Origin of the sequence: Streptomyces sp. NPDC057253 (assembly GCF_042669125.1) — a bacterium.
Taxonomy (GTDB): domain Bacteria; phylum Actinomycetota; class Actinomycetes; order Streptomycetales; family Streptomycetaceae; genus Streptomyces.
On record NZ_JBHUXV010000057.1, the window covers coordinates 1 to 56,495 of the forward strand.

At 70.6% G+C, this 56,495-nt stretch carries 53 protein-coding genes and 3 pseudogenes; 37 read left to right on the plus strand and 19 right to left on the minus strand.

Annotated features, from left to right (window positions below; genetic code table 11):
* Positions 1-206: 206 nt before the first annotated feature.
* The 3 genes from ACFULQ_RS27720 to ACFULQ_RS27730 all read right to left on the minus strand — a co-directional run bounded on the left by ACFULQ_RS27720 (position 207) and on the right by ACFULQ_RS27730 (position 2,275).
* Positions 207-452, minus strand: coding sequence for a DUF2630 family protein (locus ACFULQ_RS27720; protein ID WP_383548666.1), 246 nt, complete (start codon positions 450-452; stop codon positions 207-209).
* A complete protein-coding gene (locus tag ACFULQ_RS27725; protein ID WP_383548669.1) occupies positions 449-1,219 on the minus strand; it encodes a pyridoxamine 5'-phosphate oxidase family protein in 771 nt (256 codons plus the stop codon). Before ACFULQ_RS27725 ends, ACFULQ_RS27720 begins: the two co-directional genes overlap by 4 nt.
* A gap of 186 nt (positions 1,220-1,405) precedes the next feature.
* Positions 1,406-2,275, minus strand: a complete 870-nt coding sequence (locus tag ACFULQ_RS27730) for an alpha/beta fold hydrolase (RefSeq protein ID WP_383548672.1) — start codon at positions 2,273-2,275, stop codon at positions 1,406-1,408.
* A gap of 298 nt (positions 2,276-2,573) precedes the next feature.
* On the opposite strand from ACFULQ_RS27730, the gene ACFULQ_RS27735 reads away from it, so the two are divergent.
* Complete coding sequence (locus tag ACFULQ_RS27735; protein WP_383548675.1) at positions 2,574-3,347, plus strand: GNAT family N-acetyltransferase; 774 nt, start codon at positions 2,574-2,576, stop codon at positions 3,345-3,347.
* Positions 3,348-3,821: 474 nt separating this feature from the next.
* Positions 3,822-5,372, plus strand: coding sequence for an MFS transporter (locus ACFULQ_RS27740; RefSeq protein ID WP_383548802.1), 1,551 nt, complete (start codon positions 3,822-3,824; stop codon positions 5,370-5,372).
* A 21-nt stretch (positions 5,373-5,393) separates the two neighbouring features.
* Here the strand turns inward: ACFULQ_RS27740 and ACFULQ_RS27745 are convergent, their stop codons facing one another.
* Complete coding sequence (locus ACFULQ_RS27745) at positions 5,394-7,607, minus strand: FUSC family protein (RefSeq protein WP_383548677.1); 2,214 nt, start codon at positions 7,605-7,607, stop codon at positions 5,394-5,396.
* A gap of 369 nt (positions 7,608-7,976) precedes the next feature.
* On the opposite strand from ACFULQ_RS27745, the gene ACFULQ_RS27750 reads away from it, so the two are divergent.
* From ACFULQ_RS27750 to ACFULQ_RS27790, 9 genes are all read left to right on the plus strand, one after another.
* Positions 7,977-8,282 carry an MSMEG_0570 family nitrogen starvation response protein gene (locus tag ACFULQ_RS27750; RefSeq protein WP_383548680.1) on the plus strand — a complete coding sequence of 102 codons (306 nt, stop codon included), beginning with the start codon at positions 7,977-7,979 and terminating at the stop codon, positions 8,280-8,282.
* The gene (locus tag ACFULQ_RS27755; protein WP_383548682.1) at positions 8,279-9,634 is read left to right on the plus strand and encodes an MSMEG_0569 family flavin-dependent oxidoreductase; all 1,356 of its coding nucleotides are present in this window, start codon (positions 8,279-8,281) and stop codon (positions 9,632-9,634) included. The genes ACFULQ_RS27750 and ACFULQ_RS27755 overlap by 4 nt, the downstream gene beginning before the upstream one ends.
* Before the next feature lie 72 nt (positions 9,635-9,706).
* On the plus strand, positions 9,707-10,522 hold the full coding sequence (locus tag ACFULQ_RS27760) for an amidohydrolase family protein (RefSeq protein ID WP_383548685.1): 816 nt from the start codon (positions 9,707-9,709) through the stop codon (positions 10,520-10,522).
* 90 nt (positions 10,523-10,612) lie between these two features.
* Positions 10,613-11,143, plus strand: a complete 531-nt coding sequence (locus tag ACFULQ_RS27765; protein ID WP_381333770.1) for an MSMEG_0572/Sll0783 family nitrogen starvation response protein — start codon at positions 10,613-10,615, stop codon at positions 11,141-11,143.
* A gap of 10 nt (positions 11,144-11,153) precedes the next feature.
* A complete protein-coding gene (locus ACFULQ_RS27770; RefSeq protein ID WP_383548689.1) occupies positions 11,154-12,245 on the plus strand; it encodes an MSMEG_0568 family radical SAM protein in 1,092 nt (363 codons plus the stop codon).
* Positions 12,242-13,684: an MSMEG_0567/sll0787 family protein gene (locus ACFULQ_RS27775; protein WP_383548691.1), complete on the plus strand. Its 1,443-nt coding sequence runs from the start codon at positions 12,242-12,244 to the stop codon at positions 13,682-13,684. The genes ACFULQ_RS27770 and ACFULQ_RS27775 overlap by 4 nt, the downstream gene beginning before the upstream one ends.
* Positions 13,681-14,532, plus strand: coding sequence for a carbon-nitrogen hydrolase family protein (locus ACFULQ_RS27780; protein WP_383548694.1), 852 nt, complete (start codon positions 13,681-13,683; stop codon positions 14,530-14,532). Before ACFULQ_RS27775 ends, ACFULQ_RS27780 begins: the two co-directional genes overlap by 4 nt.
* Positions 14,529-15,365 carry a carbon-nitrogen hydrolase family protein gene (locus ACFULQ_RS27785; RefSeq protein WP_383548696.1) on the plus strand — a complete coding sequence of 279 codons (837 nt, stop codon included), beginning with the start codon at positions 14,529-14,531 and terminating at the stop codon, positions 15,363-15,365. Before ACFULQ_RS27780 ends, ACFULQ_RS27785 begins: the two co-directional genes overlap by 4 nt.
* Positions 15,362-16,477 (plus strand): MSMEG_0565 family glycosyltransferase, encoded by a 1,116-nt coding sequence (locus tag ACFULQ_RS27790; protein WP_383548699.1) that lies wholly within the window; start codon positions 15,362-15,364, stop codon positions 16,475-16,477. The genes ACFULQ_RS27785 and ACFULQ_RS27790 overlap by 4 nt, the downstream gene beginning before the upstream one ends.
* Before the next feature lie 375 nt (positions 16,478-16,852).
* Here the strand turns inward: ACFULQ_RS27790 and ACFULQ_RS27795 are convergent, their stop codons facing one another.
* The gene (locus ACFULQ_RS27795) at positions 16,853-18,190 is read right to left on the minus strand and encodes a glycosyltransferase (RefSeq protein WP_383548701.1); all 1,338 of its coding nucleotides are present in this window, start codon (positions 18,188-18,190) and stop codon (positions 16,853-16,855) included.
* A 176-nt stretch (positions 18,191-18,366) separates the two neighbouring features.
* Between ACFULQ_RS27795 and ACFULQ_RS27800 the strand changes: the two genes are divergently transcribed.
* Positions 18,367-20,457 (plus strand): glycosyltransferase family 4 protein, encoded by a 2,091-nt coding sequence (locus ACFULQ_RS27800; RefSeq protein WP_383548704.1) that lies wholly within the window; start codon positions 18,367-18,369, stop codon positions 20,455-20,457.
* Positions 20,458-20,485: 28 nt separating this feature from the next.
* On the opposite strand, the gene ACFULQ_RS27805 is transcribed toward ACFULQ_RS27800, so the two are convergent.
* The gene (locus ACFULQ_RS27805) at positions 20,486-20,986 is read right to left on the minus strand and encodes a GNAT family N-acetyltransferase (protein ID WP_383548707.1); all 501 of its coding nucleotides are present in this window, start codon (positions 20,984-20,986) and stop codon (positions 20,486-20,488) included.
* Between the two features lie 158 nt (positions 20,987-21,144).
* Here ACFULQ_RS27805 and ACFULQ_RS27810 point away from each other — a divergent pair.
* Positions 21,145-22,399, plus strand: a pseudogene (locus ACFULQ_RS27810) (NAD(P)/FAD-dependent oxidoreductase).
* Positions 22,400-22,630: 231 nt separating this feature from the next.
* On the opposite strand, the gene ACFULQ_RS27815 reads toward ACFULQ_RS27810, so the two are convergent.
* Positions 22,631-23,428, minus strand: a complete 798-nt coding sequence (locus ACFULQ_RS27815; protein ID WP_383548709.1) for a DUF427 domain-containing protein — start codon at positions 23,426-23,428, stop codon at positions 22,631-22,633.
* Between the two features lie 344 nt (positions 23,429-23,772).
* On the opposite strand from ACFULQ_RS27815, the gene ACFULQ_RS27820 reads away from it, so the two are divergent.
* Positions 23,773-24,177: a type II toxin-antitoxin system PemK/MazF family toxin gene (locus tag ACFULQ_RS27820; RefSeq protein WP_383548712.1), complete on the plus strand. Its 405-nt coding sequence runs from the start codon at positions 23,773-23,775 to the stop codon at positions 24,175-24,177.
* A gap of 286 nt (positions 24,178-24,463) precedes the next feature.
* Here the strand turns inward: ACFULQ_RS27820 and ACFULQ_RS27825 are convergent, their stop codons facing one another.
* Genes ACFULQ_RS27825 through ACFULQ_RS27835 form a run of 3 tightly spaced genes read right to left on the minus strand, consistent with a single transcriptional unit; the run spans position 24,464 to position 26,260 of the window.
* Entirely contained in the window at positions 24,464-25,216 is a 753-nt protein-coding gene (locus ACFULQ_RS27825) for an anti-sigma factor (protein WP_383548715.1), read from the minus strand.
* A complete protein-coding gene (locus ACFULQ_RS27830) occupies positions 25,200-25,760 on the minus strand; it encodes a sigma-70 family RNA polymerase sigma factor (RefSeq protein WP_383548717.1) in 561 nt (186 codons plus the stop codon). Before ACFULQ_RS27830 ends, ACFULQ_RS27825 begins: the two co-directional genes overlap by 17 nt.
* 47 nt (positions 25,761-25,807) lie before the next feature.
* On the minus strand, positions 25,808-26,260 hold the full coding sequence (locus ACFULQ_RS27835) for a class F sortase (RefSeq protein WP_383548718.1): 453 nt from the start codon (positions 26,258-26,260) through the stop codon (positions 25,808-25,810).
* A gap of 40 nt (positions 26,261-26,300) precedes the next feature.
* On the opposite strand from ACFULQ_RS27835, the gene ACFULQ_RS27840 reads away from it, so the two are divergent.
* Positions 26,301-26,576 (plus strand): hypothetical protein, encoded by a 276-nt coding sequence (locus ACFULQ_RS27840; RefSeq protein WP_383548721.1) that lies wholly within the window; start codon positions 26,301-26,303, stop codon positions 26,574-26,576.
* Here ACFULQ_RS27840 and ACFULQ_RS27845 read toward each other — a convergent pair.
* The 3 genes from ACFULQ_RS27845 to ACFULQ_RS27855 form a co-directional block, all read right to left on the minus strand.
* Complete coding sequence (locus ACFULQ_RS27845) at positions 26,573-27,412, minus strand: DUF4397 domain-containing protein (RefSeq protein WP_383548724.1); 840 nt, start codon at positions 27,410-27,412, stop codon at positions 26,573-26,575. The genes ACFULQ_RS27840 and ACFULQ_RS27845 overlap by 4 nt on opposite strands.
* 235 nt (positions 27,413-27,647) lie before the next feature.
* On the minus strand, positions 27,648-28,241 hold the full coding sequence (locus ACFULQ_RS27850; RefSeq protein ID WP_383548727.1) for a hypothetical protein: 594 nt from the start codon (positions 28,239-28,241) through the stop codon (positions 27,648-27,650).
* A 546-nt stretch (positions 28,242-28,787) separates the two neighbouring features.
* A complete protein-coding gene (locus ACFULQ_RS27855) occupies positions 28,788-29,636 on the minus strand; it encodes a LysR family transcriptional regulator (RefSeq protein WP_383548729.1) in 849 nt (282 codons plus the stop codon).
* Between the two features lie 341 nt (positions 29,637-29,977).
* Here ACFULQ_RS27855 and ACFULQ_RS27860 point away from each other — a divergent pair, with 341 nt between their 5' ends.
* From ACFULQ_RS27860 to ACFULQ_RS27935, 16 genes are all read left to right on the plus strand, one after another.
* Positions 29,978-30,700: an alpha/beta hydrolase gene (locus ACFULQ_RS27860; RefSeq protein ID WP_383548731.1), complete on the plus strand. Its 723-nt coding sequence runs from the start codon at positions 29,978-29,980 to the stop codon at positions 30,698-30,700.
* Complete coding sequence (locus ACFULQ_RS27865) at positions 30,697-31,545, plus strand: sulfurtransferase (RefSeq protein ID WP_383548734.1); 849 nt, start codon at positions 30,697-30,699, stop codon at positions 31,543-31,545. The genes ACFULQ_RS27860 and ACFULQ_RS27865 overlap by 4 nt, the downstream gene beginning before the upstream one ends.
* Positions 31,546-31,570: 25 nt before the next feature.
* Entirely contained in the window at positions 31,571-32,461 is an 891-nt protein-coding gene (locus ACFULQ_RS27870) for an ABC transporter permease (RefSeq protein WP_383548736.1), read from the plus strand.
* A 4-nt stretch (positions 32,462-32,465) separates the two neighbouring features.
* Positions 32,466-33,218 carry an ABC transporter ATP-binding protein gene (locus ACFULQ_RS27875; RefSeq protein WP_383548739.1) on the plus strand — a complete coding sequence of 251 codons (753 nt, stop codon included), beginning with the start codon at positions 32,466-32,468 and terminating at the stop codon, positions 33,216-33,218.
* On the plus strand, positions 33,215-34,186 hold the full coding sequence (locus ACFULQ_RS27880; protein WP_383548741.1) for an ABC transporter substrate-binding protein: 972 nt from the start codon (positions 33,215-33,217) through the stop codon (positions 34,184-34,186). Before ACFULQ_RS27875 ends, ACFULQ_RS27880 begins: the two co-directional genes overlap by 4 nt.
* Before the next feature lie 43 nt (positions 34,187-34,229).
* Positions 34,230-35,330: an LLM class flavin-dependent oxidoreductase gene (locus ACFULQ_RS27885; RefSeq protein WP_383548744.1), complete on the plus strand. Its 1,101-nt coding sequence runs from the start codon at positions 34,230-34,232 to the stop codon at positions 35,328-35,330.
* A gap of 62 nt (positions 35,331-35,392) precedes the next feature.
* Positions 35,393-36,400, plus strand: coding sequence for an ABC transporter substrate-binding protein (locus ACFULQ_RS27890; RefSeq protein ID WP_383548747.1), 1,008 nt, complete (start codon positions 35,393-35,395; stop codon positions 36,398-36,400).
* Positions 36,397-37,545 carry an acyl-CoA dehydrogenase family protein gene (locus ACFULQ_RS27895; protein WP_383548749.1) on the plus strand — a complete coding sequence of 383 codons (1,149 nt, stop codon included), beginning with the start codon at positions 36,397-36,399 and terminating at the stop codon, positions 37,543-37,545. Before ACFULQ_RS27890 ends, ACFULQ_RS27895 begins: the two co-directional genes overlap by 4 nt.
* A 28-nt stretch (positions 37,546-37,573) precedes the next feature.
* Positions 37,574-38,947, plus strand: a complete 1,374-nt coding sequence (locus ACFULQ_RS27900; protein ID WP_383548752.1) for an FAD-binding oxidoreductase — start codon at positions 37,574-37,576, stop codon at positions 38,945-38,947.
* 818 nt (positions 38,948-39,765) lie between these two features.
* A complete protein-coding gene (locus ACFULQ_RS27905) occupies positions 39,766-40,662 on the plus strand; it encodes a TauD/TfdA dioxygenase family protein (protein WP_383548755.1) in 897 nt (298 codons plus the stop codon).
* Positions 40,659-41,555 carry an ABC transporter permease gene (locus tag ACFULQ_RS27910; protein ID WP_383548757.1) on the plus strand — a complete coding sequence of 299 codons (897 nt, stop codon included), beginning with the start codon at positions 40,659-40,661 and terminating at the stop codon, positions 41,553-41,555. The genes ACFULQ_RS27905 and ACFULQ_RS27910 overlap by 4 nt, the downstream gene beginning before the upstream one ends.
* On the plus strand, positions 41,552-42,283 hold the full coding sequence (locus ACFULQ_RS27915; RefSeq protein ID WP_383548760.1) for an ABC transporter ATP-binding protein: 732 nt from the start codon (positions 41,552-41,554) through the stop codon (positions 42,281-42,283). Before ACFULQ_RS27910 ends, ACFULQ_RS27915 begins: the two co-directional genes overlap by 4 nt.
* 48 nt (positions 42,284-42,331) lie before the next feature.
* The gene (locus tag ACFULQ_RS27920; RefSeq protein WP_383548762.1) at positions 42,332-43,390 is read left to right on the plus strand and encodes an aliphatic sulfonate ABC transporter substrate-binding protein; all 1,059 of its coding nucleotides are present in this window, start codon (positions 42,332-42,334) and stop codon (positions 43,388-43,390) included.
* Positions 43,387-44,712 (plus strand): LLM class flavin-dependent oxidoreductase, encoded by a 1,326-nt coding sequence (locus ACFULQ_RS27925; protein ID WP_383548765.1) that lies wholly within the window; start codon positions 43,387-43,389, stop codon positions 44,710-44,712. Before ACFULQ_RS27920 ends, ACFULQ_RS27925 begins: the two co-directional genes overlap by 4 nt.
* A gap of 115 nt (positions 44,713-44,827) precedes the next feature.
* A complete protein-coding gene (locus ACFULQ_RS27930; protein WP_383548769.1) occupies positions 44,828-45,505 on the plus strand; it encodes an ABC transporter ATP-binding protein in 678 nt (225 codons plus the stop codon).
* Positions 45,502-46,314, plus strand: coding sequence for an ABC transporter permease (locus ACFULQ_RS27935; protein WP_383548771.1), 813 nt, complete (start codon positions 45,502-45,504; stop codon positions 46,312-46,314). The genes ACFULQ_RS27930 and ACFULQ_RS27935 overlap by 4 nt, the downstream gene beginning before the upstream one ends.
* A 43-nt stretch (positions 46,315-46,357) precedes the next feature.
* Here the strand turns inward: ACFULQ_RS27935 and ACFULQ_RS27940 are convergent, their stop codons facing one another.
* Together ACFULQ_RS27940 and ACFULQ_RS27945 are read right to left on the minus strand one after the other, a co-directional pair.
* Complete coding sequence (locus ACFULQ_RS27940) at positions 46,358-47,566, minus strand: RNA-guided endonuclease InsQ/TnpB family protein (protein ID WP_383548773.1); 1,209 nt, start codon at positions 47,564-47,566, stop codon at positions 46,358-46,360.
* Between the two features lie 207 nt (positions 47,567-47,773).
* A complete protein-coding gene (locus tag ACFULQ_RS27945) occupies positions 47,774-48,241 on the minus strand; it encodes a winged helix-turn-helix transcriptional regulator (RefSeq protein ID WP_383548775.1) in 468 nt (155 codons plus the stop codon).
* A 93-nt stretch (positions 48,242-48,334) separates the two neighbouring features.
* Between ACFULQ_RS27945 and ACFULQ_RS27950 the strand changes: the two genes are divergently transcribed.
* Both ACFULQ_RS27950 and ACFULQ_RS27955 read left to right on the plus strand, forming a co-directional pair.
* Positions 48,335-48,838: a PaaI family thioesterase gene (locus ACFULQ_RS27950; RefSeq protein WP_383548778.1), complete on the plus strand. Its 504-nt coding sequence runs from the start codon at positions 48,335-48,337 to the stop codon at positions 48,836-48,838.
* A 98-nt stretch (positions 48,839-48,936) separates the two neighbouring features.
* Complete coding sequence (locus tag ACFULQ_RS27955; protein WP_383548780.1) at positions 48,937-49,404, plus strand: hypothetical protein; 468 nt, start codon at positions 48,937-48,939, stop codon at positions 49,402-49,404.
* Here ACFULQ_RS27955 and ACFULQ_RS27960 read toward each other — a convergent pair.
* Entirely contained in the window at positions 49,386-50,597 is a 1,212-nt protein-coding gene (locus tag ACFULQ_RS27960) for an MFS transporter (protein ID WP_383548783.1), read from the minus strand. The two genes, ACFULQ_RS27955 and ACFULQ_RS27960, sit on opposite strands and share 19 nt — an antisense overlap.
* A gap of 466 nt (positions 50,598-51,063) precedes the next feature.
* On the opposite strand from ACFULQ_RS27960, the pseudogene ACFULQ_RS27965 reads away from it, so the two are divergent.
* A pseudogene (locus ACFULQ_RS27965) lies at positions 51,064-51,183 on the plus strand (hypothetical protein); the annotation flags it as partial.
* Position 51,184: 1 nt separating this feature from the next.
* Here the strand turns inward: ACFULQ_RS27965 and ACFULQ_RS27970 are convergent.
* A complete protein-coding gene (locus ACFULQ_RS27970) occupies positions 51,185-51,871 on the minus strand; it encodes a CBS domain-containing protein (RefSeq protein WP_383548786.1) in 687 nt (228 codons plus the stop codon).
* 15 nt (positions 51,872-51,886) lie between these two features.
* Entirely contained in the window at positions 51,887-52,351 is a 465-nt protein-coding gene (locus tag ACFULQ_RS27975) for a Crp/Fnr family transcriptional regulator (RefSeq protein ID WP_383548789.1), read from the minus strand.
* Positions 52,352-52,545: 194 nt separating this feature from the next.
* Between ACFULQ_RS27975 and ACFULQ_RS27980 the strand changes: the two genes are divergently transcribed.
* The 3 genes from ACFULQ_RS27980 to pflA are packed head-to-tail and all read left to right on the plus strand — an operon-like array spanning position 52,546 to position 55,766.
* The gene (locus tag ACFULQ_RS27980; protein ID WP_383548793.1) at positions 52,546-52,734 is read left to right on the plus strand and encodes a hypothetical protein; all 189 of its coding nucleotides are present in this window, start codon (positions 52,546-52,548) and stop codon (positions 52,732-52,734) included.
* 37 nt (positions 52,735-52,771) lie between these two features.
* Positions 52,772-55,030, plus strand: coding sequence for a formate C-acetyltransferase (gene pflB, locus ACFULQ_RS27985; protein ID WP_383548796.1), 2,259 nt, complete (start codon positions 52,772-52,774; stop codon positions 55,028-55,030).
* Positions 55,031-55,034: 4 nt separating this feature from the next.
* Positions 55,035-55,766: a pyruvate formate-lyase-activating protein gene (gene pflA / locus ACFULQ_RS27990; protein ID WP_383548799.1), complete on the plus strand. Its 732-nt coding sequence runs from the start codon at positions 55,035-55,037 to the stop codon at positions 55,764-55,766.
* A gap of 82 nt (positions 55,767-55,848) precedes the next feature.
* Here pflA and ACFULQ_RS27995 read toward each other — a convergent pair.
* A pseudogene (locus ACFULQ_RS27995) lies at positions 55,849-56,019 on the minus strand (sodium-independent anion transporter); the annotation flags it as partial.
* Positions 56,020-56,495 lie beyond the last annotated feature (476 nt).

Genomic DNA, 56,495 nt, shown 5'->3' on the forward strand with positions numbered 1-56,495 from the left:
CCGTGAGGTCGAGCGGCGGCGAGGTCCTTGCCTGGCAACAACAGCGCTGGGTGACGTCTTTCGAGGGCGGTGGAGGTTTCACGGCACGGGACACGGTGGGGGCAGATCTGACCGGACGTCCCCGGCCGCCCGCTGCCTGGCGCGCGGGCTCGTAGCCGTAGGGCTGCTCGCAGGCAGCCAGAGCCCAGTCGCGCCTTGTGCCCGGCCTACTGCCAGTAGTTCTCGACCACCGAACCCGGCCTGGGAACCGCCGCATCAGGGTCTGCGTCGAAGTCCCGCCGCGCACGACGTTGCCGGAGAAGATCCCAGCACTGATCGAGTTCGACCTCGACTGCCTGCAACTCGTCGTGTTCGGTCCGTTCGTCCAGGGAGCCGTCCGCCCGCTGACTGCGCAGCTTGTGCTCCCGATCGACCAGTGCGGCGATCCGGTCCAGGATGCTGTCGTCGTTCACTGGTCTTCCTTCAGTTGTCGGGCCGGGGCCGGATGTGCCCCGGGGGCGGGCCGGAGAGCTGCGACCTGGCCGCGAAGGAGGTCGTTCTCGGCCTGGAGGGCGTCAACCCGGTGCCGAAGAGGCTGCAGCACGGACGCGACTTCCTCGGATGTGTAGCGCGGAGTGATGTGCTGAGGGCAGTTCCAGTCGAATGCCGTGACCTCGACGCGCACCTCACGTTCGACGATCGCCCGGTACCCCGGGACCGCCGACGCACTCGACGACGCCCCTTGGTGGCGTACGTCGTCGATGGTCGCGACTCCGAAGACCTTGAGGCGCACCTGGTGGGCGTAGTCCATGAAGATCATGGATACGCGGGGGTCGTGTGCCACGTTGCCGGTGCTGATGTACTGACGATTTCCTCGGAAGTCGGCCCAGGCCAGGGTGTGTTCGTCGAGGGCTGTCACGAATCCCGGTGGTCCGCCGCGGAACTGGACGTACGGCCAGCCGCTGCTGCCGACCGTCGCCAGATAGAAGCCGTCCCGACCGGCGATGAAGTCCCGTTCGTCGGGGCCCAGGGGGTCCCTGATCCGATCGAGTGCGTGGGTCTCCGCAGCCTCGGTGTTCGGAGCCGGCCCCGGCCCGTCCGCCGTCCCCGTGCCCGTGCCCGAACGGCTCGTACCGGAGCGATGCCTGTCCGTGCGGTCGTTGGAGGTCCGGCTTCCGTACTCGTCCTGCGCTTTCAGGACTGGCTCGGTGAACGCGATCGCGCGGTAGTTGCGGCTCATCGGTCCCTCCTTGTCGGAGCGAGCCCCATGCTCGCCGTCTGCTTGGTGCGTTGCCATGCGGGAAGGCCGTGACCGGGGCGGCCGTGTCGCCGAAGCTAGGTGGGTGCAACGGGGGAGAGGCGAAGCCCCACGCGCCGCCGGGCGCCTGCGAAGGGTGCGGACGGCCCGGCGCCTCGACATCGCTGCCTACTTGGCGGGCGTCGACCGAACCGCCGTGACGATCAGTCCTTCGACGGCGTGCGGGTTGGTGATCATGGGGAGGTGTCCCGCCGTGACTTCGGTGATCTTGGCTCCCGCGTTCTTGCCCATCGTCCTCTGCAAGGCCGGGGGGACGATGTGGTCCTGGGTCCCGAGAAGGTAGAAGCTGGGGAGCGACTTCCAGGCCGGCACTCCGGACTCCTCCGTGAGCGCGCTCAGGGTGACGGGCCGTTGGGCCGCGGCCATCGCGGCCGCGTCCCGTTCGGGGATGCCGTTCGCGACGGCGTCCGGGAAGACACTCTGCTTGAGGTAGAGGTCGTAGTCGCCGGCCGGAGCGTCCGGGTACTGCGCGAAGTCGAAGAGGTCGGCCGGGTTGACTTCGTGGTTCGGGTCCAACATCCCAAGGACGCTGTCACCTTCGTCGGGAACGAAAGCGTTGATGTAGACGAGGGCTTCGACGTCCTTGTCCGACCTGGCGGCGTTCGTGATGACGGCTCCTCCGTACGAGTGGCCGACCAAAACGACCGGGCCGGTGGTTCGGTCGCGGAGGAACGCGGCGAGGTACTCGGAGTCTTCGCGCAGCCCACGCAGCGGGTTCGGCGGCGCAAGGACCTGGTAGCCCTTCGTCTGCAGGTCACGGGTGACCTTCGCCCACCCCGAGGAATCCGCCCAGGCTCCGTGAACGAGCACCACCGTGGGCTTGGGCTTCGACACGCTTGCACGCGCGGCGCTCGTCGCGAGCGGTTGACCACCCGCTTTGCCGGCCGCCTGGGGTGCGGAGAGGCCGGTCAGGGCCAGCGTCCCGATGAGGGAGAGAAGGCTGGCGGTGTGCAGCCGTCGTGCACGGAAGACCCTCACTGTGACTCCTGACGAGTTGGTCGGATCGATCGGTAGATGTCAGGAGCCTGAGTGAAGAGACTGACGTTCTTGTGCATGACTAGTTGACGGGACTGAACTGCATGGAGGAAGGCGCCCGGAGTTCCGACGTGGTCAGCCGGACACCCATGCACGCGGCGGTGCAGGAATCCTTCACTTTTCGTCCACCACGCACTACTAGATTCTCGACTCAACAACGCCGGTGTCGGCCCCAGTTGATGGACAACGGGTACCGGACACTGTGCGATCGATGTCGCCGGCCCGTCCTTAGGATCGCCCCGTGAACCAAACAGACGACCCGTTGATGGCGGTCGCGTCCGCCTATGCCGCAGTATTCGAGGATCTGGCCGCCGCGACCACGGGGCGGACCCGAAGAGGTCCGCAGGGCACCGTGCTCGCGATCTCCGGGGCGCCGATTGCCGCATTGAACGCGATCATCAGCCCCAGTCTGGAACCGAGTGCCGAAGAGATCATGGCGTTGGCGGCCGCCGCGAGTCCGTGGGAGCTTCCCTGGAGCATCCACGTCCGGGGGATTCCGGGGCCTCTCGTCACCGAGGCGGCAGCACTGCACGGCCTGACTCATTTCGAGCGGGAGCCACTCATGGTCCGGCGCTCCGACCAGGGAGTGCCGACGGAGCCGGTCGCCGCTGGGCTGCGGGTACGGGTGGTGGGGACTGACGAGCTCGCTCTGTACGCCAAGACCGTGGCGGAAGGCTTCGAAGCGCCTCACGAGCTTTTCCAGGTACTTGCCGACCCGTCCCTGGGGCGGATCAACGGGATCACGTTCTACCTCGCGGAGCTGGACGGCGTACCCGTGGGAACGGGTATGACGGCCACTTCCGGTGACCTGACCGGCCTGTTCAACATCACCACGCTGCCGGGCTACAGGCGGCGTGGTTACGGGCGGGCCCTCACGCTGGAGATGATTCGTGCGGGCTTCGCCGCAGGTGCCGGCACGGCCTACCTCTACGCGTCCAGGATGGGCGAACCCGTGTATGCGGCGGTCGGCTTCCGCACAGAGGAGCACCTGACGGTGATCACCGCTCCGGCATAGCTCGTCCTGTCCCCGTCGCCGCCGCGGCCGGGACCCGAGCCTGGGCAGTGGTCCTGGGCGGAGATGTAACGCTGCTGGTGGCTGAGACCGGCGGGGACGGGGCGGTGCCTTCCGCTCCCCGGCGAAAGCCTGCCGCCACTCGCCCACTGCTCGGCCTGTACACCAACGGCTCTGACAGCAACCACATGTGACGTACCGTCAGCCCGTGCCGTGCAGCCCTGGACAGTGCGAGCCTTCTCCGGCTGCCACTCTTTGCTGAACAACCTGACCAGGCGCTGTGCCCCGTTGGTGCAGGCAGGGCGCGGCCAGGCGGCGGCCCCCTTCTCCGCCGCACAGGCACCGGCCGTACCCTCTGCCGCTGCGGTCTCGCCCAGGTGGAGGCAGACTGGGAAGGTGAGTGACATACACCTCGAAGGTGCTGGCACCACGCCCGCGCCTCGCCCGGTGCATCAGCAGACGCTGGCTCTCGCGGCCATGATGTTCGCAGTGGCGATGACGTTCATCGACCAGACGATCGTCTCGATCGCAGCCCCGGACATCGTGCGCGAGCTGGACCTTTCAGCGTCCGGCATGCAGTGGGTGATCAACGCATACCTCCTGGCACTGGCTGCCTTCTTCGCCGTCGGCGGCCGCCTCGCCGACCTGTACGGCCCACGCCGGATCGTGGTCATCGGCACGCTGGTGTTCGTCGTGTCCTCGATGATGTGCGGCTGTGTCCCCAAGGGGGACGCCGCGCAGGGCTGGCTCATCGGCTTCCGAGCCGTCCAGGGCGTCGGGGCGGCACTGCTCTTCCCCGCGGCGCTCGCGGTGGTCGTAGCGGTGTTCCCGGCCGAGCGGCGCGGCCGGGCCCTGGCGCTGTTCTTCGGGCTGTCCGGCGCGCTGACCGCCGTCGGACCGCTGCTGGGCGGCTGGCTCACGGCGGCCTGGACCTGGCGCGCGGTGTTCTGGGTCAACGTCCCCGTGGCCGTGGTGGCGCTGCTACTGACCGCGATGGCGCACATCGCCGACCGCAGACGGACCGGCACCCTGGACATCGTGGGCGCCGCGCTCATGGCAGCCGGCATGGGCCTCAGCGTCCTCGGCTTCCAACAGGCGTACACCTGGGGCTGGGACAGCCCTGCCACCTGGCTCTGCGTCGCCGGCGGCCTCGCGATCCTCGCCGTCTTCGTCCGCTACGAACGGGGCGTCCAGCATCCCCTGATCGACCTGCGCGTCTTCCGGGACCGGGGCTTCACCATGGACGCGGCGGTGCTGTTCTTCGCGATGCTCGCCTTCGTCCCGCTGTTCTTCTTCGCGTCCGTGTACGCACAGGTCTCCCTCAGCGCCTCGCCCAACCAGGCGGCGATGTTCCTGCTGTACGTCTTCGCAGGCTTCGCCATTGCCTCGCAGTGGGGTGGGCGGATCCTCGATCAGCGCGGCGCGCGCCCGGCACTGAAGGCGGGCGCTGTCGTGGGCTGCGTCGGGTTCGCCCTGTGGGCGGGCAAGCTGACCGACCTGTCCATGCACGACCAGTGGCCGTACGCGGCCCTGGCCGGGGCGGGCATCGGCTTCATCCTCGCTCCCGCCTCCACGGACGCCGTCAACCGTGCGATCGGGCCGTCCTACGGCGAGGTCACGGGCGTCACCCAGACGGTGCGGAACTACGCGGCGAGCGTGGGCATGGCCGTCTTCGGCACCATGCTCACCCACGTCACGCGCTCGAACGTGACGAGCACCCTGGAGTCGCGGGGCCTGTCGGCCGAACAGGCCCGGGACACCGCCCACCGGGTCAGCAGCTCCATCACGGGCAGCGGCGACGCCAGCCCACCCTCGGGCACCGGCCCGGCGGCCGACCGGATGCGCGACATCGTCAGCGCGGTCCGCATGGACTTCGCCGAGGCCAACCAGTGGGTCTTCTACGGCATGGCCGTCGCCCTCGGCATCGCCTTCCTGTTCGCCTTGTGGCACCCGGGCGGCACCCCGGCCGCGGCCGAGGGCGCGTCCGCCGAGGCGCAGCACCCGCACACCGCCACGAAGACCGGCTGACGGACACCGCCGCCGCCCGTCTCAGGCGTGCTTTCCGGAGCCGCCTGCCCCAAAGCGGGCGTCGGCCCCCGAGTCGGCGGCCGCCGGCGGTGAAGCCCCGCGGGAGATCCGGGTCAGATCGGCAGCCAGGGACTCCAGCCACTCGACGACGGCGTAGTACCGGCGGGGCGCGCCCACCGGCTCGGCGTCGAACTCGGGATGCACCGGATCGATCCGCGGTACCGGCGTGGGCGGGGTGTCCCCGCCCGGATCCAGGGCCGCGGAGACCAGCAGCATCCGCCCGGCCATGCGTTCGCCGAGCGCCTCCACCATCCGCGCCGCCGAGGCGGGCAGCACGGTGACAGGCGGAGCCACGAGCCGTTCGGAGCCCCACAGGGTGTGGTGCCCGGCGATGAGCGTCGCCTGCCAGTCCACCGACGCCGGGTAGCCGCGCCCGGCGCCCGTCAGGGTCCTGGGCTCGCTCTGGAACTGCGCGTAGGCCGACTCGGCGAGGACGAGCGCGTGGTGCAGGGATCGCTGCCCCGGCGCGGCCGTCGGCACGATCGTGGCGGCGCCGCCCGCCACCGACGAGGTCGTGGCCACCACGACCTCCGCGGCCGTGCGCAGGAGTTCGGCGGCCGCGCGGCGCATCTCGTCATGAGCGCCCCGCGGCCACGCGAGCAGCCCGAACACGGCGCCGATCGTGCTGCCGATCAGCACGTCGAGCATGCGCACCTCCGCCAGTTTCCAGGTGGACGGCGCCAGCTGCGCGAACACCAGGGCCACCAGCACGGTGAACAGTCCCTGGGCCCACCCGACACCGCGCACCGGCCCGACGGTGAAGGCGAGCAGCATCCACAGGGGCAGCAGCACGGCGTAGACGTTGGTGTGGGTGCCCACCAGGGTCAGTGTCGCCGCGGTCAGCAGCGCCCCGGCCAGCGTGCCCGTGAGGGCGAGCCGGATGGTGTGCCGGGTCGCCTCCAGGGTGGTCCTGGTGAGACTGAGCGTGGCGAGCATGGCCCAGAAGCCGTGCGGGAGAGTGTCGAGGCCCGCGACGAGGCGCGCAGCCGTCAGGGCCAGCGCGATCCGCACCGCGTTCTGGAAGAACACCGACCGGCGCCCCGCATGACCGCGCAGCCGGTGCCACCACAGCACCGGGGCCGGCACGGTGGAGTACCAGAAGCGCTCCGGCGTCACCTCCACCTCGGCGTGCCGTCCGTGTACGGCACGGTCGGCCGCCGCCCCCGTGGCCAGCGCGGCATCCGCGATCTCCAGCACGGCCGCGTGCCTGCGCAGCACAGCGGGCGCGAATCCGGACCGGGCCGCGGCCTCCGGGTCGTCCGATGTCCCGCCGGACAAGGCCCACAGCGCGGCACGTGCCGAGGACAGCTCGGCGTACGGTCCCGCCGGCGAGGTCCCTGCGCGCAGGCACTCCGCCGTGGCCGTCGCGAGGTCCGCCGCGGTGCGCAGCACGGCTGCCACCTCGCGCTCCTCGGCCCAGGACGGGGCCGGCAGCCACGCCAGGCGATGGAGGAGCGTACGGACGGCGAGGCCGGTGTGGGCGAGGGCCCGCACCCGCACACCGGGACCGGCCGGACGCTCCGCCTCGGGCACCATCAGCGACCGCAGCCCCCGGCCGGCCTCTTCCGCCGCGCTGCGGTCGTGGGCCTTGAGGCCGTACGGCGGCACAGTCAGGGCTCGGGCACAGTGCGCCGCGGTCCGTGCGGCGCGAGCCGCCCGCTCCCGGTACGGCGTCGGTGCCGGCTCGGGGAAGATCAGTGCCTCGCTCGCCATCAGCAGCACCAGCCCGGTCGTCGTCCCGAGCAGCCGCTCGTCGAGCGAGCCTGGATCGTAGGGCGGGAACGACGGCAGGATGTAGAGCAGCTGGAGCCCCGGCGCCACGCCCGCCGGACGCGGTCCGGCCACGGCTGAGAAGGCCAGTGCGAAGCCGACCGCCAGCATCCCGGCGACGGCGCTCCAGGTGCGGACCGAGAGATAGGTGCCGACGACCACCAGGATCCAGCACACCGGAAGCACCCGCAGCATGCTCGCCGCACGCTGCCGCCCGGTTCCCGGGATCCGCGAGAGTCCGCCCAGGGCCACCGCGCCGAACAGCGCGTACGTGGCCGCGACGGGACTGTCCAGCCCATAGCGGAAGAGGTAGAAGCCGGTCGCAGCGGCCAGGGCCACACGCACGGCCCGGCGGCCTGAAGCGGCGTAGGCCGCCGGGAACAACCCGGCTGGGACACCCCTCACCCCTCCAGGATCACCCCAACACCCCGCGCGCGCGTCCTGGACCGTTGGCATGGCGGGGGAGGTGCCAGCGTCGAACGAGCCGTCGGCGTCCCTCGGTGTGCAAGGGGGCGTTCCGGTGGATCACCGGGGCACCTCGGTGCTTCCGTCGGCCGTGATGGCGGTGAGGAGGGGAGACGCGATGGTCAGCGCGACCGCGACGAGGCCATCCGGCTGGAAATGGGTGTGCCCATGCGCTCCCGAACCGGCGTGAGGTCTTGGCAACTCCCCTTTATTCCGGATGACTTCGTTCGGACATCCCCGAGGGCTGGAGTTGGTCTCCACAGACAGCGGCGAGGTGTCAAGGCCCCGGCGCCCGGCATGGAGGATGTCATGCCCGAGATGTATTTCCATGTGCGCTGGCCCGATGGGGCGACGCAGCGCTGCTATTCACCCTCCACGGTAGTCGAGGACTATTTCGTTCCCGGCGGTCAGTACGCACTTGCTGACTTCGTCGAGCGCAGCCGCACGGCACTCGGTATCGCGGGGGAGCGCGTGCAGGAGAAGTTCGGCTTCTTCTGCACCGGTGCCTCCGACCAGCTCGCGCAGATCGAGCGGACCGCCGCCGCGTACGCCACCGTCAGCGATGCCAAGGTCACGGTCGAATCCCTGGCCGGCGTCGACGGGAGCACACGGTGAGTTCGGCTCCGGCGACACGGTCGGCCGGCGCCCTCCCGCACAGCCTGACGGGCAGGGGAGGTGCCCCGATCCCGGTGGCCGTGGTCGGCGGCGGCCAGGCGGGGCTCTCGATGAGCTACTGCCTCGGCCGGCGCGGTGTCGAGCACGTCGTCCTCGAGGCGAACCGGGTCGGGCACGAGTGGCGCGAGCGCCGCTGGGACTCCTTCTGCCTGGTGACCCCCAACTGGCAGTGCAGGCTGCCCGGTTATCCGTACCAGGGCGACGACCCCGACGGGTTCATGGTCCGCGACGAGATCGTCCGGTACCTGGAGGACTACGTCTCCTTCTTCCGGCCGCCCCTGGCGGAGGGGGTCGCGGTCACCCGGCTGCGGCGCTCGCCGAGCGGAGTGTTCGAACTGTCCACCACCGCCGGGGACTTCACTGCCGAGCAGGTGGTGGTCGCCACCGGCCCCTACCACACGCCGTCCGTCCCGCCGATGGCCCAGCGCCTGCCCGACGGCATCACCCAGGTCCACTCCTCCCGCTACCGCAGCCCCGACCAACTCCCCGACGGCGCCGTCCTCGTGGTCGGCACCGGCCAGTCCGGCTGCCAGATCGCCGAGGACCTCCACCTCGCCGGGCGCCAGGTGCACCTGGCCGTCGGCAGCGCCCCTCGCGTGGCCCGCTTCTACCGCGGCCGCGACTGCGTGGCCTGGCTCGACGACATGGGCCACTACGACAAGTCCATCGATGAGTTCGACGACGCCGGCGCCGTGCGCATGCGGGTCAACCACTACGTCACCGGACGCGACGGCGGCCGTGACATCGACCTGCGCGCCTTCGCCCGCGACGGCATGCGGCTGTACGGGCGGCTGACCGCAATCACCGGTACCGACCTGGACTTCGCCGACGACCTGAAGGTGAACCTCGACCACGCCGACGCCGTCGCCGAGGGCATCAAGGACGCCATCGACACCCACATCACCTCGCACGGCATCGACGCCCCGACCGAGCCCCGGTACGTCCCGGTGTGGGAGCCGAACGAGCAGCCGCGCACGCTGGACCTGGAGGCCGCCGGCATCACCTCGGTGGTCTGGTCGACCGGCTTCCGGCGCGACCACCGATGGATCGAGACCCCCGTCTTCGACGGCCGCGGCTACCCCATGCACTGGCGCGGCGTCACCAGCACACCCGGACTGCACTTCCTCGGTCTGCCCTGGCAGTACTCGTGGGGCTCGGGCCGCTTCGAGGCGGTGGGCCGGGACGCGGAGTTCCTCGCGGACCACATCGACGCCTCGCGCCGCCTGGCCGACGTGTGCGGCACGCTCACCGGAGCCCCCAGCGAACTCGCCTCCGCCCTCCCGATCGGCTGAGGCACCATCACGCGGCTGAGGAAGAACACCATGCGGCTGAGGAACCACACCACGCGGTAGAGGAACCACACCATGGTCCACGACGCACACCGCCACATCGGCGTCCTGCCTGCCTATCCCTTCTACGGCGGCCCGCCCGTCAACCCGGACACCACCGCCCGCGCCACCGTCAAGCAGCTCATCGCCGACCTGGACGTGGAGGGCACCGAACGGGCCCTGGTCATCCCCAACTACGGCGTCCCTGACCCCGCGATCGCCTTCTCCTTCAACGAGCTCGCGCTGGAAGCAGCGCAGAGCGACGACCGCATCCGTGCCGGACTGTGGGTGTCCCCGCGCCCGGAGGACGCCCAACGCACCGAAAAGGCGCTCCAGTTGGCGGGCGAGCCCGGAGTCAAGGCCCTCAAGCTGAGCTTCCTGCTGGGCGGTCGCCCCACGGACCCCGCCTGCCGCCCTCAACTCGACCGCATCTTCGCCGAAGCCGCCCGGCACGGCCTCGTCGTCCACGTCCACACCTCTCCCGGCGCAGCCTCCGACATCGACGAGGTCGGCCGGCTCGTCGACTGGTACGCCGACCAAGTGCCCGTCCATCTCGTGCACTTCGGCGGCGGGATGAGCGGCCACATCAAGCTCGTCGGCTCCCGGTTCTTCGACTGGATCAGCGCCGGCAAGCGCGTCTACACCGACCTCTCCTGGGCCATCGGCTTCACTCCCCGCTGGCTGGCCCAGGAGATCGAGCGCCGCGGCATCGGCCACGACCGGGTGCTCTTCGCCAGCGACCAGCCATGGGGCGACTTCACCGGCGAGTACGCCCGCCTCGCCGAAGCCACCGGCGGCGGCGAACTCGGCGACCTGGTCTTCCGGGACACGTTCGCCACCCTCTACGACTGACCGATCCCCACGTCCGACCCACCCCCATCCGACCGACCCGCACGCCTGACCGACCCCCCTCTCCCTTCCCGTCCGCACAAGGAGACAGCCATGTCCGAAACCGTCGTCACCGCCGAACTCTCCGACGTCGAGCAGAAGTCCCTCGACGAGATCCCGCACCCCTCGCTCCCCGAGGGCACCAGCATCTACGGCTCCACCAAGGTCTTCCCCGACTACCAGGCCGAGAACGGCGAGACCTACTTCACCCTCGTCCATGGCATCGCCCACGAGTCCTCGGTCTCCTTCGTCGCCGTCCTCCAGGCCACCCGCGCCCTGCGCAAGGGCTTCGAGACCGCGATCTACTTCTACGGCCCCGGCTCGCTCAACTGCCTTGCCACCCGCGGCTTCCCGACCACCGGCAACTCCGCCTTCCCCGGCGAGCACAACATCAACAACCAGCTCAAGACGTTCATCGCCGAGGGCGGCAAGGTCTACTGCTGCCGCTTCGGCCTCTCCCTGCACGGCGCCCGCGAGGAGGACCTCATCGAGGGCGTCATCCCCACCCACCCCCTCGACGTCCAGGACGCGCTGATCCACTACGCGCGCAAGGGCGCCATCATCAACTCCACCTACCAGCTGTAGGGAGCACGACGTGAGCGTTGGCACCGGAAACAGCGGTACGGCGGTGGACGTGCGGATCATGACCCGCGCCGAACTTGCCCTGCGCGGCGTCGCGTCGGACACGCCCGTGCGGCGGCCGGACGGCGCGGGGCCCAGCGACGACGGACACGTCCTCGTCGACGGTGCCAACGCCGCGCTCCCACGCAATCCCCACAGTCCCTACTCCGTACGCGACGGCAAGGTGTGGCTCGGTGACGAGGACACCGGCCTCACCTACACCGCCGTACGCCGCCCGAGGTTCTACGACGTCACCACCGCCGACGGCATCCGCTACGAGCAGATCGCCCGCCTGCACGGCTCGGACGTCCTGGCCACCACCGTCGTGCAGACCTGCATCCGCTACGCCGAGTCCGACCGCTGCCGCTTCTGCACCATCGAGGAGTCCCTGCGCGCCGGAGCCACCGTGGCCGCCAAGACCCCGGCACAGCTCGCCGAGGTCGCCGAGGCCGCCGTACGCCTCGACGGCGTCAAGCAGATGGTGATGACCACCGGCACCACCACCGGACCCGACCGCGGCGCCCGCACCCTCGTACGGTCGGTCCGGGCCGTGCTGGCGGCCGTGCCCGGTCTACCGATCCAGGTGCAGTGCGAACCACCCGGCGACCTCGCCTGGATCCGCGCCCTGCACGACGCCGGGGCCACCGCCATCGGCATCCACGTCGAGTCCCTCGACGACGAGGTGCGCCGACGCTGGATGCCCGGCAAGTCGACGGTCCCGCTGGCCGACTACGAGGCCGCGTGGGACGAGGCGGTGCGCGTCTTCGGACCGAACCGCGTCTCCACCTACCTCCTGGTGGGACTTGGCGAAGATCCCGACGAACTCATCAAGGGCGCAGGCGAGTTGATCGACCGCGGGGTGTACCCCTTCGTCGTCCCGTTCCGCCCGATGAGCGGCACCCTCGCCGCCCGCGACGGCGTCGCAGCACCGGACGCACAACTCCTGACGTACGTCACCGAGCGCGTCGCCGCGCAGCTGCGTGCCGCCGGGATGAGCGGCGCCGACCAGAAGGCCGGCTGTGCGGCCTGCGGCGCGTGCAGCGTGCTCCAGACAGCGGGCGGGTGAGCGCCGTGAACCTCGACGGTTCCGTGACCGTGCCGACCGTGGACGATCCGCAGGACATCCTGGCCCTGCTGGGCGACCGCAACACGCTCGCCCGTCGGCCCGCCTTCCACATCGAGGAGGCGGACGGCGCTGCGGACATGGTCGCCTACCGGGAGCTGCGCCGCGTCGCCTTCGTCCAGGAGCAGCAACTCTTCGCCCACCACGACCTGGACGACCACGACACCGACCCCCGGACCGTCGTCCTGGTCGCGAAGGACCTTGAGGGCACCGTGGTCGGCGGGGTGCGCCTCGGCCCCGTCGACGACGGCCCCGACCTCGGCTGGTGGCAGGGCGGGCGCCTGGTCGTCGCCCGCCGGACCCGCGGCCCGCACGGCATCGGCGCCGCGCTCGTCCGGGCCGCCTGCGCCCGCGCCGAGGCGGAAGGCGTGCTGCGCTTCGACGCGACCGTCCAGGCGCGCAACGAGGTGCTGTTCCGGCGACTCGGCTGGCAGCGGGTGCGGGACACGACGGTCGCGGGCGCGCCGCACGTCCTGATGCGCTGGCCGATCGGCCGCATCGCCACCCTCGCGGCAGCCACGAAGTCCCCCCTCGGGCCGCTCCTCACCGCGCTGGCTTCGCCCCGGGGCTTCGTCGGTGACGATGGCGCGCCGGTCCCCGGCACCGACGTGATCGCGGCGTGCGACGCGATCGTGCCGTCCATGGTCGAACGCGACCCCGAGTGGGCGGGCTGGTGCGCGGTCCTCGTGAACGCCAACGATCTCGCCGCGATGGGCGCAGCCCCGCTCGGGCTGCTCGACGCGCTGGGCGCCCGCGACGCCGCACACGCCGCCCGGGTCCTGTCCGGACTGACCCGCGCGGCACAGGCGTACGACATCCCCGTGCTCGGCGGACACACCCAACTCGGCGTCCCGGCCGCCCTGTCGGTGACCGCGCTCGGCCGCACGGACCGGCCGGTGCCCGGTGGCGGCGGCCGCCCCGGACACGCCGTACGGCTCACCGCCGACCTCGGGGGGAGCTGGCGCCCGGGCTACCGGGGCCGCCAGTGGGACTCGACCAGCCACCGCCGTAGCGACGAACTGCGCACCATGACCGGCGCGGTGGCCGCCGCCCGGCCCGCCGCCGCCAAGGACGTGTCGATGGCGGGCATCGCCGGCACCCTCGGCATGCTCGCCGAGGCGAGCGGCTGCCGCGCGGTGCTCGACGTGGCCGCCGTGCCCCGGCCGGAGGCCGCGACGGTGGGGGACTGGTTCACCTGTTTCCCGGGCTTCGCGATGCTCACGGCCGACGAACCGGGCGCACCGCCCCTGCCCGCCGGACCCGCCACGGGTGCGGTGTGCGGGGAGCTCACCGAAGGAGAAGGCGTCGGGCTGCGCTGGCCCGACGGAGAGATCACCGAAGCGGTCATGTCCACCGTGACCGGGATGGGGACCGCCGCATGAGCACCCTGCGCATGGCCGCCGTCGCCGCCGAGTTCGGCCGCGACCTGGAGGAGGACTTCCAGATCGCCGAACGGCTGATCAAGGAAGCCCGGGAGGAGGGCGTACGCCTGCTGGCGCTGCCCGAGGCGTGCCTCGGCGGGTACCTGCTCAGCCTCGACGACTCCACCGAACTCGACGAGGGCCCGCCCGCGCTCGCCCTCGACGGCCCCGAGATCCGCCGACTGGCCTCCCTGGCAGGGGAGATGACGGTCGTCGCCGGATACTGCGAAGCGGCAGCCGAAGCCCGCTACAACAGCGTCGTCTGCGTCACCGGCGACGGCGTCCTCGGCAACCACCGCAAGGTCCACCAGCCCCTCAGCGAGGACGCCAGCTACGCCTCCGGGGACCGCTTCCACGCCTTCGACACCCCGGTCGGCCGGATCGGCATGATGATCTGCTACGACAAGGCGTTCCCGGAGTCCGCCCGCGCGCTCGCGCTCGACGGCGCCGAGATCGGGGTCTGTGTCTCCGCATGGCCGGGATCCCGGACGAACGCGGCCACCGACCTCGTCAACGACCGCTGGAAACGCCGCTTCGACCTCTTCGACCGGGCCCGCGCGCTGGAGAACCAGATCGTGTGGCTGTCGGCCAACCAGGCGGGCACGTTCGGGTCGCTACGCTTCGTCGGCAGCGCCAAGGTCGTCGACCCCGGCGGCGAGATCCTCGCCGACACGGGTGTCGCCGCCGGCGTCGCCGTCGCCGAACTGGACGTCGCACAGGCACTGGAGACCGCCCGCCGGTCGATGGGACACCTGCGCGACCGGCGGCCCGAGACCTACGACGTACCCACAGGAGCGGTCAGCACATGAGCACGATCCGGATCGCGGCCGCAGCCGCCCACTTCGGCCGCGACCTGGAGTTCGACCTGGCCCGCATCGCCAAGCTCATCGACGACGCCCGCGCCTCCGGCGCCGGTCTGCTGGTCCTGCCCGACGCCGCGCTCGGCGGCTACCTCGCCGACCTGCGCCACCCCGACCCCGACGCCCTGCCGCCCGCCCTGAAGCCGGACGACCCGCTGATCCTCCAAGTCGCCCGCCTGGCCGCCGAGATGGTGGTCTGCCTCGGCTACTGCGAGGACGGCGGCGACGAACGCTACAACGCCGCGGTCTGCGTCAGCGGCGACGGGGTCCTCGGCCGCCACCGCAAGGTCCACCTGCCGGCCGGCGAAGTCGCCGCCTACGCGCCCGGCGACCGCTTCGACGCCTTCGACACCCCCGTCGGCCGCATCGGCATGCTCATCGACTACGACAAGACGTTCCCGGAGTCGGCCCGTTCGCTGGCCCTGGACGGCGCCGAGATCCTCGCCTGCCTCTCCGCCTGGCCCACGTCGATCACCAACCGCGCCCCGCGCATGGCCCAGGACCGCCAGGCCAAGCTCTTCGACCTGTACGACCAGACCCGCGCCGCCGAGAACCAGGTCGTCCTCGCCTCCTCCAACCAGACCGGCACCATGGGCGGCATGCGCTTCCTCGGCCAGTCCAAGGTGGTCGGCCCCGGCGGTGACATCCTCGCCCGCACCTGGTCCAAGGCCGGCCTCGCGGTCGCCGAGATCGACGTCGCCGAGGAGATCGACCGCGCTCGCCGCATCCTGCGCCACCTCGACGAGCGCCGGCCCGACGCCTACCGGGAGAACCCGTCGTGAAGATCGCTCTGCTGAGCTACTCCACCAAGCCGCGCGGCGGCGTCGTCCACACCCTCGCCCTCGCCGAGGCGCTCGCCGCGGCCGGGCAGGACGTCACGGTGTGGACGCTGGGCCGCGGGGGAGACGCGGGCTTCTTCCGGCCGGTCGATCCCGCCGTACGGCTGCGGATCGTGCCGTTCCCGGACGGCCCGCCCGAGGAGTCCGTCGGCGAGCGGATCCTGCGCTCCATCGCGGTTCTGGGCGAGGCATTCGAACCCTTGACCGCGGCGTACGACATCGTCCACGCCCAGGACTGCATCAGCGCCAACGCGGTCGGCGGCCGCTGCGTCCGCACGGTCCACCACCTCGACCACTTCACCACCCCCGAACTGGCCGCCTGCCACGAGCGGGCCATCGTCGAGCCGTACGCGCACCTCTGCGTGTCGGCGGCCGTCGCGACGGAACTGGCCGACGGCTGGGGCATCAAGGCGGAGGTCATCCCCAACGGGGTGGCCTACGACCGTTTCGCCGACACCGATCCGGCCGCCCGCGCGAACTGGCGTGCCCGTCTGGGCCGCTACGTCCTCACCGTCGGCGGCATCGAACCCCGCAAGGGCTCGCTGGACCTGCTGGAGGCGTACGCCGTGCTGCGCTGCGCACACCCGGACGTACGGCTGGTGATCGCGGGCGGCGAGACCCTCTTCGACTACCGCGACTACCGAGCCCGCTGGGAGGAGCGCGCAGCCGAACTCCACGTCGAGCCGGTCGTGTTGGGCCAGGTCACCGAGGACGAGCTGCCGCCGCTGGTGGCCGCCGCCTCCGCTTTCGCGTTCCCCTCCGTCAAGGAGGGCTTCGGACTGGCCGCGATGGAGGCTCTGGCCGCGGGAGCTCCGCTGGTCGTCCGCGATCTGCCCGTACTGCGCGAGGTGTTCGACAACGCCGCCCGTTTCGCGACCACCCCCCAGGACCTGGCCGCAGAACTCGGCGCAGCGCTCACGGACGACACCCCCGGGCGCCGGGCGAGGGGCCGCCGACTCGCCGCCCGCCACACCTGGGCCACGGCTGCGGAACGCCACGTGACGTTCTACCGCTCTCTGCCGAGGGACCCCGGTCCCGGGCACCACCTCTCCTGACCACTCACTGCCGCCCCGACGCACCGCTAACCCACCTCAAGAGGTGTGGGCTCCGGTGTTCGACCACTCGATCCGCAACTGCCGGCGTGGGGTGCCCTTCGGATCCCGGCAGCCGTTCGTGTGCGGGACCTCTCCCGACGCATGGTTGCCGACGTCGAACGCGTGGGCGGAGGAGTTCCTCACTTGCCGTTGGGGACTGCACGAACGCCTCGGCGGACGCACCTGCCACCTCCCCAATGCGCACACCCCCTGGACCCTCCGCGCCTGCACCCTCCTGTATGCCCCTGGTCTCCCGGTGCGCTTCGGCACGCCTCAATGAGTACCAAACCCTGAACGCCCGTCGTGCGAACGGCGGCCGCGTCCGCGGCGCAGGCCTCAGCCCCCGGCCACCCGCCGACCCATCGCGGCGAGCAGCTCCGCGGCGGCCCAACCCGGCCCGCGCCCCCGTACCGCGGCGGACAGCCTGGCCAGACGCGGGTTCGCGTCCGCCCAAAGGGTCTCCAGAGTGGTGGGTACGCCTTCGGAGGCCAGCGTGTTCGGGTCGCGTACCACGCCCGCGCCCGAGCGTTGCGCGTCGTAGGCCACGGAGAACTGGTCGCTGGAGAACGGCAGCACCAGCGCGGGCACACCCGCCCGCAGGCACTCGGTGAAGGAATTGCCGCCACCGTGATGCACCATGGCGTCCACATGCTCCAGCAGCGCCTGCTGCGGCACCGAGGGGACCACCACGACCCGATCTCCCGCCAGATCGGCCAGGGCCCCGGCGCGCTCACCCGCCGCGACCACGACGGCCGTGTCCCGCAGGCCCTCCAAGACCCCCGTGACCACGGTGCGCAGGACGTCGTCGCGCGCGGACAGGAACGTGCCGAGCGCGACCAGGACGACGCGCGCGGCAGCGCCACGCAGCCCCTTCAGCCGCGCCTCCCATTCCGCGTCCAACGCCGTCGCGGGTGCGGCCATGTGCCCCGCGAACAGCCGCACGGGCCCCTGTGGCGGCGTGGGCAGCCAGGGCAGCTCGGGATAGGCGTGCACGACGGCGTGCGGAGAGCTGAGGGCGAAGGCCCTGCCCGGAGCGGGCCGGGAGGGCGCGTGTTCACGGGCGAAGGCCGCGAACAGAGCCGTGAAGGCCTCGTCGTTGGCCCGGACGGCCCCCCGCAGCTTCTCCAGAGCGTCCGGTTCGGGGCGTACGGCGTCCGGCCAGGCGTACGGGAGACCGAACCAGGCGTCAGGTCCCGAGAGGACGTAGCTGGGATGCCCGGGGCAGAACGTCGCGTACGGCAGGCCCAGGCAGTGCAGGGCCAGGGTGACCGGGTAGCTGAGCTGGTCGACGACGTACCAGTCGGGGCGCAGACGCCGGTCTGTGGCGCGCAGCGCCTCCAGCACTCCCTCCGGGTCCGCGAGCATGTCCGCGCGCCGGTGCCGGGCCTGGGCGAGCAGCGCGGCGACGGCTCCCTCGCGGGTCGCGTCGAGGAACTCCCGCAGCCGCTCCGCCTCCCGCGCGTCCTGCCGGGTCGCCTCGGCCACCCCGGTGTTGGCGTTGCGGGTCACGGACAGCGGTACGAAGCCCGTCCCCGCCTGTCGAGCCAGATGCTCGAACGCCGGCGCACACGCGAAGTGGACCTCCGCGCCCCGCTCGCGCAGCGCACCGGCCAGGACCGACAGGGGCTGGGCATGGGACAGGAACGGGGGACTGACGACAACGACACGCGGCATGCGAACCCTTCGTCCAGACGTCCTGCGCCCGCGGTCCACCCGGGCCGGGCCAGCGCATCCTAGCCCCGTCCGGGCCGCGCGCACGGCATGACCATCACCACGCAGCGGGGTGCATCCGCGCGTCCCCCGCTTCGAGAACCACCAAGGTCAGAGCCGTTTCTGAGACAGGAGAGCGCGTGGCCGCCGCTGCCTTCGCACCTACCCGGGCGACCGAGAGCACGGGACGACGGGCCGCCGTCGCCACTCAGGACCGTGACCCCCTGGTCGCCGCCCGGACCGCCTTCTTCAGCGGTGCCCGCTGGAGCGGGCACGCCGACGAGCGGGACGCCGCCGGACGCCCGCAGGACGACCTGGTCCGACTGGTGGAGGCCGAGTACGGGGTGTCGCCACGCACCGTGCCGCCCGGTGGCGGGCTCGGCGTCGGACGCGAGGACGCGGCCGTGGCGGCCCTTCGCCGCGCCGCCCGTCTCGGTGTGCCGCTGACCCCGGAGGCCCTGCTCGCCCACCGCGACGGCGGCCCGTGGCTGCGGGCGGTGCTGACCGAGCTGTGGCCGGAGACCGTGCGCTGGCACGGCCACCGCCACGCTGAGGAAGTCCTGAGGGAGACGCTCACCGAAGCGCCCGACGCCCCGACGACCGGTCACCTGCTGGACCTCGCCGTGGCCACCGGCCTCGCCCCCCTGACTCCGGCCGAGGCCGCGCCCGCGGGACGCCATGACGACCGCGCCGTACGCCACGCCGCGTGGCGTTACCTGCACCAACTCCCCGGTGGTACGGCCCACTTGCCGGACCCCTCCGCGGCCTCGGACGCCTACGAGCGGCTGCTGTTGGACCCGCCGACACCGGTGCTGGGGCCGCGAGAAGGCGAGCGGGAGGGCCGGGTGGTCGCGCAGACCATGTTGCTGGGCGGCCTGGACACGCCGGGACAGGGCCTGAGCGGGGGAATGGCGGTCCTGCTCGGCGGTCTCGGCGACCGACTCGCCGAGACCGAGGGGATCGCCGGTGTGATCACGGTCGTGACGGCCGGACACGAGGACCTGGCGGCCGACGGCCGCCTGGCCCACGAACGCCGCCCCGGGCACTGGGTGCTGAAGCTGCCCGTCGACACGCCCCGCTCACCCGTCCCGACACAGACGCATCGGCACCGAACCGCGCTGACCTGGTGGGCGGTGCGGCTGCTGGGCGGCATGCCGCGGCCCCTGGACGTCATGCACGTCCGCTACGCCGACGACGCGAGCCTGGCACTCGCCGACGCCGCCGAACGGCTGGGCGCCGCCTCGATGTTCACAGCCACCCCGGACCCCCATCGCGGACTCGCCGAACGCCACGCCGCGAGCGACCACGGCGACCCGCGGGCCGCCCAGGCGTTGCGGCACGACCTGCACCGGGTGTTCGTGGCCGACCGCCTCGTGGAGCGCGCGGACACGATCGTAGGCATCCCGGGGCGCGGCGGCACCCGTGAACTTGTCCGCCATTACCCTCACCTGGCGCGCCTCGCCGGAGGCAAAGGGCCCAGCGCCCCGCCCGAGGGCATCGCCCCCTACCGGGCCGCCCCCGACGAACACGACCGGCAGCGCGCGGCCCTCGCGGCCCTGTACCAGGACGGCGCACGCCCCGACGCTCTCGACGCCGAGGACCGCGGCCTCCCCTTGCTGCTGTCCGTCGGCCGGCTTCACCCGGTCAAGCAGCAGGACCTGCTGGTGCGGGCCTGGCTCGAAACCGGCGGGTACGGCACCAGCACGCTGGTCCTCATCGGAGGCAGCCCGCACACCCCCACCGAGGCCGAGGCCGACATGCGGCGCCGTATCGACACCCTGCTCGCCGGCTTCCCGCAGGCGTCCCGGCGCTTCGCCCTGCTGCCCGCACTGCCCAACGCCGACGTACGCCGTCTCCAGCGGGCCCTGGCGGCACGCCCGCAGGAGGCGCCCTGCTGGTACGTGTGCCCAAGTGCCAAGGAGGAGTTCGGGATCGCGATCCTCGAGGCGATGGAGGCGGGCCTTCCCGCCGCAGGGCCGCGGAACGGGGGTGTCGCCCACTACCTGCGCGACGGGGCGAACGGGATCCTGATGGACACCTCCGGCCCGACCGGCCTCATGCACGGCCTACGACGCCTCGCGCACATCGGCGACGACGAACGCCGCCGGTACGCGGCCGCAGGCCGGAACCTGGTAACGGAGCGCTTCTCGGTGACCCGCATGGCGAACGAACTCACCGCCGAGTACGGCGCGTTGCAGCGACCCGGGGCGTGTGGCGGAAGTGGACCTTGAGTCTGGGGTGAACTTGGGCGTACGCCACTCACACGGCTCGTTCCATGCAGACCAGTTGGTCCCGCTCGTCCCATGACTCGGTGACGGTGAATCCGAGCCGCTCGTAGAGGTCTATCGCTCCTGCCCGCCACTTCCACACCGACAGCCGCACCACGCCGGCGCCCCTTGCCTCAGCATGCACGAGCGCGGCGCTGACCAGGCTGGACGCGATGCCCCGCCCCCGGAACGCCGGGTCCGTCCAGAGCCTTTTCACCTCGCACCGTCCGTCGACGGAGGCGGTCACCACCAGGCAGCCCACCGGTGTGTCCCCGCTCAACGCCAGCAGCACGACATCGTTGACGAACGCGGCCCGTGGATCCGCGATCTCCACCCGGTAGCGGTCCGGCAACCCCTCCACATCGGCGACGGCCTCACCCTTCTCGGCCTGCGTCTGCAGATGGTAGGCCGCCAGCAGATCTGCCGGCCCATCCTGGGAGGAAGGGGCCCGACCGGGCCAGCGGACGATGGCAACCTCACGTTGATCAGCCATGACGCGAGCATCGCATGACACGCACTCGGGCCGGAACGAGTGTTCCGCGGGGCCGGGCGGGTGATCGGCGCATCCGGGAGAGGTGTGCGGAGGGAAGAAGGTCGGTAGCCGTACGTGGCTGCCGCCCCGGCACCGCCGGACTCGCCGAGGAGGCTTCCGTGCCCGCGTCCCCCAACATTCCCGACGTCCTGGTCATCGGCGCAGGTGTCGCCGGACTGGCCTGCGCGCGGGACCTCCTGGCGGCCGGGCTGGACGTCAAGGTCATGGAGGCGTCCGACACCGTGGGCGGCCGGATGCGCACCGACCAGGTCGACGGCTTCGTCGTGGACCGGGGCTTCCAGGTGTTCAACACCTCGTATCCGCAAGTGCGCCGCAGGCTGGTCCTGCGCGAACTGCGGCTGCGGCCGTTTACGGCCGGCGTCCTGGTGCACACAGCCGGGCAGGGCACCCTGCGCTTCCAGGACCCCACTCGGCGTCCGCATGCATGGTCAACACTGCTGCCAGGACGGCTCGCGGGCCCCCGTGACCTCGCTGCGCTCGGCCTGCTCGCGGCCCGCGACCTGTTCGGCCCGGTCAGCCGGATGAAGGCGGCGTGGGACCGGACGACCCGCACCGCCCTGGCCGACGCCGGATTCTCCGCGGAGTTCGTCGAACGCTTCTTCCGGCCGTTCCTGTCCGGAGTCTTCCTGGAGGACGAGCTGGAGACCTCCAGCCGCTTCTTCCACCTCGTCTGGCGCAGCATGCTCCGCGGCACCCTGTGTCTGCCGGGCGCCGGGATCGGTGCCGTCCCCGCGGCCCTCGCCGCCGCGCTGCCCGCGGGCACGGTCCGCCTGGAGACCACCGTCAGCGCCCTCACCGACGACGGCGCCCTCACGGACACCGGACAGGAACTGCCCGCGGGCGGTCGTGGTGGCCACCGGCCCCGGCCCCGCGGGACGGCTGCTCCCCGGCCTGAAGGTGCCCGACTGCCGCGTGGTGACCACGTACTACCACGTGGCACCGCGATCGCCGCTGTCCGAGCCGACTCTCCTCGTCGACGAAGGCCGCCGGTTCTTGAACACATGTGTCCTGAGCGAGGTGGTGCCGGGATACGCCCCGGACGGCTACGCCCTCGTGGGAACCTCCGTGCTCGGCGGGGACGCCGACGGACGGGAAGGGACCGTGCGCACCGCGCTGGCCGAGGCGTACGGGACGGACACCGCGGGATGGGACCTCCTCACCGTCCGCACGATCGTCGACGCGCTGCCCGTCATGGCCCCGCCGCTGCCGCTGAGCCGCACCACCCGGGTGGGGCCGGGACGTCACGTGTGCGGCGATCACCGGGCCACGGGCTCGGTCCAGGGAGCGCTGGCCTCCGGCGCCCGAGCCGCTCGGGAAGTGCTCCGGGAACGCTTCCGTGAGCTTGATCTTTAACGTGTACGACCGAACGGTGCGTCGTATCTGATCACTGGGTTCGGTCACTGTCTTGTGGGTCGAAGTGGATCGGACGCGGCGGGCCCTGGCCTCGGTGCTGCTGCCGCGGGCGGTCGACGGCCAGCTGGGGATTGTAGGAGATGGGACATGGGGGTGCGTCGTATCGCCGACTGTGACCAGCAAAGTGGTTGGCGCTCCTGACGGCGACCTTCTTGATGGCTCTTCCCGGTTTCACCAAAGGTTGGTGCCGGGTGGGCCTTTGAAGGGTCCTTGCACCTCTGCGGTGATCCAGCCCCCGTAGAAGTCGCCTTCTTGGGCGGTGACGTCTTCTCCGGCGACGGTGCAGCGGTCCATGCGGCTGGGGTAGAAGGCGAGGAAGTCGGTGAGGGCCGTGTAGTCGGGTTCGGGATGGGGGTAGCTCCAGGCGGCGCGAGCGCGTACGTCGTTTCCGACGATGACGTCCCAGTAGCGGGCGGCTCCCTTCCATTCGCACCACGTCCGGCCCGAAGCGGCGGGGAGGACGAACTCGGTGTGAACGTCCTGGGGAGGGATGTAGAAGACGGGGGGATGGCTGGTCTCCAGTACTCGGATCGCGCTGCGGGTCTCGGCGACGACCTGCCCGGCACATTCGACCCGTACGAGACGGTCGTCGTCCTGGAGGGCCGGTGGCCGTGGGTAGTCCCAGACAGACTCGACAGGGCGTGGAGCGGCCGGTGGCCGATGGTCGTCCAGCGGATCGAGGTACACCTCGTCCTCATAGCACCAGGCCCATGCCTGGCCCGCTGTCAGAGTCCGGGCCGTGGGGTGATCGCTGGAATCGAAGTGTGCTGTGGCGTGAGCGCCGGGGGAGCTGTCGGTGCAGCCCACGTGCCCGCACGTCAGGCACAGCAGCAGGTCGCCCGGCGCGCGTCCGCGCGCCGCGCACGGCAGGCACGTCTCACTCAGCGGCGTGGGGTCGGCCGTACAGACGTGGGAGCAGTGCTTGCCGGACGGCCGTCCGCCGTCGTGCCGAGGCGTCCATCTCGTCATCGGTGAGCACCGGCCCGGCTGCTTGCCGCATGTGCGTGCATCTTCGGCTCACCTGCTTGCAGGCCGATGCCTGTGCTGGTCATGAGTGCTCCTCCGGCCTTGTGTGTCTTACCAGGTGTTTCGGCGCTGCGTCGGGTGAGGGATGCACGTGGGGGATGCCGATCACTCCTGCCCACGGCAGCCCGCCCAAGATCAGGTTCGTTGGCCAGGTGGTGGCGGCCGGCCTGGCGTTGCAGATTAGAGTCCTTCAAACAGTCAAGGCGTCCGGAGACGAGGCTGTGCCCTCTCCGTGCTTCGGTCGCGAGCATGCGGGGTCTGCCCGCAGTCCCGTGCCAGGAGGACATGTGCAACGCGGCGAAGTCTGGTGGGTCGAGTTCGACGAGCGGCGGCCGGTCGTGGTCCTGTCGGGTGACGAGTCGCGGGGGTTCCGGGCGATGCAGGTCGTCGCTCCGGCCGGCGTCGACATCAGCGGTCTGGGAGTCGAAGTGGCAGTAGGAGCCGCGGAAGGACTGCCTTTCGAAGGCGTGCTGCGGTTCGGCTTGTCCCATCCGGGCTTCACCCCTTGCACCTGGCTGACCACACTGTCCCGGGACGACCTGATCGAGCAGGCGGGAGTCCTGTCCTCCGCGAAGCTCAGTGCGATTGAGGATGCGCTCCGTCTCAGTGAGCAGGAGAGGGAGTGGACCCCGGCCACGTCTGCGAAGCTCAGCGACATGAGGGACGCTCTCCGTCGCGGCGGGCTCAAGTAGGCGGAGAAGGAACGGCCTGCCTGACAGCCCGGCCGATCTCGTCGACTCTGATCTGGGCATCTCCCGTATCTGTGTCGGGTGTTGAGGCTGATCCGTCGTGGGTGGAGACGTTCACGGGTCTGCGGATGCGGCAGTTCGAACGGGGTGGCAACGGTCACCATGCGGTTCAAGCCGACACCCACCTGCACAACCTCACCCTGACAGCAGGACCAGAACAGCAGACACCCGGTCCTGACCTGACCGAACCAGGTCGCGTCGCGCGCTCCGAACGGCTGACCAACCGCGCTCAGCCGGCGTAGGGGCCGCGGACGAGGCTGTCTCCCGAGTGGTCGGGCTTGCCGTTGTAGGGCTGGACGGAGACGTCTACCACGGAGTATTCGCGCAGGTCGATGGTGTCCGGCACCGGCAGTGTGGCGCTGCCGTCCGGGCCGAGCACTCCCATGGAGACGAGTTTGGTGTGGGAACGGTCCATCAGCCATACCTCGAAGTAACCGGAGGTCTTGGGGAGTCCCTCGACTGTGATCTTGAGGAGGCGGTGTCCATCGTTGCCGCTGAGCCGCGCGTATCCTGCCGAGCTCGCCTGGAGCGAGTCCAGGCGCCGGCCGTCGACGGCGGACACACTGGAGTTGTCGCGGGTGATCCACCACGTGATGGTGCTGCCCGCTGCTGCCCCCAGAAGTGCGGCGCAGGCGGCGAGTGCCACGCTGAAGCGGCCCAGCCGCCGGGCTTTCGGCCGCTTTGGGCGGCTGTCGTCGCCGGAGTGTGAAACCGCGGTCTCCGGGAGGTCGCTCTCGGCCGGGACGAGGCGGGACTGTGTGGACAGCTGCAGTTCGCTCGCGATCGAGTGCCACAGGTCTGCGGGCGGAGTGAGCAGATCGCCCTCGTCGGGTCCGGGCGCCTTCATCGTGGAGACGACGTGGCTGAGTGCTTGGAGTTCCTGTGAGCAGCGGGCACAGGTGCGCACGTGCTCGTCGTCGGGAGCGGACGGGCTCTCCCCGATCGCCATCAGCGCCAGTGTCTCCTCATTCGTGTGCTCCACCGTCCACCTCCAACCGGTTCTTCATGCGCAGCAGCCCGCGCCGTGTGTTGCTCTTGACGGTGCCCAGCGGCAGTCCTGTGCGCTGTGCGATCTGCGCCTGAGTGAGGTCCTCGTAGAACGCCATTTTGAGCACAGTCCGTTGCTGTTCGGGAAGCTTTTCCAACTCGTCCGTCAGCAACACGAAGTCCAGCACGGAATCCGCCGCGCCTTCCTGCTGGTGGCTGCTTGCGGCGGCCTGTGTGGTCACCGCTTCGACGTCTCTGAGGTGGCGAGAGCGTCGGGTGAGCTGGTCGGCCACCTTCTTGTGGGTGACGCCCATGAGCCATGCCTTGAGCGATCCACGCTGCGGATCGTAGTTCTCGCGGCCTCGCCACGCTCCCACGAAGACCTGCTGGGTGACGTCCTTCGCCTCCTCCGGATCGCCCAGCTTCCGCAGGGCCACGGTGAAGATCAGTGCACCCCAGCGCCGGTACGCCTCGTTGAGGCACGACTCGTCGCCCTTGGCGAAGCCATGGCCCAGGTCGTCGTCGGAAGTGGACTTCACGGACGCCACGCTAGCCGCTAGCACCTGTGAGCCGCCCCATATTGTGCTCACGTTGGCGCCTCCACGGCCGTGACGATCAGATTGTTCTGATATCCGCCCTCGTCGGGGCGATAGGGGCCAGTACAGGTGATCAAGGTCAGGACCGCTGGCCCGTCTCTGCGGAATGCTCCCGAAGCCGCCAGGTCCTTCTTGCTCACCGTGCGGCGTGACGTGACCCGGTAGGCGACCTTTTTCCCGTCCTTGCGGACCACGACTACGCGATCGCCCCGGCGGACGTCGTGGAGAGCGACCAGGACGCCCAGGCCGCGACCGTCGGAATCGACGTGCCCCACGACGACTGACGATCCTTCGGCCGATCCCGGTGCGGGGGAGAAGCGGTACCAGCCGACCCGCTGCGGGTCCTCCGGAACCTCCGCCTGTCCATCGGCCGAGACCCCCACCGCTTCGATCACCGCACGGACGTCGAGTCGGGGCAGTGACAGCGAGGACGGCTCGGGCACCCGAGCCGCAGTCCTCGGCACGCTGAGGTTCCCGGCAGGTGTGGACGGTGGCGGTGTCACCTTCCCGAGGCCGGCCGGCGAGCTGCTGCTGCCCGCCAGGGGACCGAAGTCCTGGCTACCGGCCCCGGACCGTCCGGGCCAGGTGCCGGTGATCATCAACGCGGAGACAGCGAGCCCCAACAGCGCGAAGACCAACCCGGTGTGCATCAGATGGCGTGGCGAGGGTTTGCTCATGCAGTACGACCTCTTCACGGCGAACGACGGCGGGGTGCTGCCGGCCGGCGCTGACAGCACCCCGACTGGACGAGTGCTCTAGCGAGCCGAGGACCGCAGCCGATAGAGCAGTCCCGCGGCGCCCAGTGCGGACACCGCGCCCAAGGAGAGGGCGCCGAGGGGGATGCTCTCGTTGTGGGTCGCGGCCTCGGCCGCACCGGTCTCGCCGGCCGGAACACCGCCTGGCGCCGAGTGCATGCCGGTGAGGCTCTGCGTCTTCAGCTGAAGGTTCTTGTCGTCGGCGCTGCCCCAGGCGTACACCACCGTGTTGGTGCCCTCGGCCAGGTCGAGATCGGCCGGACCGATCGCCACGGTGTCGGTCCCGGCCAGTACGACGTCGGCGGACACCGTGCCTGCGTCGACCTCGCCCTTGGCCTCCTCGGGGTTGACGAGGTCCTCGAACACCGGCGTCCCGCCGGCGCGCACGTCGACCGCGGGTGCGGCAGCGACATGACGGACAGTCAGCCGGGCCTTGCCCGCGGGGACCTTGGACACGTCGTTGACGAAGGCGTCCAGCGCAGGCTTGCCCTCGGCCGTCAGGTGTGCGACCAGGGTGGCACTGACTCCTGCGGGGACGTCGACCGTCTTCTCGATGGCCGGCGTGCCATCAGGGCCTTCGCCGTCCTTGAAGATCTTGATGTCGTAGGAGCCCGCGTCGAGCTTCATGGAGTCCGTCAGGGTGCCGGGCTCGAAGTCGGGGATCAGTTCCTTGTCTCCGGCGTAGACGTCGACCGTCAGGCCCGGTATGCCGTGCAGTACCGACACCGATGCTTGATCACCGCTGTTCTGCTGCTGCGCCAGCGCTGGTGACCCGGCGGTGACGGACAGCGCAACGGCGAATCCGGCGGCCACGGTCGCGCCCACAACACGACTGGTCATGGCGGGTTTCCCTTCCGATCGGGGACTTCTCCGGTCTGTGTGGGGACGTATTCCGCCGGTCCGGAGGAGATGGTTTCACCCGATCGGCCTTTTCTTTCTGCGAGGCCTACGGAGAACCCGCGGCGGCGTTGCCGCCTGTGCTCGGTCGGCGCTGAAGGTTTCCGCTCCTGCGCGCACGAATGGTGCAGGCGGTGCCATGGGGCGGCACCGCCTGCGGTCACGTGCGTCGAGTGGGTCAGAAGGTGGGGTGCGTGTTGGCCGTTCCGACGGTCAGCCCGGCGGCGAAGACCTTGGTCTTGAGCGTGGAGTTGAGTGCTCCGGCTGCTTCCTTGGTGAGCTTGAGCGTGACGTTGGTGGCGTCGGCCCTGTGCTTGCCGAGCTTCACGTGGGCGGTGGACAGGTCCAGCTTGAAGACGGGGACGCGGGTCTTGGTGCCGGCGACGAGACCGGTCAGCCGTCCCTTGGTCAGGTCGATGGTGAAGTTCTTGACCTCCAGGGAGCGGCCGTTGAAGACGTTGGTGAACTTCAGGCCGCCGCTGTGCTTGATGTTTCCGCCGAGAGGGCTGGTGGTCAGGGAGCCGCCGGTGATCGGGTAGGTGGCCTTGAGGGTGGGCCGGCCGTCGACGAAGGTCAGGCTGGGCTTGCCCGGGCGGGTGACGATGGGGGCGATGCCGTTGGACAGCAGTGCCTTGGCGATCGCCGGTGCCACCGTCACGGAGGTGTGGCCAGCCTTGACGTGGACGGTGTCGGGGGTGGCTGAGGCGATGGGGACTGCGATCAGCAGGGCGGCCGCGGTGGAGCCGGCAGTGACAAGTGCTGTGCGGGTCATGGCAGTTCACTCCTGAGACGTGTGGTGCCGGGTGAAGCGGATGACGGGGACGTATTCCGCCACTGCTGCCGAAGTGGATTCCGCGCACAACCCAGAAAATTGCGTCAGCTCCACGGAGTTGCTTCGCTGCCTGGGGATGTGGGTGACACCGCCTGCTTGGCGGTCAGGGCGCCCACCGCTGCCACGGCCACGCGATACCGCTTCATCGGCCAACCTCGCCTGCATCACCCGGTAGCGCGGGCTGCCTCAAGCCGGCAGGGCGCCGAGGTGGCTTCGTCACGCCGCTCCGACCGATCTCCGGCGCGTCGAGTTCCGATGACTCGGGACCAAGGAGCGCCTATCTGAACCGTCTCGTGCTCGGCGGCCCGCCGCGGTGCGGGAGATCGGCTGCAACGGTGGCTGCCGTGGTGCGGCCTGGAGATCTCTCACAACCGACAGTGCGGGCACTGCACCTGGGGCCAGTCCGAAGCCTCCACCGATCCCGGCGCGGTTCACCCCGTCGCACCGTGACTCCGGGCAGGCTACTGCGGCAGCCTCGGGCTCACCTCAGCGCAACAGTCCCCGTATCGCGTCGAACGCCGCCGTCACCGTCGCCGGATCCGCCCCCGGACGGGCCAGCGCACTCATGGGGATGGGGGTGACCGGGGGCAGCCCCTCGTAGGGGGTCAGCCCGTCCGGTGCCGGGCCGACCGCGGCGAGCAGGGCCACGCCCTGGCCCGTGCGGGCGATGTCGAGGACGCCGGCGAGATAGCCCGCGTCGCCGACGACCGTGGCCTGCACCCCGTGCGCGGCAAGTGTCGCTATGGCGCGGCGGCGGATCGCGCAGGGGTCCTCGATGGCGACCAGCGGCAAGGGTGCCGGCGCGGTCGGCGGCTCCCAGCCGGGCGTGGCGTGCCAGAGCAGGGGAAGGCCGCCGACCGGAGTGCCCTCGGTGGCCGCGGCCTCCGTCACGTACACCGCGACGTCCACGCTCCCGCGCTCCACGGCCTCGACCAGGCGTGCCGAGCGGTCGATGCGGAACCGCACCCGGCAGCCGGGCCGCACCTCCTGGACGGCCGCGGTGAGGCGGGGCAGGAACTGGTCGGCGGCGTGCTCGGTGGATCCGATCGTGACGGTGTCGCCGTCGACGTCGAGCAGTGCGCGCACCGCCTCGTCGTGGACGGCGAGGATGCGCCGAGCCTGCTCGACGAGAAGGCGACCCTGGGGGGTGAACCGCATGCCGCGGCCCTCACGCTCGACGACCGGGCCCCCGAGCGTCTTCTCCAGCCGGCGTACATGCTGGCTCACCGCGGACTGGCTGAGCGCGAGAGAGCGGGCCGCGCGGTGGAAGCCGCCGCAGTCGGCTATCGCGGTCAGGCTGCGCAGGGCCACGATGTCGAGGACAGGTTGGGGCATACGGCGACCGTAGCCGCTGTCCGGCATCGATCGCGATTGCTGATCGGTTTCGATGCGGAATCGTCGTTGGACGTGATCCGTCCGCGCCGGTCATGATGAACCCATGGTTCCCACGACCGCTTCCGCTGCCCCTCTGACGCAGCGCCGAGTCATCGACTTCGGCGTGGCGTGCAGCGCGCGCTGTCGTTGATCTCCGCCGCGCACCGGCGTTCCCGTTCTCCGCGCCGGCGCTCACGCCTGGCCTGAGCTGATCACCTCCCGCCTGTCCTGACACGTGTCGGCATCTGTTCCTGCTGTTCACGCGCCCCTTCCCCCTGCCCCGAAACGGGAGTTGCTTCCCCATGCCCTCCTCTCCTTCCTCCTCGACCACCTCCTCCTGGGACGAGCCCGAGGGCCTCACCGCGCGCGGCACGCTCATCGTGCTGGCCGGGCGGGGCGAACACGGGGGCGTGTACGAGCGGTTCGGCCGCCGTCTCGCCTTCGACGCCTACCGGGTGCGCGCCCTCGGCGACGCCTCCGCGGATCCCTCCGTGCTCGACGAGGCGGCCAAGCTCCTCGCCGACGAGTCACTGCCCGGCCCCAAGGTGCTCGTCGGTTCGGACACGGGCGCCCTTCACGCCGCTTCTCTCGCCGCCGAGCAGCCCGCGGGCGTCGACGCCCTGATCCTGTCCGGTCTGCCCACCGGCCCCTGGGCATCAGGAAGTTGGGAGAAGGAGGTCGAGGCACGCACCGCCTGCCCCACCCACCAGGGGCACCTCACCAACGACCCCCGCTTTCGGCGTGGCGCGCTCGACGAGACCGCTGTAGCGCCGGAACTGCGCCTGGATCTCGCGGGCGTTCCGGTACTGGCCCTGCACGGCACCGACGACGTGGTCAGCCCGCTCGTCCGGGCGCTCAGTGCCTACGAGGGCCATCCGGGCGTACGGGTGGTGACCTTCAACGGCGGTCGGCACGACGTCCTCAACGACGCGCTGCACCGCACCGCCGCGGCCACGGTCGTGCTCTTCCTGGAGCGGCTGCGCCTCTCGCCCCAGCTGCCCGCGATCGCGGAGGGTCTCGTATGAGCGCCCGCGTGACGACGACCGTCACCGAGCTGCGCGAGCTGCTCGCCTCGGACCGGCCGCCGGTGGTGCTCGACGTCCGCTGGGCGCTCGGTGACCCGCACGGCCGCGATCACTACGCCGACGGGCACATCCCGGGCGCGGTGTACGCCGACCTGGACACCGAACTGGCCGGGGCACCGAGCCCGCAGGAGGGCCGTCATCCGCTGCCCGACCTGGCTGAGTTGCAGACCGCGGCCCGCCGATGGGGCCTTCACACCGGGCAACCGGTCGTCGTGTACGACGATCTGGGCAACACGGCGGCGGCCCGTGCCTGGTGGCTCCTGCGGTACGCCGGAGTCACCCACGTGACCTTGCTGGACGGGGCGTTGGGTGCCTGGCGGGCGGCGGGCCTGCCGTTGGAGACCGGAGTGCCGGCTGCTCCCGCGCCGGGCGACGTCGTACTGAAGCCGGGCGGTCTGCCGGTCACCGACGCCGACGGCGCAGCCGAACTCGCCGCCTATGGGCTGCTGTTGGATGCCCGTGCCGCCGAGCGGTACCGGGGCGAGGTGGAGCCCGCGGACCCGCGGGCGGGGCACATCCCGGGCGCGATCTCGGCGCCGACGGGGGAGAACCTCGCCGCGGACGGGACGTTCCTGCCGCCCGAGGTGCTGCGCAAGCGGTTCGAGGAGCTCGGCGCCGGAGCCGGGTCCCGGATCGGCGTGTACTGCGGTTCCGGCGTCACCGCCGCCCACCAGATCGCCGCGCTCGCCCTCGCCGGCTTCGAGGCGACGCTCTTCCCCGGCTCCTGGTCCGCCTGGTCCGCCGACCCCGCCCGCCCGGCCGCGACCGGTCCGCTGCCGTCCTGAGGCGAACGCGAGAGGAATCCCGCACATGACGACGAATCCGCTCGACGCGGCAGACACCCGAACCTTGCCGCGCCCCCACCCCCTGACCGACGAGGCGCCGCCGACCGCCCGGGTCACCATCCGGGGCAGCGCCCGCACCACCCGCCGCTTCCGGGTGCCCCGCTCCGTGCGCCGGACGTCCGGACCCGTCGGTCTGGTCCTGCTCTGGTTCCTGACCTCGGCCACCGGCGTGCTCCCGGAATCGGTACTCGCGTCCCCCGTGGACGTCCTGAAGCAGGCCGTCGAGCTGACCCGGAACGGCGAACTGCCCAGCGCCATCGCCGCGTCGGGTCGCCGGGCGGCCATCGGCTTCCTCATCGGGGCGAGCGTCGCCCTGAGCCTGTCCCTGCTGGCCGGACTGTTCCGGCTCGGCGAGGACGTCATCGACTCCTCGATGGGCATGTTCCGGGCGATCCCCTGGGTGGGGCTGATCCCGCTGTTCATCGTGTGGTTCGGCATCGAGGAGACCCCGAAGATCGCGCTGGTCGCGCTCGGTGTCACCTATCCGCTGTACTTCAACATCTACGGCGGCATCCGCTCCACCGACTCCCAACTCGTCGAAGCCGCACGGATGATGGGGCTCGGACGGCTGGGCCTGATCCGGTACGTCATCCTGCCGAGCGCGCTGCCCGGGGCCCTCGTGGGACTCCGGTACGCCCTGTCCACCGCCTGGCTCGCCCTCGTCTTCGCCGAGCAGATCAACGCCGACGCGGGCCTGGGCTATCTGATGAGCAACGCCCAGCAGTACTTCCGCACCGACGTCATCGTGCTCTGCCTCGCCGTCTACGCGCTGCTCGGTCTCGCCTGCGACTTCGCCGTACGCGTCCTGTCACGCCGTCTGCTGACCTGGCGGGCCAACTTCGAGGGTGAGGCATAGGAACATGACCAACAGTGTGGAAATCCGCGGTCTGTCACGGTCCTTCGACGGCAACACCGTCCTGCACGACCTCGATCTCGACCTCCGTGAGGGCGAGTTCGTGGCCCTCCTCGGGCACAGCGGCTGCGGCAAGTCGACGCTGCTGCGGATCCTCGCCGGGCTCGACGAGGAGATCGGCGGCGAGGTCACCGTACCCGCGCGCCGCAGCGCGGCCTTCCAGTCGCCGCGGCTGCTGCCCTGGCTGAAGGTGTGGCGCAACGTGGTCCTCGGTCTGCCCGGCCGCCCCGACCGCTCGCGCGCCGAGAAGGCGCTGGAGGAGGTCGGTATCGCGGACCGGGCCGGAGTCTGGCCCAAGACCCTCTCCGGCGGCCAGGCCCAGCGGGTCTCGCTGGCCCGCGCCCTGGTCCGCGAGCCCGAACTCCTGCTCCTGGACGAGCCGTTCGGAGCCCTCGACGCACTCACCCGGGGCAGGGCGCAGCAACTGGTCGCCGAACTGTGGCAGCGGCACGGCTGCGCGATCCTCCTCGTCACCCACGACGTGGAGGAGGCGCTGCTGCTCGCCGACCGCGTCCTGGTCATGGACGAGGGCCGCATCGCCCACGACCTGACCGTCGGCCTGCCGCGTCCCCGCGACCTCACCGCCCCCGAGTTCGTCGCCCTGCGCGCCCGGCTCCTCGGCTGGCTCGGCGTCACCCCCACCAACACCCCCACCAGCACCCCGGCCGATGCCAAGGCCCTTGAAGGGACCCTCTCGTGATACGCACCCTCACCGCCACCGGACTCAGCCTCGCCGCCCTCCTGGCGCTGACGGCGTGCGGCGCCGACTCCTCCGCCGACACCGCCACGAGCCAGGACGAGGTCACCCTCACCATCGGCGACCAGGCCAAGACCCTCCAGACGATCGTCGCCGCCTCCGGCGCGCTGAAGGGCGCCGCGTACAAGGTGAAGTGGGCGGAGTTCGAGGGCGCGGCCCCGCTCTACCAGGCCGTTCAGGCGGGCGCCGCCGACACCGGGTACTCCGCCGACCTGCCGGCCCTCCAGGCGCTCAGCGGCGGGGTGAAGTTCAAGAACGTCGCCGCGCTCAAGAACGACGGCAGGCACGTCGGGATCGTCGTGCGCAAGGACTCCGGCATCGACAGCGTCAAGGACCTCAAGGGACAGAAGGTCGTGGTGTCCTCGGCGAAGGGCAGTGTCGCCGAGTACCTGCTCGCCAACGCTCTGAAGCAGAACGGCCTCACCTACTCGGACGTGAAGGTCCAGTACCTGCTGCCGACCGACGCCCAGGCCGCGTTCGCCTCGGGGAAGGTCAAGATCTGGGCGACCTTCGGCGTCTACCAGGCCGTCGGTCTGGAGCAGGGCGGCAGGCTCCTCGTCGACGGCGCCGACGGGCGCGTCAGCGGCTACGGCTTCATCGGCGCCTCCGACAAGACTCTCGCGGACCAGCAGAAGAAGGCCGCCCTCGGTGACTTCCTGCGCCGCCTCGGTACGGCCCTGAAGTGGACGAGCACGCACCAGGACGCGTACGCCAAGGCCATCGAGCAGCGCAACGGCGCCGACGCCTCCGTCGCGAAGACGCTCGCCTCGGCCGCGTACAGCCAGGTTCTGCCGATCGACTCCGACGTGAACAGGACCGTCCAGGGGGTGGCCGACCTCATGAACGGCATCGGTGTCCTGGAGCCGAATGTCGACGTGGCCAAGTCCGCCGACACCTCCGTCCTCAAGTGACCTACGCGGAAGTCAACTGACGTCCCGAGAAGGGAAGTTCACCATGCCCGTCGAGTTCATCAGCGCCGTCCACACCGATTCGGGGGCCTTGGGCCCGGCCGCGGCGAGCCGGACCGGCTTCGACCCCGACTACCTGCGCAGGTACGCCCGTGCCCTGGACGACGGCGGCTTCGACCACACCCTGGTCGCCTACCACTCCGCCTCGCCGGACGCCTTCCAGGTCGCCCAGTTCGTCGCCACCCACACCGAGCGCGTCCGGCCGATCCTGGCGCACCGACCCGGCGTCGTCTTCCCCACGCACGCCGCCCGCGCCCTCGCGACCCTCGACCGGATCAGCGACGGCCGGCTGTCGCTGCACATCATCTCCGGCGGCAGCGACGAGGAGCAGCGCCGGGAGGGCGACTACCTCAACAAGAGCGAGCGGTACGAGCGTTCGGACGAGTACATCCAGATCCTGCGGAAGGTGTGGACGGCCGAGGGGCCCGTCTCGCACGAGGGCAAGTACTTCAGGTTCGAGGGCTACTACTCCGACGTGAAACCGGTGGGCGGGCTCATCCCCGTCTCCGTGGGCGGCTCCTCACAGGACGCCTACCGGGTCGGTGGTCAGCAGGGCGACATCTTCGGGCTGTGGGGGGAGCCGCTGAAGGAGACCGCCGAGCAGATCGCCGCCGTCAACGCGGTCGCGGACGCCGCCGGACGTCCCCACCCCCGTATCTGGGTGTCGTTCCGTCCGATCATCGCGCCCACCGACGAACTGGCCTGGGAGAAGGCGCACCGGACGCTGGGTGTGCTGAAGGACCAGGCGAAGAACACCGAGCTGCTGCGCCACTACCGGACCACCGGGCGCCCGGCGAACGTCGGATCGCAGCGGTTGCTCGACATCGCGGAGCGCGGCGAGGTCCAGGACCGCTGCCTGTGGACCGCCCCAGCGGTCGCCACGAATGCCGCAGGTGCCTCGACCGCCCTGGTCGGCTCTCCCGAGACGGTCGCCAAGGCACTGCTCGACTATGTCGACATCGGCTGCGACCTGCTGTCGATCCGCGGCTACGACCCGCTCAACGACGCGATCGACTACGCCCGTTACGTCGTCCCGCTGGTCCGGCAGGAACTCGCCCACCGAGCCGCCGCCTCCCAGGCCGCCTGACCCAATCGGCCTGGATCCCCGTCCACACCACACCCGTTTGCGAAGACCCTCATGGAGATGCCGTGTTGTTCCGCCGTTCCCTGCGCGCGTCCGCCGCCGCCCTCGCCCTCCTGCTGCCGTTCGCGGCGGCCTGCGGAGGCAACGCGACGGCCACGTCCGCGTCCGACGAGTCCTCGGTGACCCTGCGCGTCGGCGCCACCGGCTGGAAGGTCGAGGAGGCCATCCTCAAGTTCGCGCACCTCGACGACACCCCGTACAAGGTCAAGTGGAGCCAGTTCCAGGGCGGTGACCAGCAGTTCCAGGCCATCCGTGCCGGAGCCCTCGACGTGGCCTCGTCCAGCGAGATCCCGCCGATCTTCGCGGCAGCCGACGGCAGGCCCAACTTCAAGGTCGTCGCCGTGCAGCGCGGCTCGACCCTGAACCAGGAGGTCGTCGTCCCCAAGGGCTCCGAGGTGACCGACATCGCGGGCCTGAAGGGCAAGAGAGTCGGCTACGTCCAGAACACGACCGCCCACTACTTCCTGTACGAGCTGCTGAAGCAGGCGGGCCTGAAGTGGTCCGATGTCGACGCCAAGCCGCTACTGCCCAACGACGGTCTCGCCGCCCTCAGCGGCGGAAGCATCGACGCCTTCGCCTCCTACGGCACCTCGATCATCACCGCCCACCAGCAGGGCGCCCAGACGATCGGCTCGGGCAAGGACATCCTGTCCGGCAACTTCCTGTGGAGCGCGCGGGACAGTGTCCTCAAGAGCGCGGGGCAGCGGGCGGCCACCGCCGATCTGATCGCCCGGATCACCAAGGCGTACGCGTACGTCCGTGACGGCCGGCAGAACGCGTTCGCGAAGGTGATCGCCACCACCACTCACCAGCCCCTGGCCCAGGCGGAGAAGGACTTCCGCGCCCAGCAGGCGCAGCGGCCGACGCAGGCCCGCACCGTCGGGGACGACACGATCGCCTCGCAGCAGAAGGTCGCCGACGTCTTCGCCGAACTCGGCGCGCTGAAGTCGCCCCTGGACGTCAAGTCCTTCTGGAGCCGCGAGCTGAACACCGACCTGAGGAAGGCGCTGTGACCACGGACCTGACAGCCCGCCTCGCGCAACTGGCCCCCGACTACGACCGGTCCGGCGCCTTTCCCGCCGCCTCCCTCCAAGCCGTACACGAGGCAGGGCTCCTCACCGCCACCGTCGGCGAGCGGTACGGCGGCCCGGGCGCCGGCGTCGAGGAGACCGCCCGCATTCTGCACACCCTGGGGCAGGGTGACCCCTCGGTCGCCCTGATCGCCGCGATGACCCTCACCACGCACAGCAGACAGGCGGCCCAGCCGCACTGGCCGGAAGAGCTGTACGCGCGCCTGCTCAAGGAGTCCGAGGAGCGTCCCACGCTCGTCAACCACGCCCGTGTGGAGCCCGAGTTGGGCTCCCCGGCACGAGGCGGACTACCCGTCACACGCGCCCGGCGTACCCCCGACGGCTGGTCGGTCAGCGGCACCAAGCGGTTCGTGACGGGTGCGGAGGGGCTCGCCTGGTTCCTGGTGTGGGCCACCACCGACGAGTTGGAGCCACGGGTGGGCACGTTCCTGGTTCCGGGCGGCTCTCCCGGTATCGAGATCACCGACCGCTGGGACCAGTTGGGGCTGCGGGCCAGCGGCAGTCACACGGTGACCTTCCGGGAGGTGCACGTCCCGTGCGAGCAGGTCATCGGGCTCACCGCGTACGGTCCGGCGGCCGAGCAGGACAACAGGGCCGGCGCCTCCCTCCATCTCCCGCTCGCCGCGCTCTACTTGGGGGTCGCACGGGCCGCGCAGTCCTTCTTCCACACCTTCGCCCACGAGCGGGTGCCCGCCAACCTCGGTCATCCGGTGGCCCGTACGGAGCGTTTCCGGCGGACCGCCGGGGAGATCGAGGCGCTGCTCGCCGCCGCCGAAGAGCTGGTGTTCGGCGGAGCCGCCCGCATCGACGCCGGCGACACCGCGTACACGCCCGAACAGGCCTTGGGCGCCCGGGTGCTGGCCGACCGGCACGGCGTACGGGCCGTGGAGCTGGCGGTCCGGCTGCTCGGCAATCCGGGCCTGGCGCGCGGCAACCCCCTGGAGCGGCACTTCCGCGACATCCAGTGCGGCCCCGTGCACGCACCTCAGGAGGACATCTCCCTGCTGGCGATCGGAACGAAGGCACTGAACCCGTCACCGCACGTACGGAAGGCACGCAACCTGTGACCACCGGCGCGACGAAGGACCACAACCCGTGACCGCACCCGCTACGACCGCGCCCGCGCAGCTCCTGGGCCTCCTGGCCCGTGACCTGGCCCCCGACCGGCTGACCACGGACCGGGCGGCGCTCGCCCCGTACGCCACCGACCGCTCCGGCACCCGGCCCGTGGGCAGTCCACTGGCCGTCGTGCATGCCCGGCGCACCGAGGACGTGACCGTCACGCTCCGGCACGCGCACGCCCTGCGAGTGCCGGTGGTGCCGCGCGGTGCGGGCACCGGTCTGTCAGGCGGAGCCGCGGCGGGCGAGGGCTCGCTCGTCCTGGACCTGTCCGGGATGAACCGGGTGCTCGAACTCTCGGCGGACGACCAGCTCGCCGTCGTCGAACCCGGCGTGATCACCGCCGACCTGGACCGCGCCGCCGCCGCGCACGGGCTGCGGTACGCGCCCGATCCGGCGAGCGCGGCCCTGTCCACGATCGGCGGGAACATCGCCACGAACGCGGGCGGTCTGCGCTGCGCGAAGTACGGGGTGACCCGGGACAGCGTGCTCGGCCTGGAGGCGGTGCTGGCCGACGGCACCGTGCTGCGAACCGGGCGCCGGACCGTCAAGGGAGTCACCGGCTACGACCTGACCGCCCTGCTCACCGGCTCGGAGGGCACCCTGGCGGTGATCACGTCGGCCACCCTGCGGCTGCGCCCGATCCCGGTGGCGACGGCCACGCTCGCCGCGTACTTCTCCTCGTTCGAGCGGGCGGCCGAGGCGTCGTACGTCATCACCCGCGCCGGCGTCGAGCCCGCGCTCGCGGAACTCGTCGACGGGCCGGTGCTCCAGGCGATCGACCCGGCGCTGCGGGAGCGGGGCGCGGCCCTGCTGCTCGTCCAGTGCGACGGCGCGGGCGCGGCCGCCGAGGCGGCGTCGGTCGCTCGGCTGCTGAAGCCGCTGGCGGCAAGCGTGGAAACGACCACGGATCCCGCCGAGGCCGAAGCGCTCCTCGCCGCCCGCCGACTGGCGCTGCCCGCGCTGGAACGCCTCGGCCGGCCGCTGATCGAGGACATCGTGGTGCCCCGCTCCCGGCTCGCGGAGGCGGCCTCGGAGATCCGGGCCATTTCCGTACGTCATGACGTGCCGGTCTTCACCATCGCGCACGCGGCGGACGGGAACCTCCACCCGATCATCGTCGTGGACCCGGCGCTGCCGGGTCTGCCGGACGCGGCATGGGAGGCGGCGGGCGAGATCTTCGCGCTGGCCCTGCGGCTGGGCGGCACGCTCACCGGTGAGCACGGTGTGGGGGTGCTCAAGCGGCAATGGGTGGCGGACGAACTGGGCCCCGCGGCACACGCGGTGCAGCGCAGACTCAGGGAGGCGTTCGACCCGCGGGGCATTCTCAACCCCGGCAAGTCGCTCTGAAGGGCCTGCCGACAGCTGGGCGGACAGCGCGCCGACGAGCGCGAAGCGGGCACAGCGGCGCGTCGCTGTGCCCAACCGTTTGGTGAGTGTGGGGGATTGGCTGTCGGACACCGGCACCGAGTCGTAGCCGAGTTCGGTGCTCAGCCGCTCCGCGCAGGCCGGAGACCTTGCTGGCGCCCGGCAGTCCGGCGACCGGTCCGGCCGGCGTCTTCACCGCGCCGGCCGCCCCGGTGACGAAGACGGTGTCGCCGGGGCGGACGTCGTGGGCGCGCAGACGTTCGCCCCTGACATGCGCGTGAAAGGCGAGGACGGCTGCCCGCGGCGTCCACACCGGTCCGTGTCCGCGATGCGAGACCTGTCCGGAAAGTTATTGACCCACGTGGTGCACGTCTGCTGAACTCCCGTGCCATGAACCCGCGCGTGGACCTCACTCGGCGGCGCCACATCGACCTGGCGCACGTCTCCAGCGCGTTTTGTTGTCGCTGACCCGGTAAGTGGTCCCCGGCGGCAACCGGTGCGCACCGACGGTGCGCGTCCTGCGGAGGCGGTAAGAGACCGCCCGTAACGCAGCGCCGTCCTGTGGGACAGCCGTGTTCACCTCCTGAGCGACCGTTCCTCCGGCCTGACCTCTCCGCGCTCTCCGCACGGGCTGAGGTTCGCTCTCCCCTGCGTCGCCCTCGCACCGACTGCCCGATCTCCCGTCGATCGGCCCGCGAGTCGGCCGTTCACGCACGCTCCCCGCTCCCCGCTCTCTGCTCCCCGCACGGAGCACCCAGCTCTCAGCCGCGCGCCCGCTTCCTCCCCAGAAGGACTCCCTCATGCCCGTGTCCATCCGTAAACTCACCGCCCGCATCGGCGCGGTCGTTGAGGGCGTCGACCTCACGGCGACCCCAGACATCTCGACGGTCACGGCGCTCCGTGACACCCTCAACGAACACAAGGCAATCGTCTTCGATCACGTCGACCTCGACAACGCCGGCCAGGAGCGCGTGGCCCGGTGGTTCGGCGAACTCACCACCGCCCACCCCAACGTGCCCGCAGCCGACGGCACGACGAACGTGCTCGCCGTGGACAGCGAGACATCCAAGGCCAACGAGTGGCACACGGACGTCACCTTCGTGATCAACCCGCCGCAACTCACCACGCTCCGCTCCATCGTGACCACGCCGTACGGCGGAGAGACACTCATCGCCAGCGCCGCCGCGGCCTACCGCGACCTGCCCGCACCACTGCGCGCCCTCGCGGACACGCTGCGCGTCGTGCACACCAACCAGTACGACTACGCCCGCCCCGCGGCCACGACGGCACAGCGCCAGGAGTACGACCGGGCGTTCGTGTCGACGCCGTACGAAGCGGAGCACCCGGTCGTACGGGTGCATCCGCTGACGGGCGAACGCGGGCTGTTCATCGGCGGGTTCGCCAAGCGGATCGTCGGCCTGCCGAGCGGCGACTCGGCCGATCTGCTGCGCCTTCTCCAGTCGTACGTGACGCGTCCGGAGAACATCCTGCGCTGGGCCTGGTCCCCGAACCAGCTGCTGATCTTCGACAACCGGATCACCCAGCACTACGGGGTGGACAACTACGACGACCATCCGCGCCGCCTCAACCGGGTGACGGTCGCCGGAGAGGTGCCGTCCGGTGTCGACGGCCGCCGCAGCGAGCAGCTCGTCGGCGATGCCTCGCACTACAGCAGCGTGCTGTCGGTGGCGGCATGACCGAGGTCCGCATCCCGGCCCTGGCCGTCACCAAGCAACCGGCCGCCGAGACGACGAGCGCGCGGCAACGCGAGGTGTTCCTGCCGCGCGACGCCCGCCGCCGTACGACCGCCCTCACCGCGCTCCGCGAGCGCCTGCGGTGGCCGCTGGGCATCTACACGACCCCGGTCGTGATCCTCATCGCCTGGGAGGCGCTCGCCCGGGCCGGAGCGGTGTCGAAGACCTACGCTCCGGCGCCGACCTCGATCGTGAAGTCCGCCGCCGAGCTGTGGCAGCAGGGCGTCCTCGGGCCGGACCTGGCCATCTCGCTGCAGCGGGCCGGCATCGGTCTCGCGATCGGGCTGACGGTCGGCATCATCACCGGGGTGCTCGGTGGGCTGCTGCGCAGCGGCGAGTACCTGTTCAACGGTCTCGTGCAGGTGCTCAACACCATCCCGCTCCTCGCGGTGCTGCCGCTGATGATCGTGTGGTTCGGCATCGACGAACTCACCAAGGTGCTGCTGATCTCCTTCGGCGCCGGTGTGCCGATGTATCTCAACCTGTTCGCCGCGATCCGCGGCGTCGACCAGCGGCTGATCGAGATGGCGCGGACGACGGGCGCGGGCACCTGGCGCCTGGTGACGCGGGTGCTGGTACCCGGGGCCCTGCCGGGTTTCCTGGTCGGCCTGCGGTTCTCCCTGGCGTACAGCGTCCTGGGCCTGGTGGCCGCGGAAACGGTCAACGCGGACAAGGGACTTGGCTTCCTCATCACTCAGGGGCAGACGTATCTGCAGACCAACCAGGTCTTCGTGGGGCTGGTGATCTACTCGCTCCTGGGTCTGCTCGCCGACCAGTTCGTCCGGGTTCTCGAGCGGGTGCTGCTGCGGTGGCGACCCAGTTATGAGGCGTCATGAGCAGCGCAGCAGTGACCGAGCCACGCCGGCAGACCGGCGTCGTCGTCGAGCAGGTGGTCCGGAAGTTCGGTGACCGGGTGGTGCTCGACCACCTCGACCTCACCATCGCCGACCAGGAACTGGTGATCCTGCTGGGCCCCTCCGGCTGCGGCAAGAGCACCCTCTTGCGGCTGCTCGCCGGCCTGGACCGGCCCGACGGCGGGCGGGTGGAGGTTCCGGCACGGCGCGCGATCGTCTTCCAGGCCGACCGGCTCCTGCCGTGGCAACGGGTACTGCGCAACGTCACGCTCGGCCTGCACGGACCCGACGCGGACCAGCGGGCCCGCGAGGTGCTCGCCGAAGTCGGCCTGGACGGCCGTGAGAGGGCTTGGCCCACAGAGCTCTCCGGCGGCGAGGCCCAGCGGGTGTCGCTCGCGCGGGCCCTGGTCTCGGAGCCCGAACTCGTCCTGCTCGACGAGCCGTTCGCGGCCCTCGACGCCATCACCCGGCTGCGCATGCACGACCTCGTACGCGCCCTGCGGACCAGGCATCAGGCCGCCATGCTGCTCGTCACCCACGACGTCGACGAGGCGATCGCCCTGGCGGACCGCATCGTCGTCATGAGCAACGGCCGCATCGGCACCTCGCGCGAGGTCCGCCTCTCCGCCGCGGACCGCGAAGGGAGCATCGCACGCGAGGAACTGCGTGCCCGGCTCCTGGACGACCTCGGCCTCGCGGGCCAGCACTGACCTTCCCCCGAAAAAACCCTCACCCAGCACAGAAAGCAATCACTTCCCATGCGTAAGAAGACCAGCAGACTCATCGGCGCCGTCGGCTCGCTCGCCCTGGCGGGTACCCTCGCGGCCTGCGGATCGTCGTCGTCGGACACGGCCGCGCCGCTGAGCAACGCCGCCGACGCGAGCGACGCCAAGCACCCCGAGTGGAGCAAGTACACCTTCACCATCGGTGACAACGGCGGTGACGGCAGCCAGGAGCTGGCGAAGCTGACCGGCGTGTTCGACAACGCGCCCTACAAGGTGAAGTTCGCCCGCTTCACCTACGGCCCGCCCCTCGTGCAGGCCGCCGCCTCGGGCGACATCGACCTCGGCAGCGTCGGCGACGTACCACCGATCACCGGCGCCGCGAAGGAGTACGGCTTCAAGGTCGTTGCCGTCAACCGCTCCCTCACGCCCGACCAAGCGGTGGAGAACATCATCGTGCCGAAGGGCTCGACGCTGAAGACGGCCGCCGACCTCAAGGGCAAGAAGATCGCTGTGCCGCAGGGCAGTTCGGCCCATGGCCTGGCCCTGAACGCGCTGAAGAGCGTCGGCCTCACCCCCAAGGACGTGAAGCTGACCTTCCTCGACCCGGCGGCCGGCGCGACGGCGTTCAACACGGGCAAGGTGGACGCCTGGTCGATCTGGAACCCGCAGTCCGCGATCGCGGTCAAGAACGGCGCCCGGATCCTGGTGAAGGGCCTCCCGCCGATCGACCAGACGAGCAGCTACTACGTCGCCAGTGACACCTCGCTGAAGGACAAGACCAGGCGAGCTGCTCTCACTGACGTCCTGAAGAGGCTGTCGCGGGAGTTCGCCTGGGGCGTCAAGAACCCCGACAAGTACGCGCAGGCTCTCTCGAAGGAGCAGGGCATCCCGCTGGCCGACGCCAAGGCGTCCCTGGCCGCCTACTCGAACCGGGTGACCCCGGTGGAGCAGTCGGACATCGAGCTGGAGCAGAAGCTCGCCGACGCCTTCCTGGAGGCCGGTCAGATCACCAAGAAGGTCGACGTCAAGTCGATCACCGACAACCTCCTGCCGGCCGGCTACGACAGCTCCAAACTGAAGGTGACCTCATGAGCGCGAGACGGCGGCTCCACCTCAACGCCTTCCTCATGGAGGCGGGCCACCACGAGGCGGCGTGGCGGCTCCCGCACAGCAATCCCCGGGCGGACTTCGACCTGAAGCACTGGATCGAGCTGGCACAGCTCGCCGAGAGCGCCAAGTTCGACTCGCTGTTCCTCGCGGACGGCCCCGCCCTCATCGGCACCGGTGAGTTCCGGCCGCCGGGCCAGCTCGAACCGCTGACCCTGCTGACCGCGTTGTCCCAGGCGACCAGCAGGATCGGCCTCATCGCGACCGTGTCCTCGACGTACAACGAGCCGTACAACCTCGCCCGTCGGCTCGCCTCCGTCGACCACGTCAGCGGCGGCCGGGCAGGCTGGAACATCGTCACCTCGGCAGGGGCCGACGAGGCGGCCAACTTCGGCCTCGACAACCGCCCCGGCCACGCCGAACGCTACGCCAGGGCCGACGAGTTCCTGCAGGTCGCCAAGGCGCTGTGGGACAGCTGGGAGTCCGAGGCCGTCGTCGCGGACAGGACCACCGGACGCTACGCCGATCCCGAGCGGCTGCACCGGCTCGGTCACCAGGGCACCTACTTCAAGGTGGCCGGCCCGCTCAACGTCGAGCGCCCGCCGCAGGGTTACCCGCTGCTCGTCCAGGCCGGCTCCTCGGAGGACGGCAAGGACTTCGCGGCCCGCCACGCCGAGGCCATCTTCACCGCGCACACCACGTACGAGCGCGCGGCCGCCTTCTACGCCGACATCAAGGCCCGGACCACGGCCGCGGGCCGTGACCCGGACGGTGTGATCGTCCTGCCCGGCATCGTCCCGTACATCGGCTCGACCGAGGAGGAAGCCCGGGCGCTCGCCCGGCAGTTCGACGAGCTGCGCGTGCCGGAGTACGGGCTGCGCCAGCTGGCCGCCGTGTTCGAGACCGAGCCGTCGGTCTTCCAACTCGACCAGCCGCTGCCGGACTTCATCCTCGCCAGGCCCAAGCTGGAAGGCACGCAGAGCCGTTCCGACCTGATCATCGATCTCGCCGTGCGCGAGCAGCTGACGGTCCGGCAGATCATCTCCCGGCTCGGCGGCGGGCGCGGTCACTTCGAGTTCGTCGGCACGCCCGAGCAGATCGCGGACACGATCATCGCCTGGTTCGAGGGTGGTGCCGCGGACGGCTTCAACATCATGGCTCCGGCCCTGCCGTCGGGCCTCGCGGCCTTCGTCGAGCATGTGCTGCCCATCCTGCGCGGCAAGGGCCTGTTCCGCGAGGAGTACGAGGGCACGACCCTGCGCGAACACTACGGGCTCCCGGTCCCGGAGAACCAGTTCCATGGCTGACCCGCTCTCCGGGCCTGACCCTCTCGTGACTCCCGCCGCTTTCCGGAGCGGCGGGGGTCCGCCCGCACTGCGGGTCGAGGGACTGCGCAAGACCTAGGAAGACGGCTTCACCGCGGTGGCCGGGCTCGACCTGGAGATACCGGACGGCGCCTTCTTCGGCCTGCTCGGCCCGAACGGCGCCGGGAAGACCACGCTGATCGGCTCGGTGTGCAACATCGTCCGACCCAGCGCCGGTACCCTCTCCGTCTTCGGCCACGACCACCGCGACCGTCAGGCCCGCCGGCTCCTCGGCCTGGCCGCACAGGAGATCAACGTCGACCGGTTCCTGTCCATCCGGCAGATCCTGATCTACCACGCCGGCTACCACGGCATCGGCCGGAAGGCAGCCGCCCTGCGCGCCGACGAACTGCTCGCCCTGTTCCGCCTCGACGACAAGGCCGACGTACGCGCCTACGAACTCTCCGGCGGCATGCAACGGCGCCTCGTCCTCGCGCGGGCACTCATGCACCGCCCCCGTCTTCTCATCCTCGACGAACCGACGGCCGGCGTCGACGTCGAGCTGCGCTCGGAGATCTGGCGGGTCGTCAAGGGCCTCAACGCAGCGGGCACCACCGTCCTGCTGACGACGCACTACCTGGAGGAGGCGGAGACCTTGTGCGACGAGATCGCGCTTCTGCGCGCGGGCCGGATCGTCGACCGCGGATCCGCCGCCTCGCTGCGGGAGCGGTACGCGGCCCGGGACATCGCCGAGGTCTACGCCCGGGTGATCACGGCGGAGAAGGTCGCCTCGTGAGCGGCACCGAAGCCCCGGCCCGCCCTGCGTACGACGATCCGTTCCGGCCGGAGCGATCGCCGTTCCTCTGGCTCCTGGAACGGGAGGTCCTGCGCTTCCTCACCATCTGGCGCTACAGCGTCGTCGGCCCGGTGCTGTCGACCGTGCTGTTCGTGGTGGTCTTCGGGTCGGCTCTCGGCCGGCACGTCGACACGATCGGCGGCGTCGGTTACGGCACTTTCATCGTGCCCGGCCTCTTCGCGCAGGCCATCGTCAACGTCGGCTTCTTAAACGGCACGACCAGCCTGTTCGAGGCCCGCCGGGACCACTACATCAACGACGTGTTCGCGAGCCCGCTCAGGTGGTGGGAGATCAACGCGGCACTGGTGGGCGGTGGCATCGCCCGAGGCATCGTCGTGGGCGCGGGAGTCCTCGCGGCAGCGCTCCCGCTCACCCACGGCGGCGCCCCGGCCCGCCCCTTCGTCCTGCTGTTCGGCACGCTCGGCGTACTCCTGGTCGCCGCACAGGTCGGTGTGATCGCGGGCGGCCATGCGAAGTCCCTCGACCACGTCTACTCGATGGAGTCGATCATCCTGCTGCCGCTGGGCTTCCTCGGCGGAGTCTTCTACTCGGTCCATCAACTGCCGCCTTTCTGGGACGCCTTGAGCCGCCTCGACCCGGTCTTCTGGCTGGTCCAGGTCGAGCGGATCGGCTTCCTCGGCCAGGGCGACGTCGTTGCGGGCTGGGCCCTGGCCGTCGTCTGGTGCCTCGCGGCGGCGCTCACGGCCTGGTCGGCCGCGATGTTCGCCACCGGCCGCCTCAAGCCCTGAACCCCGTACGGGAAGGAACCAACGCCTTGACTTCCTCCCCCGCCTAAAGGCGGGGGATTCCAGCGGTCGCCCGCTGGGGTTCCTGCTTCACCGACGACCGCCCCGTCCGGGAGGACTCCCGTTGAGGTCTTACACCGTCTCCACAGGCAGATGCCGCCAGCCCGGCGGCCAGGATGTTGCGTGCCGCGTTTACGTCGCGGTCATGCACCGCGCCACAGGCACATGTCCACTCACGGACGTTGAGCGGCAGCTTCGCCGCGACCGTGCCGCAGTTTCCGCACAGCTTCGAGCTGGGAAAGAAGCGGTCGATCACCACGAGTTCGCGCCCGTACCAGGCGCACTTGTACTCCAGCATCATGCGCAGGTCCGTCCACGCCGCATCGGAGATGGCGCGCGCGAGCGCGCCGTTCTTCAGCAGGTTGCGGACGGTGAGGTCCTCGATCACGACCACTTGGTTCTCGTGGACGATGCGCGAGGTCAGTTTGTGCAGGAAGTCGCGGCGCCGGTCAGCGATCCGCGCATGGACCTTGGCAACACGACGACGGGCTTTCTCCCGGTTCGCGGAGCCCTTCGCCTTCCGGGACAGCTCTCGCTGCGCGCGGGTCAGGCGGGCGCGATCCCGCCGCTCGTGCTTCGGATTGGCGATCTTCTCCCCGGTGGACAGGGTCACCAGGGAGGTGATCCCGGCGTCGACGCCGACCGCCGCATTCGTGGCAGGGGCCGGGGCGATGGCGTCCTCGAAGAGCATCGACACGAACCAACGGCCCGCCGCGTCGCGGGACACCGTCACCGTGGTCGGCTCCGCACCCTCGGGCAGCAGACGCGACCAGCGGATGTCCAAAGGCTGCGCCATCTTGGCAAGCGTGAGCTGTCCGTCGCGCCAGGTGAAGGCGCTGCGGGTGTACTCGGCCGACGCACGGGACTTCTTGCGCGACTTGTAGCGCGGGTACTGCGAGCGCTTGGCGAAGAAGTGGGCGAACGCCGTCTGCAGATGACGCAGCGCCTGCTGCAGCGGAACCGAGGACACCTCGGTCAGGAAAGCGAGTTCCTCGGTCTTCTTCCACTGGGTGAGCGCGGCGGAGGACTGCACGTAGGTGATCCGGCGCTGCTCGCCGTACCAGGCCCGGGTTCGCTCCTCCAACGCCTTGTTATAGACGAGGCGGACACAGCCGAACGTGCGCGACAGCTCCGCCGCCTGCTCGTCCGTGGGGTAAAAGCGGTACCTGAACGCCCGCTTGACCTGCTCCGCCATACCTCACACTCTATCAGCTCCCATGTGAGCAAGGCGTGTTGGCCGGTGGGCGGTGGACGCCGGTCCGCCCTGGCGGCGAACCGACTTCTCCTGCCCTGCTCCGCAGGAGCTTCGTTTCCTCCCCGGCCTGAAGGCCCGGGTATCCACGAAGGAAGGCCCCGATGAAGAGCGGGAACTCCCGCCCGCCCCTCCCAACGCCGCGCCGCGTCAGGTCAGGGGCCGCGCTCCCGGCCCCGGCTCGACCGTCACGTCCCTCGGGGTCAGCGCGCCGTGCTCCCCGGTGCATTCGACGACCGCGCGGACCGGGCATCCGCAGGCGTTGTGCCGCATGTCGAGGACCACGCCGGCCGGGTCCGGGGTGTGCGTCTCGCCCCACTGGCGCAGAGCGACGAGCACCGGCCACAGGTCCCAGCCCTTCCGGGTCAGGCGGTACTCGTTGCGGGAGCGGCTGCCGGGTTCGCGGTAGGGGACGGTCGTGAGGATGCCGGCCTCGGTCAGCTTGCGCAGCCGGTCACTGAGGACCGCCTCCGACAGGCCGATGTGCCTGCGGAAGTCGTCGAAGCGGCGCACGCCGTTGGCTGCGTCCCGCACGATCAGCAGCGTCCACTTCTCTCCCACCACGTCGAGGGTGCGCTGCACGGAACAGTTCTCGGTGCTGAATGCGAGCCAGTCCACCGGGCCATGGTAGCCAGCTGGCTTCGTCATTGACAGTCAGCTGCGGGCAGGTCTAGCTTCGGCGTACGAAGTCAGCCGGGAGGGCGCAGGCGCATGGGACGCACACGTACATACACATGGGACGATCCCATGGTCACGGCCGGTGCCGTGGGCCGCTCCTCCGGCCTGGACTTCCTGCGTGACGTCAGGGACGCCAGGCTTCCGGCGGCGCCGATCTCCGCCACCCTGGACTTCACGCTCGACGAGGTGTCCGAGGGCCGCGCGGTCTTCTCGCTCGTCCCGGGCGAGGATCACTACAACCCGATCGGCAGTGTGCACGGCGGCGTCTACGCCACCCTTCTCGACTCGGCGCTGGGCTGCGCGGTGCAGTCCACATTGCCCGCGGGCATGGGCTACACCTCGCTCGACCTGAGCGTGAAGTTCCTCAAGCGGGTGTCGGTGGACACCGGCCCGGTGCGGGCCATCGGCAAAATCGTCCACCGCGGCCGGCAGACGGCGCTCGCCGAGGCCACGCTGGTCGACGCCGAGGACCGGGTGCTGGCACACGCGACCAGTTCCTGCATGCTCTTCCCGCTGCCGCCCGCGGCAGCCGCCTGAGCCGACCGCGCACTGCTCTGTTCGAGTGGTGAGCGCAGGCTCAGGGTCGTAGCGTCAAAGACGGGACATCCGTCGGCCAGCGGCAGCGGGGATCGGCCATGCAGCTACGCGCACTCACCACGACGGTCGCGCTCTTCGCCGTGGCCACCCTTGCCACCGCCGCGGGCACCTCGCCCGCGGCCTGGCCCGCGCCGGCACCCGTGACGCAGACCGCCCAGGCACGCACCGCGCCGCCGGTCCTCGTCGATTGCCTGTGGCACCCACAGGTGCGCCCGACGGACTTCATGCTCGCCTGCGGGGACGGCAACAGCCGCCTGGCCTCCCTGCACTGGACCCGATGGGACGCCCGTGGCGCACAGGCCAAGGGCGTGAACTGGGTCAACGACTGCAAGCCGTACTGCGCGGCCGGGCACTTCCACGCCTACCCGGTGACCGTACGACTGGACCGTGCGCGGCCCTGGAAGAAGCAGCCCAAGGTGTCGCACTACTCCCGGATCACGCTGACGTACCCGGCAACCCGGCCGGAACAGTTCGGCCCGACCGTGACCTATCCGCTGTGGGACTGAGAGGCGGCGACCCGTTCGGACTGGGCGCCCGTGATCACCTCGGAGCGGCTGCCGCCGCGGTCCATGAAGCCGCCCATGAACGCAAGCCCCAGTCCGGCGACGCCGAGCGCCGCGCCGACCAGCGACGGTGACGCCCAGCCCCAGCCCGCCGAGATCGCGAGGCCGCCGAGCCAGGCTCCACCCGCGTTGGCCAGGTTGAAGGCGGAGTGGTTGGAGGCCGCCGCCATGGTCGGGGCGTCCTTCGCCTTGGCCATCAGCAGCATCTGGACGGGCGTGGTGATGAGGGCGCCCATGGCGCCGATCAACGTGATCGTGATGAGGGCGGGCACGGTGCTGTGGACGGTGAAGTAGAACGCCACCAGCGCCGAGGACATCAGCGCGAGTCCCGCGTACAGTGTCGGGCGCAGGGCGCGGTCCGTGAGGGGGCCCGCGACGAGCGTGCCGAGGGTCATGCCGACGCCGTAGAGCGCGAGGACCAGTGTGGTCGAGGAGTCGGACAGGCCCGTGAGATGGGTGAGCATGGGCACGAGGTAGCTGTAGACGGCGAAGAATCCGCCGAATCCCACGACGGCCGTGGCCAGCCCGATGGCCACCTGCTTGTTGCGCATGGCGCGCAGTTCGTGCCGGACGCCGGTCTGCGGGCCGCGCGGCTGGTGGGGGACGAAGAGGGACAGCGCCACCAGGGCGACGAGGCCGATGACGGCCACCGCGACGTAGGCGGCCCGCCAGCCCAGCTGCTGCCCGAGCGCCGTACCGGCCGGGACGCCCACGATGTTGGCGATGGTCAGCCCGAGGAACATCTTGGAGACCGCGCGAGCGGCCCGGTCGGGGGCGACCAGCCGGGACGCCACCACCGCGCCCACGCCGAACAGCGCCCCGTGGGGCAGACCGGCGAAGAAGCGCGCGGCGAAGAGCAGACCGAAATTCGGGGCGAGCGCGGACGCGACGTTGCCGACGACGAACAGCCCGGACAGGAGCAGCAGCAGCCTCTTGTGCGGGATGCGTGCGCCGATGCCGGTCAGCACGGGGGCACCGACGACGACACCCAGGGCGTAGGCGGAGACGATGTTGCCGGCCTGTGGCACGGACACGCCGATTCCGTCAGCGATCTGGGGCAGTAGCCCCATCGTGGCGAATTCCGTCGTACCGATGCCGAAAGCGACAACAGCCAGGGCCAGGAGAGCCAGTGGCATGGCGCAGGAGAACCTTTCGGAGGTGGTGCAGAAGTACGAGGGGGCGGGCCTGGACCGTGTCGAAGCGGCTTCCCTCACCCGGCATCGTCGCCCGGCGCCCCCAGGGCATGATGAGCCCACAACAAGTGCAGCAGCGCGGCGGAGCAGGGCATTCCAAGATCCCGGCCCACTTTCCGTGACTCATGTCACCCCCGCGTCGGCAAGGCTCACTGGCTCCGAGATAGGTTGTTGATCATGCGTCTGTCTGTTTGACCGCTCGTTGATGAGGACATGGGGAAGCGTCAGTCGCGGCCGTGGATCGTGTTGCGTGCAGCGCGACGGACCCCGCCTGTTCCAGCCTGCTTCATGCGATGTGGTGCAGCCGGCGCTGCAGGGTGGTGTTGATGCCGGCGGGCAGGAAACCACAAGATGGCCAGGATGGCGGTGGAAGGGGGGCTGGTAGAGGTGTACCCATAGCGAAGTCGGCTCCGGCGACCAGCCGGTGGTGATCCCTTCCGGGATCTACGACATCGCCCACAACAGCGGCTGGGTCAACGTCGGAACCGACCATGACACCGCCGAGTTCGCGGTAGGGTCCATACGCCGTACTAGGGCAGTGAGGGCCTCGCCTCCGAGGAGTCGCCCGAGACACTGGGCCCCTCCGGTGCGAAGTCCACGTCCACCACGCCCTCGACAGCGCGTACCAGGTGAGCGGCCACGGGGATCAGAGACGTGTCGCGGACCCGCCCGACAAGAGTGACGGCTCCGTCGTGCACCTCGACGCGGATCATCGGCGAAGGCGCGGGGAACAGGTAGGACACCACCTCGCGGCGGACCTCCTCGGCGATCTCCTCGTCGTCGCGCAGGAACACCTTGAGCAGGTCGGAGCGGCTGACGATGCCGGCCAGCATGCCCAGTTCGTCGACCACCGGCAGTCGCTTGACCCTGGCCTGGGCCATGGTCCGAGCGGCCTGGGCGAGGGTCGCGTCCGGGCGGACGGTGAGGGCCGGGGAGGTCATCAGCTCTGCCGCGGTGACGGCGCCGGCCTTGGCCAGGTCGGCAAGGCGGCGCAGCTGGGTGTGCCGGTCGGGGTCCTTGTCGCGGAACTCCTCCTTGGGCAGCAGATCGGCCTCGGAGACGATGCCGACGACCCGGCCCTCGCCCTCGATGACGGGCAGGGCGCTCACCTTCCAGTCCTGCATCAGCCGCACGATCTCCTTGAAGGAGGCGTCGCGGTCGAGGGAGGCGACGGTGTGGGTCATGACGTCGCTGACGATGTGCGGGCTGCCGTGCATGGTGACTCCTCGCGTTCAGATGCGGCTGTCGGAGCCGTAAGGGGCGTAGAGGTCCAGGAGCCGGGTCCGGGCCGAGCGGAGGCGGTGGGCGAGGACGTCACCGACCCACTGGGCCACGGCGCTGCCCAGAGCCGGATCGTCCTGGCACATCAGGCGGACGGCCGTGGCGTCGAACTCGTACGCCCGTACCGGGGTCATGGCCTCGGCGCCCAGGTGATAGGTGTGCGGCGCGAACAGCCATGACCACCCGACGAGTTCGTTGTGCTGCAGGGTCTCGATGACGGCCGCCCTGCGGCCGGGCACGTGCATGTCCAGTTCGACGGTGCCCGTACGGATGATCCAGAACCGGTCGGCCCGGCCGCCCTCCTCGAACAGTCGTGCCCCTTGCGGAAAGGACACCTCACGGGAGAAGCGCATCAGACGCTCCTGGTGCTCGGGAGGCAGGGCACGCAGCATGCTGGGGGTGGAAGTGGGGATCATGGCGTGCCTCCTGACGGGTGTGGGACCTGCCAGTACCAGCCTGTGCCCGCCAGCGGTGCCGTCCCATGGGCCGCTCGGTCCATCGGATGGACCACTCGGCTCCGCTTCGACGACCTTCGGCACCCTGCGGCAGCACCGCCACGGCGGTTGCATGAAGACGTGAGACGACCCGCCCGACGGAGGGGGTGAGTTCTGTGGGTACCTCACTGACTCCCGACTTCTGGAGGCTGTTCGCCGTCCTGCTGGTGATCTTCGCCGCGGTGACCGTGGTGGTGAGCGCCGTGCTCGACGCGTTGGTCGTGCGAATGCTGCGGCACTCGCGGCCGACCGGCCACAGGAGTGTGACCGCTGACCAGTTCGAACGGCCCTTGGTGCACCGCTGAGGCGTGCGCCGACCAGTAGCACCAGGAAGGAACGGCGATGACCGCCACCATGACAGCAGACGTGCAGGTGGAGGGGGCCTGGCGTGGGTTCGTCGGGCCCCGCTGGCGGGAGCGCGTCGACGTGCGCGACTTCATCCAGGCCAACTACACGCCGTACGAAGGCGACGCCTCGTTTCTGACCGGCGCCAGCGACCGTACCCGCGAGGTGTGGAGGAAGGTCAGCGCGCTGTTCCCCAAGGAGCGAAGCCGGGGCGTCCTGGACGTCGACACCGCCACCCCCTCCACGATCACCTCGCACGCCCCCGGTTACATAGACCGCGACCGCGAACTGATCGTCGGCCTCCAGACCGACGCCCCGCTCAAGCGCGCGATCATGCCCAACGGCGGGCTGCGGATGGTCGAGAACGGGCTGAAGGCGTACGGCTACGAGCCCGACCCGTTCGTGACACGGGTCTTCGGCACCTACCGCAAGACCCACAACGACGGTGTCTTCGACGCCTACACACCGCAGATGCGCGCCGCCCGCAAGGCCGGCATCATCACCGGCCTGCCCGACGCGTACGGCCGGGGCCGGATCATCGGCGACTACCGGCGCGTCGCCCTCTACGGCACGAACCGGCTCATCGAGGCCAAGCGAGCCGAGCGGGCCCTGCTGGACGCCCGCCCCTCCACCGCCGACGTCATCCGCGACCGGGAGGAACTCGCGGAGCAGACAAGGGCGTTGGGTGAACTGGCCGAGATGGCCGCCTCGTACGGCTGTGACGTCACCCGGCCGGCCGCCACCGCCCACGAGGCCGTGCAGTGGCTCTACCTCGGCTACCTCGCCGCGGTGAAGGAGCAGAACGGCGCCGCGATGTCGCTGGGCCGCACCTCGACATTCCTCGACGTGTACCTCCAACGGGATCTGACGGACGGGACCATCGACGAGACCCGCGCTCAGGAGCTGATCGACGACTTCGTGATCAAGCTGCGGATCGTGCGGTTCCTGCGCACTCCGGAGTACGACGCGCTGTTCTCCGGCGATCCGACGTGGGTGACGGAGTCCATCGGCGGCATGGGTGAGGACGGCCGCACCCTGGTCACCCGGACCTCCTTCCGCTTCCTCCAGACCCTGTACAACCTCGGCCCGGCGCCGGAACCCAACCTGACCGTGCTGTGGTCTCCCCGACTGCCCGCGGGCTTCAAGGAGTTCTGCGCCCAGGTCTCGATCGACACCAGCGCCGTCCAGTACGAGTCCGACGACCTGCTGTGCGCGCGGACCGGTGACGACACCGCGATCGCCTGCTGTGTCTCGGCGATGGCGGTGGGCCGGCAGATGCAGTTCTTCGGAGCGCGGGTCAATCTGGCCAAGGCGCTTCTGTATGCCGTCAACGGCGGCCGGGACGAGATGACGGGCGAGCAGATCGCGCCCCCTACACCCCTGCTCACGGGTGAGTACCTGGACTACGAGACGCTCTCCCAGGCGTACGACCGCGTCCTGGACTGGCTGGCGAAGACGTACGTCGACGCACTGAACGTCATCCACTACATGCACGACAAGTACGCCTACGAACGACTCGAGATGGCCCTGCACGACCACCCCGTGCACCGCTTCATGGCCTGCGGCATCGCCGGCCTCTCGGTCGCCGCCGACAGCCTGTCCGCCGTCAAGTACGCGCGCGTGAAGGTGTTCCGGGACGCCACCGGGCTCGCCGTCGACTTCCGCACCGAGGGAGACTTCCCGGCGTACGGCAACAACGACGACCGCGCCGACAGTATCGCCGTAGGACTGGTGGAGTCGTTCATGGCGAAGCTGCGCAGGCATCCCACGTACCGGGACGCCGAGCACACCCAGTCCGTGTTGACGATCACCTCGAACGTCGTCTACGGCAAGCACACCGGTAACACACCCGACGGCCGCCGGTCCGGACAGCCCTTCGCACCCGGGGCCAACCCCATGAACGGACGTGACCGGCACGGCGTCGCAGCCTCGGCCCTGTCGGTGGCCAAACTGCCCTACGAGCAGGCCCGGGACGGTATCTCGCTGACCACGACCATCACCCCCGAAGGGCTGGGCCATCATCCGGCCGAGCGCGCCGGGCACCTGGTCGGCATCCTCGACGCCTACATGACGGTCGGCGGCTTCCACATGAACGTCAACGTCCTGGACCGGGCCACGCTGGAAGACGCGATGGAGCACCCGCAGAGGTACCCGGATCTCACCATCCGCGTGTCCGGATACGCGGTCAACTTCGTCCGGCTGACGCGTGAGCAGCAGCTCGACGTGATCAGCCGCACCTTCCACGGATCGTTGTGAGCCGATGGCGACCACCGGCCGGATCCACTCCTGGGACCTGTCCACCGGCGTGGACGGGCCCGGGACCCGGTTCGTTCTCTTCGTGTCCGGCTGCCCGCTGCGCTGTCTGTACTGCGCCAACCCTGACACCTGGCACATGCGGGACGGCGAGGAGACAGGCGTCGACGAGGTGATGGCCGAGATCGAGAAGTACCGGACGTTCCTCACCGCGGCAGGTGGCGGCGTGACCGTCACGGGCGGTGAGCCGTTGCTGCAACCTGCCTTCACCGGTGAGATCCTGCGCCGCTGCAAGGACGCCGGGCTGCACACCGCCCTCGACACGTCCGGCTTCCTCGGCGCCCGCGCCACCGACGAGCTGCTGGCCGACACCGACCTGGTGCTCCTGGACATCAAGTCCTTCGACGTCCCGGCCTACCGTCGCCTGACCGGCGGCGAGCTGGCGCCCACCTTGAACTTCGCCACCCGTCTGAACCGGCTCGGCGTTCCGATGTGGATCCGCTACGTCCTGGTGCCGGGCTGGACGGACGACCCGGCAGCCGTCACCGGACTGGCCGCGTTCCTCGCGGAGCTCGGCTCTGTGGATCGGGTGGACATCCTGCCGTTCCACAAGCTCGGTGCCGCGAAGTACGAGGCCCTCGGCATCCCGTTCCGGCTGGGCGACACCCCGAATCCGACGCGGGAGTCGGTCGAGCGGGTACGGGAATCGTTCCGTGCGTACGGCTTGGTGGCTCACTGAAGACGTGGGGCAGAGTTCGAGGCGGAGTGCGTCGCCGCGTCGAGTGCCGTGATGTCGACCTCGGCGTCGGCCTCGATGGTGGGGAAACCCCGGCCAGGTACCCGATCAGGACGGGCCGCACCACCCGTGCCACCAGGCGCAAGAGGCCGACCGTGACCGCGAGAGCGGAGCCCAGCTGTGCGTACAGGGCGAGGGCGGGCAGGATCGCCCACAGCCCGGCGACACCCGCGTACGCCATCACCTGCGGCACCAGCTACGCGTCCACGCTGACCCCGGCCGGCCTCGCAACGAGGCGCGCCGGCAGCCGAGAAGCGTGACGGCTTCGGCGTGCCCGTGAGCGCCGCGCGACACAAGGCCGGCGTACAGCCCAACCGGCCCTTCGGAGAGGGCCGTTCAGCCCAGTGGACACCGACCTTCGGCATCCGGCGACCTTGGGCGCACGTCGGGAGAGTGGGGGACGTCAAGAACTGATCGAAGCCCCTCGAAGGGATCACCGCCATGGCCGTCCACGAGCGTCCTGACCGGAGTTCGGGCTGCCACCCGCCGTGCTTCCGCAGGACCCCCGCAGGCGCCGTGATGATGGCGCCGACGCGGACTGCTGAGTGGCCACCGGCCAAGCACCAGTCGGACGGCTCGCCGAGCACGCCGACGCGATGCGGCGAGATCGATGACGCCCTCGGCCTCGGCGGGCTCCGGGTCAGGCTCCCGTTCGTCGGCCGCAACCGCCGG

What these genes read in the sequence shown, in the direction of transcription:
- pflB (WP_383548796.1), top strand. Translation starts at nt 52,772, where the DNA reads ATGACCGCCACCATGACAGCAGACGTGCAGGTGGAGGGGGCCTGGCGT.
- ACFULQ_RS27950 (WP_383548778.1), top strand. Translation starts at nt 48,335, where the DNA reads ATGGGACGCACACGTACATACACATGGGACGATCCCATGGTCACGGCC.
- ACFULQ_RS27785 (WP_383548696.1), top strand. Translation starts at nt 14,529, where the DNA reads ATGAGCACGATCCGGATCGCGGCCGCAGCCGCCCACTTCGGCCGCGAC.
- ACFULQ_RS27960 (WP_383548783.1), bottom strand. Translation starts at nt 50,597, where the DNA reads ATGCCACTGGCTCTCCTGGCCCTGGCTGTTGTCGCTTTCGGCATCGGT.
- ACFULQ_RS27780 (WP_383548694.1), top strand. Translation starts at nt 13,681, where the DNA reads ATGAGCACCCTGCGCATGGCCGCCGTCGCCGCCGAGTTCGGCCGCGAC.
- ACFULQ_RS27975 (WP_383548789.1), bottom strand. Translation starts at nt 52,351, where the DNA reads ATGATCCCCACTTCCACCCCCAGCATGCTGCGTGCCCTGCCTCCCGAG.
- ACFULQ_RS27910 (WP_383548757.1), top strand. Translation starts at nt 40,659, where the DNA reads ATGACCGAGGTCCGCATCCCGGCCCTGGCCGTCACCAAGCAACCGGCC.
- ACFULQ_RS27740 (WP_383548802.1), top strand. Translation starts at nt 3,822, where the DNA reads ATGATGTTCGCAGTGGCGATGACGTTCATCGACCAGACGATCGTCTCG.
- ACFULQ_RS27865 (WP_383548734.1), top strand. Translation starts at nt 30,697, where the DNA reads ATGAGCGCCCGCGTGACGACGACCGTCACCGAGCTGCGCGAGCTGCTC.
- ACFULQ_RS27760 (WP_383548685.1), top strand. Translation starts at nt 9,707, where the DNA reads ATGGTCCACGACGCACACCGCCACATCGGCGTCCTGCCTGCCTATCCC.
- ACFULQ_RS27815 (WP_383548709.1), bottom strand. Translation starts at nt 23,428, where the DNA reads ATGACGAGATGGACGCCTCGGCACGACGGCGGACGGCCGTCCGGCAAG.
- ACFULQ_RS27920 (WP_383548762.1), top strand. Translation starts at nt 42,332, where the DNA reads ATGCGTAAGAAGACCAGCAGACTCATCGGCGCCGTCGGCTCGCTCGCC.
- ACFULQ_RS27955 (WP_383548780.1), top strand. Translation starts at nt 48,937, where the DNA reads ATGCAGCTACGCGCACTCACCACGACGGTCGCGCTCTTCGCCGTGGCC.
- ACFULQ_RS27905 (WP_383548755.1), top strand. Translation starts at nt 39,766, where the DNA reads ATGCCCGTGTCCATCCGTAAACTCACCGCCCGCATCGGCGCGGTCGTT.
- ACFULQ_RS27870 (WP_383548736.1), top strand. Translation starts at nt 31,571, where the DNA reads ATGACGACGAATCCGCTCGACGCGGCAGACACCCGAACCTTGCCGCGC.
- ACFULQ_RS27845 (WP_383548724.1), bottom strand. Translation starts at nt 27,412, where the DNA reads ATGACCAGTCGTGTTGTGGGCGCGACCGTGGCCGCCGGATTCGCCGTT.
- ACFULQ_RS27925 (WP_383548765.1), top strand. Translation starts at nt 43,387, where the DNA reads ATGAGCGCGAGACGGCGGCTCCACCTCAACGCCTTCCTCATGGAGGCG.
- ACFULQ_RS27765 (WP_381333770.1), top strand. Translation starts at nt 10,613, where the DNA reads ATGTCCGAAACCGTCGTCACCGCCGAACTCTCCGACGTCGAGCAGAAG.
- pflA (WP_383548799.1), top strand. Translation starts at nt 55,035, where the DNA reads ATGGCGACCACCGGCCGGATCCACTCCTGGGACCTGTCCACCGGCGTG.
- ACFULQ_RS27805 (WP_383548707.1), bottom strand. Translation starts at nt 20,986, where the DNA reads ATGGCTGATCAACGTGAGGTTGCCATCGTCCGCTGGCCCGGTCGGGCC.
- ACFULQ_RS27855 (WP_383548729.1), bottom strand. Translation starts at nt 29,636, where the DNA reads ATGCCCCAACCTGTCCTCGACATCGTGGCCCTGCGCAGCCTGACCGCG.
- ACFULQ_RS27850 (WP_383548727.1), bottom strand. Translation starts at nt 28,241, where the DNA reads ATGACCCGCACAGCACTTGTCACTGCCGGCTCCACCGCGGCCGCCCTG.
- ACFULQ_RS27940 (WP_383548773.1), bottom strand. Translation starts at nt 47,566, where the DNA reads ATGGCGGAGCAGGTCAAGCGGGCGTTCAGGTACCGCTTTTACCCCACG.
- ACFULQ_RS27860 (WP_383548731.1), top strand. Translation starts at nt 29,978, where the DNA reads ATGCCCTCCTCTCCTTCCTCCTCGACCACCTCCTCCTGGGACGAGCCC.
- ACFULQ_RS27750 (WP_383548680.1), top strand. Translation starts at nt 7,977, where the DNA reads ATGCCCGAGATGTATTTCCATGTGCGCTGGCCCGATGGGGCGACGCAG.
- ACFULQ_RS27725 (WP_383548669.1), bottom strand. Translation starts at nt 1,219, where the DNA reads ATGAGCCGCAACTACCGCGCGATCGCGTTCACCGAGCCAGTCCTGAAA.
- ACFULQ_RS27915 (WP_383548760.1), top strand. Translation starts at nt 41,552, where the DNA reads ATGAGCAGCGCAGCAGTGACCGAGCCACGCCGGCAGACCGGCGTCGTC.
- ACFULQ_RS27795 (WP_383548701.1), bottom strand. Translation starts at nt 18,190, where the DNA reads ATGCCGCGTGTCGTTGTCGTCAGTCCCCCGTTCCTGTCCCATGCCCAG.
- ACFULQ_RS27875 (WP_383548739.1), top strand. Translation starts at nt 32,466, where the DNA reads ATGACCAACAGTGTGGAAATCCGCGGTCTGTCACGGTCCTTCGACGGC.
- ACFULQ_RS27970 (WP_383548786.1), bottom strand. Translation starts at nt 51,871, where the DNA reads ATGCACGGCAGCCCGCACATCGTCAGCGACGTCATGACCCACACCGTC.
- ACFULQ_RS27885 (WP_383548744.1), top strand. Translation starts at nt 34,230, where the DNA reads ATGCCCGTCGAGTTCATCAGCGCCGTCCACACCGATTCGGGGGCCTTG.